This window comes from Frateuria sp. GZRR35, from assembly GCF_051900415.1.
In the GTDB taxonomy this organism is placed as follows: domain Bacteria; phylum Pseudomonadota; class Gammaproteobacteria; order Xanthomonadales; family Rhodanobacteraceae; genus Frateuria_A.
Map to the genome: position 1 here is coordinate 53653 of NZ_JBHZGL010000002.1, position 56707 is coordinate 110359.

Below are 56707 nucleotides of genomic sequence, written 5' to 3' on the forward strand. Positions count from 1 at the left end.
CAGTCGCGCTGGCGACCAGGAATCGGCTGGCGAAATGCGGCAGCGACAACAGCGTCGCCGGCAGTCCAAGGAAACTCCGGTTCCCGGCTCGCCCGGCGGCGGGCGAGCCTTCCCGAATCGAGCAAACGTCTTCGCTCGCGCCGTGTTGCAACCTTTACGGGCCAACGCCGGCGAGTAACCGCATCGTAGGAGCGACACTCGAACCGGTACCACCAAACGCGCCGAGTGCCTCCCCGGCCTCAGCTCCCGAGCGCCCGCGGTAAAGCGGCGGCAGCTCCTCTAAGAGCAAGAGGCCCACCAAGCAAGGCGCACAGGCGCCTAGCTTTTTAGCCACCCCGTGGCTAGCCAGGCCATTTCTCTGGTTACTTTCTTTGGGCCAGCAAAGAAAGTGACCCGAGCGCCAAAGGCGATCGGAAACCCGCCGCAGGCGAGCCCAGTCGCGGGAAGCTAACGCAAGAACGACAACCAAAGCCACCCCATGCGGGAAGCATCCCCGCGAGCCCCGGCCCCTCACCCCAGCCCTCTCCCCGGAGGGGAGAGGGAGCCAAGTGCGGCGCTCGCGCCGGCACCAGCAAACCCGCTGAATGCCTCCCCGGCCTCAGCTCCCGAGCGCCCGCGGTAAAGCGGCGGCAGCTCCTCTAAGAGCAAGAGGCCCACCAAGCAAGGCGCACAGGCGCCTAGCTTTTTAGCCACCCCGTGCCTAGCCAGGCCATTTCTTTGGTTACTTTCTTTGGGCCAGCAAAGAAAGTGACCCGAGCGCCGGCAGGCGATCGGAAGCCCGCGGCAGGCGAGCCAAGTCGCGGGAAGCTAACGCAAGAACAACAACCAAAGCCCATGCGCGAAGCATCCCCGCGAGCCCCGGCCCCTCACCCCAACCCTCTCCCCGGAGGGGAGAGGGAGCCGATCAGCCAAACGCCACCCGCATACCCGGCTGTCCGGCGGGCCGCAACCGAAAGTGGCTGCTAGGACTCATCCGCCACCTCCGGCGCCGCGAACGCCTTGCTGTAGTAGCCGGAGGGGTCGAAGCAGCACACCCGTCGCTTGCCCGAGGCAAGCATGTCGCAGGCGTCGGCGACGCGCTTGGCGCGGGTAGCGGACTGCTTGGCCGACGTCAGCCAGTGGATCCAGTCCACGCGCGCCAGGGTAGTGGTGCCCTCCCATGTCGCCAACGCCACGGGCGCCTGGTCCAGCGCCTGGCGCAAGTCCGGCGGAAGCTTCGGCTCGGGCTCCCGGGCCACCGGTGCGATCTCAACCATGACCAGGTCACCGGCGGTTGCGCCGGCGGCTTTGCACAGCGCCGCATCCACCTTGAACCAGTGGCTCAACCGGCCATCGGGCTCCAGCGTGGCATGGAACGGCTGGCCGTTGATCGTGCCTTCCGCGGTCGTTCGTCCCCGCCGCGGGAACTGCGCGCTGGCCTGCTCGGGGAGGACCACGAACGTCCAGGACGCGTTGCGTGGCTGCGCCGGGCGCAGCAGCCTTGCCTCGAATCGGGAAGCGCTTTTCTTCTTGGCCATGGCGAGGTTCCTTGGGGAGGTCCGAGGGTACCGTCCCGGGCCCCCGCACAACCAGCCGCAGTGCGCACCCTTTGCGATGCGGACGGTCACCACCGCGCGCCGGCATCCGTGCCGTCTTCGACTATCCGCGCCAGTTGGCGTGCGTGCGCCAGAACTCCACGCTGCGGCGGTAGGCCTCCCGATCCAGCGGCACGCCGGAGCCGCCCTCTTCCACGCCCAGCGCATTGCGCATCATGGTGATCGGTGCCATCGGCGTTTCCTCGGGCTCGGCGGTGTACATGCAGCCGACCACGCCCCAGTCGGCCTCGATGACCGAACCCTCTTTCGCCAGCTGCTCGCGGCTGTAGAGGATCGGGATGAGGAAGCCCGCGACCGGCGGTTCCAGCCCCTCGAACCAGCGCACCAGCACCGGCAGTTCGTCGCGCGTGCGCGCCTCGTAGTCCGAGCGCAGCAGGTGACGGTTGGCCTCGGTGACCGGCACGGCCAGGCATCGCGTGGAGGTCCAGTTGCGATGCACGTGCAGCTTGCAGAACGGCGCGTAACCATCGAGCACCTTCAGCGGCGGCACCGTGTTCAGATGGTGCTCGAAGGCCTCGGGCGTGCAGTCCTGGATGGTGTTGCGGCGGGGCTCGCGCGGGAACAGCCGCGGGAGGGCGAAATCGGTGAGGACGATCGACATGCGGCGGAAGGCCAAGACGTGGGAGCGAGGGATTATCGCCTGCGGCGAAGCACCTGCGTCCGCACGGCATTACGCAGCCTGGTCGAGCATCGCCCTCACCTTGCGCGCCAGCCCGTCGAGGGTGAACGGCTTGCCGAGAAGCTCGACGTCCGGGTCGAGCACGCCCTGGTGCACGACCGCGTCGCGCGTGTAGCCGGTGGTGAACAGGATCGGCAGCTCCGGCCGGCGATGGTGCACTTCGTCGGCGAGCTTGCGGCCGTTGACCTCCGGCATGACGATGTCGGTGAACACCAGGGCGACGTCCGGGTGCCGGTCCAGCAGGCGTAATGCGGCCGGCGCACCGTCGGCCTGGAGCACCCGGTAGCCGAGCTCTTCCAGCGCGTCGACGCTGAACTGGCGCACCGCCGGCTCATCCTCCACCACCAGGATCAGCTCCTGCAGCCCGCCAGGCGCGGTGTCCGCACCGCCCTCGGCAACCCAGCCGGCAGCCGGTTCATCGCACAGGCGCGGCAGGTAGATCCTCACCGTGGTGCCCTGCCCGGGCTCCGAGTACAGCTTCACGTGGCCGCCCGACTGCCGCACGAAACCGTAGACCTGGCTCAGGCCGAGCCCGGTGCCCTTGCCGACTTCCTTGGTGGTGAAGAACGGGTCGAAGGCGCGCGCGAGCACGTCCGCCGGCATGCCGCTGCCGTTGTCGGTGACGGCGATCAACACGTAGTCGCCGGCGCGGGTGCCGTTGGCCGCGGCATAGCGTTTGTCCAGTTGCACGTTGCCCGTCTCGATGGTGAGGCAGCCGCCCTCGGGCATGGCATCGCGTGCGTTGACGGCCAGGTTGAGCAGCACGTTCTCCAGTTGGTTGGCGTCCACGCGGGTGCGCCAAAGGTCCTCGGCCAGCGTGGTGTGCAGGCGGATGCCCGCGCCGATCGAGTGGCGCAGCAGCTCGGACGTTTCCCCGACCAGTCGGTTCAGATCGGTCGGCTGGGGGTTCAGCGCCTGCTGCCGGGAGAAGGCCAGCAAGCGCTTGGTCAGCAGTGCAGCGCGTTCGGACGCGTCGGTCGCGCTTTCGATCTGGCGAAGCGCGCGGGGGTTGTCGCCCACGCGCCGCTTGAGCAGGTCGAGCGACCCCATCACCACCGCCAGCATGTTGTTGAAGTCGTGCGCGATGCCACCGGTGAGCTGTCCCACCGCCTCCATCTTCTGGCTCTGGCGCAGGGCCTCTTCGGTCGCCGCCAGGGCCTGCTCCTGTTCCTTCTGCTGCGTGACGTCGCGTCCGCTGGCGTAAAGCACGCCCTGGTCGGCGGACTTGACCCAGGACAGCCAGCGATAACTGCCGTCCTTGTGCAGGCAGCGGACTTCTTCCGGCGGGAACTTGCCGGCCGCGGCCATCGACATCGCTTCCAGATGGACGGCCACGTCATCCGGATGCACGAAGGCCTCGGCGCTGCGCCCGATCAGTTCGTCCGGTCGGTAACCCAAAATGTCGGACGCCTCGTTGGCCGCGAGGATGATGCCGGTGGCGTCCATCACCAGTTGCAGGTCGCGCGACATGGCCCACGCGCGGTCGCGCTCGCGGGTGCGTTCCTCGACGCGGGCTTCGAGCGTCTCGTTCAGTTCGCGCAGGCGTTCCTGCGCCATGCGGCGCTCCTCCACCTCGCGCTGGGCGGTAGCCAGCAATCGCGCATTGTCGATGGCGATGGCCGCGTGTGCGGCCACGCCGGCCATCAAGCGCTCGTGGCGGGCAGTGAAGTGCACCGGTTCCGGATGGCCAAACACCAGAATGCCCAACGACTCGCCGGAGCGTGAGGTCACCGGCACGGCGAGCACGCTGCATATCGGCGCATGCTCCGCCGCGGCAGGGTGCGGCACGCGTGGATCGAGAGAGATGTCGTTGGAGCGGAACGGCCGGTTGCGCTCGATCACCGGACCAAACAGTTCCCGCACGCTTGCCGGCGGCATGCCGGCATCGACCCCGGCCAGCGCACTGAGCTTCATGCCGCCGCCCGCCGCGTCCAACGTCTCGGAAAAGAACGCGCCGATGCTTGCGCGCAGCAGCTCGACGCCGGCATCCGTGGCCAGTTGCACGACCTGGGAAAGCTCCAGTTCGGCCGCCATGTCGGCAGCCGTGCGATTGAGTATTTCGAGCGTTTCGGTGCGCCGGCGCAGCGCGCGCTCGGCACGCTTGCGCTCGGTGATATCGACCATGGCGCCGATCATCCGCACCGCACGGCCTTGGGCGTCGCGCGCCACGGTGCCGCGGTCGCACACCTTTGCGTAGGTACCATCGACGCGGCGGAAGCGGTACTCGTCGGTCCAGTGGGTGCCGCCATGGCGCGCCACGTGCTGCAAGCCCGCGTCGACGCGTTCGCGATCCGCGGGGTGGATCCGGGAAATGAACCAGTCGTAGGTGGCCTCCCTCAACCGGTGGCCATAGGCGACACACAACTGCTCGTTCCAGAGCGTGCGATCGGTCTGCAGGTCCCAGTCCCAGATCGCATCCTGGGTGGCCTCGACGGCAAGCCGGTAGCGTTGCTCCGCATCGGCCAGCGCACGCTCGGCCTGTACCCGCGTGGTGTCGTCGTGGAAGGTGAGCACCGCGCCGGTCATTACGCCATGGGCATCGAAGAGCGGCTGCGCCGCGCCGGCGGCGATACGTACCGTGCCATCGTCTCGGCGGATGCTCCAGCGCGCTTCGGGCAGCGTTTCCCCACGCACGGCGCGCGCCAGCGGCAACTCGAGCGTCGGGTATGGCCGGCCATCCTCGGTCAGCACGTGGAAGACGCGGCTGTAGTCGGCCGGCAGCACGCCCAGCTGCGACACGCCAAGGAAATCCCTGGCCGCTTCATTGATGAAGGTGATGCGCCCCTCGCCGTCGGCCAGCACGACGCCTTCGCGCAACTGGCCCAGGACCGTGGCCTGTTCGGCGGGCAACAAGCCTCGCGGGGATGGCGTGGGGTTTCGCATGGGCATGGCACCCTCGGGCACCGCCGGGAATGCGCGCGGGGGTCCAGCCCGCATCGGCGCGGATGTTGCATCCCTTACGCCGGTTGGCGTGACGGAGGCAGGAAGGGAATGTCGCCGTCCAGACCATGCATCCGCCACGCTCGCCCGTGGCGCGCTCGCCGCCGCTTCAGCGCCTGGCGGCCACCGCCGCCTGCGCGGCATAGGCGCGCTGGAAGGCCGGGCGCGCCTCGCCGCGTGCGACGTAGGCGGCCAGGCTGGGGAATTCGTCGAGCAGGCCCGAGGGCCTCAGCCGCAGCAGGACCGACACCATCATCAGGTCGCCCGCGCTGAACGCACCGTCCAGCCACTCGGCGTCGCCCAGGCGGGTGGCGAGCTGGCGTAGCCGGTTGCGGATGCGATCGGCGATCAGCGGCAGGCGTTCCTGCGTCCAGGGCTTGTCGCCCTCGATGAACTTGGCCACGACCAGTTCCAGGATCGGCGGCTCCACAGTGTTGAGCGCCGCGAACATCCAGCCGATCGCCCGCGCGCGGGCATCGGCATCCGCAGGCAACAGGCCCGCATGCTGTCCGGCGATGTGCAGGACGATCGCCCCGCTTTCGAACAGGGCGAGCCCGCCTTCCTCGTAGGTGGGAATCTGGCCGAAGGGGTGAACGGCCATATGCGCGGGCTCCTTCATCGCCTGGAAGGAAACCAGGCGCACATCGTAAGGCTGTCCCACTTCTTCCAGCGCCCAGCGCACGCGCGTATCGCGCGCCAGTCCCTTGCCGCCGTCGGGCGAGCGTTCGAAGGCGGTGATGGTGATACTCATCGGAAAACTCCTCATGGCCAAAGTGGCGTACGGGCCACCGCTCAAGGCGAGGGCCCTCATCTCCACGACGATCCGGCCCGGTCCGGATCGACACTCTTCCACGGCAATGTCTTGAGAAAGTGCACATCGCCCCGATCCATGGAGCGCAACGACTTCCTCCCGCAGGGGGCCATGTTCGACACGATCAGCACCTGGCGCGCGCGACGCATCGTCGCCCGGCGCCCCATTGCCGAACCGCTCTGGCAGGATGCACTGCGCCGCTGCGCGCCGGCCCGTCGACTGGGCGCTTCCGACCAGGCCGCGTTGCGCGTGCTGGCCACGCTGTTCCTCGAGCGCAAGTCGCTGGAGCCGGTCCAGGGGCTGGAACTGGACGACGCCGACCGGGTGCTGCTCGCCGCCCATGCCTGCATGCCCATCCTGAAACTGGGGCTGGACTGGTACGACGGCTGGCACAGCGTCATCGTCTACCCGGACGCCTTCATACCCCGGCGCACCCACACCGACGAGGCCGGCGTGGTGCATGAAACCCGCAGCATCATGGCGGGCGAGGCCTGGGGGCGCGGGCCGGTAATCCTGTCATGGGCGGACGTGCTGGAGACCCGAAAGGCCCCGGGCCACAACGTGGTCATCCACGAGATGGCCCACAAGCTCGACATGCTCAACCGCGAAGCCAACGGCTTTCCGCCGCTGCACCGGCGCATGGATCGCCGCGCATGGACGAAGGCCTTCTCCGACGCCTTCAAGCGCCTGCGCGAGGATGATCGCCATGGGCTTCCCCTGCCGATCGACCCCTACGGCCTGGAAAACGAAGCGGAGTTCTTCGCGGTGGTGAGCGAGGCCTTTTTCGAGACACCGGCGGCGTTGCGCCAGGACCTGCCGGAGGTCTACCGGCAACTGGAGCTGTTCTACCGGCAGCATCCGTACTGAGCGACCGACGCTTCCGCCGGGCACGCCGCCCGGCTGTGCAAGCTACGATGCTATCCTGAGCGGCTTCCGCGTCTCCCTCAGGCCCATGCGCCAGTCCTATCTGACCGAACCCCTGGTGATGCTGGCGACGGTGCTGCAATGGCTCGCGCTGGCCACCCTGGCCGGCGCGCTGGTCGGCACCGGCTGCAGCGCATTCCTGCGCATCCTGTTCGCCACCTCCGACCACATCTACGCTGCGCCGCTGTGGGTGCAGATGGCGGTATTGCCGATCGGTGGCCTGGCCAACGGCCTGCTGCTGCAGTACGGCAAGCGCCTCAACCGGACGGGCCTGAAGGACTCGGTGATCATCGCCGTCAACGACCAGCACGGTGCATTGCCGTGGAAGACGCTGTGGGTCAAACCGGTCGCCACGTTGATCACGCTCGGCTGCGGTGGCTCGGCGGGCAAGGAAGGACCCTGCTCGCACCTGGGCGGGAGCATTGCCTCGGGCCTGGGCGAACTGCTCGGGCTGAACTCCGAGCTGCGCCGGCGCATGGTCGCCTGCGGCGTCAGCGCCGGCTTCGCCAGCGTGTTCGGCACGCCGATCGCCGGCGCCCTCTACGGCGTGGAGATGCTGGCGATCGGTCGCATCCGCCACAACTTCCTGTTCCCGGCGATCGTCGCCAGCGTGACCTCCTACGAGGTCAGCCGCTTCTGGGGCGTGCCCTATCCGCGCATCGACGTTTCCTTCGTGGGTGACTTCACCGAGCTGCTGTTCTTGAAGACGGTGGCAATCGGCATCCTGTGCGGCGCGGTAGCCTGGGTATTCATCGAGCTGCTGCACGGGTCGCGCCGGTTGTTCACCCGGCTGCGCGATCGCCTGCACATCCCGCCGCCGCTGATGCCCGCCATCGGCGGCGTGGTGCTGGCCCTGCTGATCCTGGTGATCCCCTACGACTACATGGGCCTGAGCCTGCCGCTGATGGACCGCGCGCTGCAGGGCGAGCCGATGCCCTACCTCGGCTTCCTGTGGAAGGCGCTGCTGGTCGCGGTCACGCTGGGTTCGGGCTTCTACGGCGGCCTGATCACCGAGCAGTTCGTGATGGGCGCGGTGGTTGGCGGCGCCTTCGCCCACCTGTTTTCCCTGCAGCCCGCGCTGGGCGCGGCGGTGGGTCTGGTGGCGGTGGTGGCGGCCGCTTCCAACACGCCGATCGCCGCCATCCTGATGGGCGTGGAGCTGCTCGGTGGCGACAGCACGCTCTACGTCGCCGGGGCCTGCATCGCGGCCTATCTGATCGTCGGCCACCGCAGCGTGTATCCCGAGCAGCAGATCGCCGGCACCAAGAGCTCGTGGATGACCGCCCGCGCCGATGTGCTGGTGAGCGAGGAAAAGGTACGGCTCTCGCGTGAAGTGGTGCGTTGGTGGCAGGACCGCCGCGCGGGCGCGCCGCCCGCGCCGACCGACCCGCCGGACGACAAGCTCTGAGACGGCAACCGGCTAGACTCTTGCGAATGAGCACGACCCACCTCACCCTGATCCGTCCCGACGACTGGCACCTGCATCTGCGCGACGGCGCCATGCTGGCCGCCGTGTTGCCGCATACCGCACGCTGCTTTGCGCGCGCCATCGTGATGCCGAATCTGAAGCCGCCGGTGACCACGGTGGCGCTGGCCCGCGCCTACCGCGAGCGCATCCTGGCCGCGCTGCCGGCCGGCATGGCGTTCGAACCGCTGATGACGCTCTATCTCACCGAGGCCACCACGCCAGAGGACATCGCCGAGGCCAGCGCCAGCGGCTTCGTTCACGCGGTCAAGTATTACCCGGCCGGCGCGACCACCAACGCCGCCAGCGGCGTCACCGATCTGCGCCGTTGCTACCCGGTGTTCGAGGCGATGCAGAAGCACAAGCTGCCCCTGCTGATGCATGGCGAGGTCACTGACCCCACCGTGGATGTGTTCGATCGCGAGCCGGTATTCGTTGAGCGCCACCTGACCACGCTGCTGCGCGATTTCCCGGCGCTGCGCATGGTGCTCGAACACATCACCACGAGCGAGGCGGCCCAGTTCGTGCGCGAGGCGCCCGCGCACGTCGGCGCCACGATCACGCCGCAGCACCTGCTGATGAACCGCAACGCGATCTTCGCCGGCGGCCTGCGCCCGCACAGCTATTGCCTGCCGGTACTCAAGCGCGAGAGCCATCGCCAGGCGCTGGTCGCGGTGGCCACCAGCGGCGATCCGAGTTTCTTCCTGGGCACCGACAGTGCCCCGCACCCGCGCCACGCCAAGGAGAGCAGCTGCGGCTGCGCCGGCATCTACTCCGCGCATGCCGCCATCGAGCTGTACGCCGAGGCCTTCGATGAGGCCGACGCGCTGGACAAGCTGGAAGCCTTCGCCAGCTTCCACGGCCCGGACTTCTACGGCCTGCCGCGCAATTCCTCGACCATCACGCTGCGCAAGGAGCCCTGGGTGGTGCCGGAGGAGATGGATTTCGGCGGCACGCCCGGCGTGCCGATGCGGGCGGGCGAAACCATCGGCTGGCGCTTGCAGAGCTAGGCTTCCCGAGCCCGCGCCGACACGGGCGGCCCACCGGACGGGCGTTGCTGCATCCATCGCCCCATCGGCCGCGTAAACCCACGACTGTCGCATCTCGTGCAAAGCCGCCATGCGGAACCTGGTCCAGATCGTCTATGTCAGCCGTTCGACCTTCACGCCCATGCCGCCGGAGCGCGGGATCGAACCGCGTGGCGCGCATCCTGGCGCAGTCGCGGATCAACAACGCCCGGGGGGCCTGGTCGGCGCGCTGTACTTTGGCGACGGCTGTTTCTTCCAGTGCCTGGAAGCCCCGCGGCGGCGGCGGACAGCCTCTGTGCCGCGCTATTGCGCGACCCGCGCCACACCGACCTGAGGGTAATGGGCCGGCGTGCCATCGAGCACACGACTTCAGCGCGTGGTCGATGAAATACGTCCCGCTGGACGCGCCGATGCAGTCGCTGCTGCGGCAGTTGGCCCTGCCACGGTTCGACCCCTACCGTTTCGACGAGGCCACGGTTGCGCGGGTGCTGGACATGCTTCGCAACGCGGGCGGATTGGCCGATCCCGGCCAACCGGCGACGTCCCGATGGACGGCCGGTCGTGCCGCCCGGGCCACGGGCTTGCTGGCAGTCGCGCGGGTAGCGGTCGCTGCGGCGTGGGCAGCCGCCGGGAACGACCGTACGGGACCGGGCACATCGCTGCCGGCACGGACAAGCTGCGCAGGGCCACCGACACGCGCGTTCTGCTCACCCACGCTTGCCAGCGAGTTCACCCCTCGCCTGCCAACGTGGCGTTGAGCCCGCTCTGCGGGCCGTTGACCCGAGCCAAGGAGACGTCCATGAAAGCCGATTCCCTTTCCCGTATGCCGCGTTCCGCCCTGCTGGGCCTGGCACTGGCGGTGGGTGCCGCCACGATGGCGACCGGCTGCGCTAGTGTCGACCAGGGTGTGGCGGGCTCGACCGAGCCGGTGAACGACACTTGGATCACCACCAAGGTCAAGACCGACATCGCCACCCTGAAGGACGTCGACGCCACCGACATCAGCGTCGAAACCAACAATGGCGTGGTGACTCTGAGCGGCAGCGTCGATTCGGCCGAGAAGCGCGACCGCGTGGTGACGGCCGTGCGCAACGTCGAGGGCGTCAAGGATGTCGACACCTCGCGTCTGAACATCACCGGCCAGTAAACAGGCCACTTCGTACCACGCTCTGCATGCATTTGGCCTCGCGCGCCGCTGTGCGACGCGCGAGTCACCTTGCGGTTGGCTGCTCCGCTGCGCAGACCGGTGGCTCGCACACTGCGCCCGGTCGCCGTGCTCATTCGCCTGCAGGAACGCGTCGGCGCAGTCGTTCCGGCGCACCCACGGCGCACGGCGATACGCTCGGCTCTGGCACTCCCGGACCCGGGCGGCAAGGTGCCGGTTCCGACCCGGCGGGGCACGGGCGCATGGTTCGCCGGCAGAGGAGGCTGGCTGGCGTTGCGGCGACCCGATCCGCGGAACCACGCGGGTGGCCCTGATCCAGGGCCCTGCCGAGCGGACCGGCCCGTTCGCCCTCTGACGCCCAACCCGCCTCACGTCCGCTTCCCGTGCACTGCACGCTGCGGCACCTAGGCTCGCGCGACAACCTGATCCACGTGCAGCCGGCCGCGCGACCGGAGGAGAGCCGATCCCATGAGTTACGTTGCTCCGCTACGGGGGGCCCCTGTCGCGAACGCCGTCTACGACGTGCTGAACCCGATTCCCTACGGCTGCTTCGTCGCCACGCTGATCTTCGACATCCTGTACGCGAGCACCGCCGCGATCCTGTGGGTGCATGCAGCCGCCTGGCTGGTGACCATCGGCCTGCTGTTCGCGATCATTCCGCGGCTGGTGAACCTCGTGCAGGTGTGGATTACCGGCCGTCGCGTCGCCGTGCGGGCGGACAAGCTGGATTTCTGGCTCAACCTGCTGGCGATCGTGCTCGCCATCTTCAATGCCTTCGTCCACTCGCGCGACGCCTACGCGGTGGTGCCCGCGAATGTATGGCTGTCGGCCTTCACCGTCCTGCTGCTGGTCATCGCCCAGGTGGTCAGGGCGCTGGCCCCGTATCGCAGCGGGAGGGTCCTGCCATGAACAAATGCCTGTGCATGAGCGTTCTCGCGCTGGCATCCGCCGGGCTGCTGGCCGGCTGCGGCAACAAGGCCGACTACACCATGGCCGAACAGTCCGGCACCGGCAAACCGCCCTTGCCCGAGCCGCGCAACTTCCTGCTGCCGCCGATGAAGGTGCCCGACGGCGTGGGCTGGAAGGACGGCCAGACGCCCAAGGTGGCCCAAGGCCTGGCCATTGCCAGAATCGCCAGCGGCCTGATGCACCCGCGCCAGCTCTATACCTTGCCCAATGGCGACGTGCTGGTGGTGGAGGCGAACAGCCCCGGCACCGAGGAAGTGAGCACGCCCAAGCAACTGATCGCCGGCAAGATCAAGAACGGCTCGGGCAAGGGCGGCAAGGGCGGCAACCGGATCACCCTGTTGCGGCCCACCGGCGGCCCCGGCGAATGGGAAAAGCACGTCTTCATCGAGCACCTGAACTCGCCCTTCGGCGTGCAGCTGATCGGCAACACGCTGTACGTGGCCAATACCGACGACATCGTGACCTTCCCCTACACACCGGGCGAAACCCACGTCGACGCGCCAGCCAAGTGGTTCACCGACCTGCCCGACACCATCAACCACCACTGGACCAAGGCGCTGCTCGCCAGCCCGGACGGGCGCAAGCTCTACGTCGGCGTGGGCTCCAACAGCAACATCACCGAGAACGGCCTGGCGGTGGAGTACCGTCGCGCCACCGTTCTGGAGGTCGACGCGGCCACCGGCGCCAGCCGCATCTATGCCTCGGGCCTGCGCAACCCGACCGGGCTGCAGTGGGAACCGCAGACCGGCGCGCTGTGGGCGATCGTCAACGAGCGCGACGAGATCGGCGCCGACCTCGTACCCGACTACCTCACCTCGGTACGCGATGGCGGCTTCTACGGCTGGCCCTACAGCTACTGGGGCCAGCATGTGGACCGGCGCGTGCAGCCGCAAAAGCCGGAGCTGGTGGCCAAGGCGATCGTGCCCGACTACGGCCTAGGCTCCCACGTCGCGCCGCTGGGGCTGCTGATGACGCAGACCAACGCGCTGCCCGCGCAGTACCACAACGGCGCCTTCATCAGCGAGCACGGCAGCTGGGACCGCCGCCCGCTGAGCGGCTACCGCGTCACCTTCGTCGCCTTCCCGCAGGGCCATCCGGTCGGCAAGCCGCAACCGGTCGTGACCGGCTTCCATTCGCCGGACGAGTCGCAACTGTACGGCGCGCCGGTCGGACTGGCGCAGGACCACCAGGGCGCCCTGCTGATCGCGGATGACGTCGGCAACGTGGTGTGGCGGGTGACGCCGGCGTCGCGTTGAGGACGCTGCAGCTCAGGCATCCAGCGCCCGGCGCAGCACCGCGAGGTCGCGCACGAAGGCGGGCCACGCGACCTCCCGCTCGCCGGGGGTGAGGCGCAGCAGGTAGGAAGGGTGGACGGTCGCCAGCGCCTGCGTGCCATCGCCGAGCGCATGCCAGCGGCCGCGCGCCTCCTGCAGCCGGACGTCCTTGCCGAGGATCGCCTGCGCCGCCATCGCACCGAGGCAGACGATCCAGCCCGGCCGCACGCGGAGCAGTTCGGCCTCCAGCCAGCGGCGGCAGGCCGCCTGCTCGGCGGCATTCGCGCGCGCGTGCAGGCGCCGCTTGCCGCGCGATTCGAACTTGAAGTGCTTGACGGTGTTGGTGACGTACATCGCGCGGCGGTCGAGCCCGAGTTCCTTCAGCGCGCGGTCGAGCAGCTGCCCGGACGGCCCCACGAACGGCCGCCCGGCAAGGTCCTCCTGGTCGCCCGGCTGCTCGCCGAGCAGCATCACGCGCGCATCCGCCGGCCCTTCGCCGAAGACCGTCTGGGTCGCCGGCTGCCACAGCGGGCAGGCGCGGCAGGCGGCCGCTTCGGCACGGATCGTCTCCAGCCCGCCCGTCGCCGCCACCGGGCGCACGGCCGGCGCCGGATACGTCTTGCGCGGCACGGTGGGCGGCGCCTGCACCATCGCCTCCATGCGCGCGCTGGCGTCGCGGATCAGGCCCGGGATCAGGGTCGCTTCCGGCAGGTTCTTCCAGTAGCGCACGGGCATCTCCTTGACCATCGCGTCGACCTTCAGGCGCGCGGGATTGAAGATGTTGGCGAAGTACGTGCGCCAGAGGTCTTCCAGTGCATCGGCGCCGGGCGCGTCCGCCCGGCTGGCACCGCCGCCGAGCGTCAGCGCCTGGCCGTCCCAGTGCGCGCTGCGGGTGGGGGTGAGGATCGACCAGCGCATGCCGGCAAAGCGCCGCACGAAGAACGGCGCCACCTGGGGCAGCACGTCGTGCTCCGGCTCGAACCACGCGATGAACACGTTGCCCTGCGCCTCCTGCACCTCGCGGAAGCGCACGAACGCCTTCATCTTGTGCTTTTCGCGGCTCACCGCCTTCGCCGCGCGCAGAGCCCAGGCGACGTCGTCGTCGGTGACGATACGCAGCAACGCCCGCTCGCCGTGCGCAAGGCGCCACAGCAGCCGGTACAGCACGGCGTGCCGGCGCGCGTCGGCATGCGCCAGCACCCGCGTGGCGAGCACGAGGAATTCCCGCGGCACGCTGCCGGCCACGCCGGCGGGCATTGCCGCCGCTGGCGCGCCCGTATCGGCAGGCAGCAGGCCCGCCTGGCCGCCGACCTGCCACGCCACCTGCTCGGGCGGCACGCCCCCGGCCAGCAGCGCGCGCGCCCGGCTGCGCCATTCGGCCAGGTCGGCGCCGTCGGCCAGTTGCACCAGGCGCATCAGTGGCCGAACAGGTCGGCCTGCCGCGGCGGTTCGCTCGCGGTGGCGCGCAAGGCGCTGGTCTCGCCCTCGGCACGGGGGCGATGGTCGAGCGTGGCGACGAACGGTGCCACCTTGCGCATCGGCACGCGCAGCTTGACCAGGTCGTCGTAGCGCACGCGCCGGTGGCGGCGCATCGCCAGCAGTTTCTTCACCGTGGTGACGCCCAGCCCCGGTACCCGCAGCAGCGTCTCGCGCGGCGCGGTGTTGAGGTCGACCGGGAACTGCTCGCGGTGGCGCAGTGCCCAGGCGAGCTTCGGGTCGATGTCCAGGTCGAGCATGCCGCTGGCATCCGGCGGTGCGATCTCGGCCACGTCGAACCCGTAGAAGCGCATCAGCCAGTCGGCCTGGTAGAGCCGGTGCTCGCGCACCAGCGGCGGCGGCCGCAGCGGCAGCGCCCTGGAAGCATCCGGGATCGGGCTGAAGGCGGAGAAGTACACGCGCTTGAGCCGGTAGTTGGAATACAGGTTGCCGCTGGTGGTCAGCACATCGCGGTCGCTTGCGTCGTCCGCGCCGACGATCATCTGCGTGCTCTGCCCGGCCGGCGCGAACCGCGGCGCCTTCTTCTCGGCCTTCGCCTCCTCGATGTTCAGGCGCATCCGGCCCATCGCCCGGCGGATGTCGCGCTGGTCCTTCTCCGGCGCGAGCGCCTTGAGGCCGCCCTCGGTCGGCATCTCGACATTGATGCTGAGGCGGTCGGCCCAGCGCCCGGCGGCGGCGAGCAGCTCGGGCGAGGCGTCGGGAATCGTCTTCAGGTGGATGTAGCCGCCGAAACGCTCGTCCTGGCGCAGGCGGCGGGCGACCTCCACCAGCATCTCCATGGTGTAGTCGCTCGAGCGGATGATGCCCGAGGAAAGGAACAGGCCCTCGATGTAGTTGCGGCGGTAGAAGTCCATCGTCAGCTGAACCACCTCCTCCACCGTGAAGCGCGCGCGCCGCACGTTGGAACTGCGCCGGTTGATGCAGTAGGCACAGTCGTAGACGCAGAAGTTGGTGAGCAGGATCTTCAGCAGGGAGATGCAGCGCCCGTCCGGTGCATACGCGTGGCAGATGCCCATGCCCTCGTTCGAGCCGATGCCGCCGCTGGCCCGCGCATCGCGCTTCTGCCCGCCGCTGGACGAGCACGAGGCGTCGTACTTGGCCGCGTCGGCCAGCAGGGCAAGTTTTTCGCTGAGCTTCATCGGCTGATTATCCTGCCCACCGCCGTCTCACCACGTGAGAACCGGGAGGGCCGGATGCCGCAGGTGCGTGCGGTATTCAGGGGCCGTTCCCACGCACCTGCCGGCCGTTCCCGGAAGGCGGCACCGTGCCGCGCACACACGTGGCATGCGCGGCGTCGATCCGCACCCGGAGTGCGGCCGCCACCGCGCTTTCCAGCGCGTCGTGCTCAGCCGAACGGCTGTTCGATGGACGGGCTTTGCGGCGTGAACCAGCGCGCGCCATCGGCGGTGGCGTGCATGTCGTCTTCCAGCCGCACGCCGAACTCGCCGGGAATGTAGATGCCCGGCTCGTCGCTGAAGGTCATGCCGGTCTCGATGCGGCGCGTGTTCCCCTGCACGAGGTAGTACCACTCGTGCATGTCCATGCCGATGCCGTGGCCGAGCCGGTGCGAAAAATAGGTGTAGCCGGGTCCGTAGCCGGCGTCCACGATCACCTTGCGCGCCGCGGCATCGACCGACTCCATCGTCGCCCCCGGATGCGCGGCGGCGAGCGCCGCCTGCTGCGCCTTGCGCACGATGTCGAACACCCGCTTCATCTTGTCGCTGGCCTTGCCCAGCGTGAAAGTGCGGGTGAGGTCGCTCATGTAGCCCTCCACGTAGCAGCCGTCATCGAGCATCACCGGCGTGCCCTCGCGGATCACCTGCGGCTCGCGCGAACCATGCGGTTGCGCGGTGTAGCTGCCCACGTTGATGCTGGCATCCCCGCGCAGGCCCATGCGCGCGTAGCCGGCTTCCACCCAGGAGGCGATGTGCTGCTGGGTCATGCCCGGCTCCAGCCCCTGCCAGATCGCCTTGTACAGGGTCAGCGTGGCATCGCACGCCACCTGCATCAGCGCCAGTTCCGCCGGACTCTTGATCGCCCGGCAGCCGGCGGTGACCGGCGTGGCCGGCACCAGCCGGACCTGCGGCATGGCCTGCGCCAGGCCGTTGGAGCGGAAGAACGGTACCTTGTCCTCGATGCCCAGCACGCCCGTGCCGATGTGTTTCTCGCGCATCACCTGCGCCACGAGGGCATAGGGGCTTTCGTTCTCCTGCCAGGTGCGCACGTCGTGGCCGAAGCGGATCTGCTCCAGCGCGCGGCTGCGTTCGAACGCGGGCACCACGTACACCGGGTCGCCCGAGCGCGGCAGCAGCATTCCCATCAGGCGTTCGCTGGTCCACCAGCGCATGCCGGTGAAGTAGTCCAGCGTGGTGCCGCCATCGAGGTAGATCGCGTCCACCCCCGACTTCTCCATGAGCTCCTGCGCCTTTGCCAGTCGGCCGCGGCGCTCGTCGTCCGTGATGGGCACGATCCGCGACGTGACCGGCTTCAGGGCCAGGATCGACGGCGGCAGCTTGATGGCGCCGGTTTCCGCTTCCGACGCGGCCGCTCCGGTACCCAGCATCGCTACCGGCAACGTCGCGACACCTAGCGCCGAGGTCTGCAGGAAGCGGCGGCGGCCGGGGTGCATCACGTCGTCACGGCGGTTCATGGGCGCGTCCTCATTCGGGGCAAGACGCCTAATTCAACACGATGGCCGGCGGCATGCCACTGGCGAAGGGCATGGCGCCGCGTTCCCGAGCCGCGATCAGCGCCGCTCAAGCCCGGCCAGATCCCAGCGTCCGAGCTTCGCGGCCTGTTGCCAGGTGCTCTGCATGAACGCGCGCACGGCTTCATACGGCAGGATGAATTCGCTCAGCGAAGGGTCGAAGTAAGCCGCCTCCGGTTGTACCGCCGCCTGGTCCAGGCCACCCGGTTGTGGCACTGCATAGACAGCGACACCGAAAAGAGCGCTCCGGACAAGCCCGCGCCAGCCCAAAGCTGGACCTTGACACCCCGCCGACAATCACGCAGCAAGCGGCGCCTTGGCGCACCCAAAAGCCCACGGATCGTCGTTGAAACCGCATATCCGTCCGACCGTGGGCTCGCGGGCAGGCTTACTCGGCCTGGAGCTTGCCTCGCTCATAGTCGATCAGCAGCTGGTTGGCCAAGCCATAGTCTTTGGTGGCCAATGCACCCTGCAGCATGTCCGCGATCGACTCGGCACTTTTGCCATCCAGGACTTCATGCTTGACCAGCCGCCCACTGTAGGCGGCGGCAATGACTGTCGCCTGATCGGCCGGAACCCCCAGGCGCTGCCATTCCTTGGCCAGCTCATCGCGAACCTTGAGTACCGATTGGGGCCTGAACCAGGCGTTGCTCAGGGGTCGTGCTTCCAACCGGCGCTTGTTGAGGTCGACGTCCAGCGCATTGCGGTCCCGAACCTGCTGCGGGGTCGGGCGGAACGTCGTGTCGCGATGGTCGTTTTGTTGCTGCGAGGGATTAGGTGCATCCTGCCCCTGGGCATACGCCCCCGTGGCCATCGCGCACAACAGTGCGGTGCAAACAAGCCGTGAATAAGTCATCAAACGTCCTCCGTGAAGTAGTAACGCGCTCTGCCCAGCGGCTGCAAAGCGCTACCGGGCTCAAGGCATTGTGCCTCCAGCCTCGATCGATCCTACTTTGATTCCGCTCTCATCGGCGTCTTTTCTCTGCATGGGCGGGCAGCTACCTACGCGGGAAGGGGCAATGACTCGCAAGCAAATCGTCAATGGCGCAAGGCATCCAAGGGAAGTAGCATCGGCCAGGCCAGGCCAGGCCAGGCCAGGCCAGGCCAGACCAGGCCTTTTGGCGGCAATTCATCCCGCGCTGATGGCGCAAGAGCTAGCTCACGGAGGATCGGACATGCTTGCGAAAAAAATCACCTGCGTTTTTGCCTTTGGCCTGCTCGCGGCCGGATTGCACGCCGAAGGACTGGGCAGCCCTGACCCCACGGGTTCGCCGGGGCCACAACAAAGCAACGGTGATGCAAGCAGTTCCCTGCGCCGCGGTCTGAATCGCAGCGACCTGAACAGCATGCGCTACCGCGACGCGACGGGAAAATGGAGCAGCCGCACGACCGAGTTGTCAAACCAGGGGATCGCTTCGGTTCCCAAAATGAGAGAGCAGTTGGCGAAGGAGTGGCAGAGCCTGGGTGTTCCGGCTGAACAAGCCAAGATTATTGCCTCGGCCTACCGCGGATCCAATGGAAGGTTAACTCAGACCGAATTACTGAAAGGGAAGAGCGCGAGCGAAGCCGCGGTGATGATGCAGTCGGCGCTTGCGTCCAAGGATTACCGCCAAGCGAACCAACTGCTGATCGAGTACGAACGCAACAAGCTCAACCTGGAGCAGGTTGACGCATCTCAACCCGGGCCTCGATAACCAGGAAACCGTTCTGGCCGTTGCCATCGCGACAGGATGGCAACGGCCACCGGCTACCTGGCGCCTCGTGAGCACGACTGCCAGATGGTGGCCGTTGTCACGCTTGGCTGTCAGCGCATTTTGGAACTTTCCTTGGTTTCAACGCGAACAAGGTGCGACGTTGGCCTGGGAGCACCCACCACTCCGCAAAACATGAGCGGCAACGGCCGAAGGACTGGCCCTGGTAATCGGCTGGATCCGTACCGTTGTAGGGCTAGTCGAATCCGGCAGGAGACGGTGGGGTCGATCTTGCAGATCACGCCACCAAGGCGCGTTTGTCCGCTTCAGACCTACTGTGCTTGCACACCTCTGTCCTGATGGACAACCACGCGCAACTTCTGCCCCGCTCGAGGTTGGTGCTGTCCCGCCGCTGGTGCAGAACTCGGGCGCAGCTACGTCACCAGTTCAACGCACGCGACCGGCATACCTAGCCACGGTAAGCATTGGCATCAGACACTCGACCACCGGAGAGGCACCTCAGCGCATAGCCGGATTGCTTGCTCCGTCAGGATCCCCACGCGCCGCGTCTTTGGCCATGGCCGCGCGGAACCAGCGCACGACCTCCTCGATGGCCTCCTTCCGATGATGGCTGAGGAAATGGTCATCGCCCGGATAGACGATCAGCCTGTTCGGCCGCTTGAGCTGGTCGAGCCTCTGGTGCAGGCGCGTCCCGTTGGCCACGCTGACGCGTTCGTCCTTGTCGCCGTGCAGAAGCAGCACCGGCATATCCGCAGGCAAGTTCTCCGCCCAGACCAGCACCGAGCGCTCCGCCAGCACGCGGGTCTTGTCGGCGGGATACCCGGGAATGCGTTCCAGATACACCTGCTCCATCTCGGGCCGGAACTGGAGCTCGCGCTCAAGGTCGGACACGCCTGAAATGACCGCTACGGCCTTGATGTCGCGCGTTTGCCGCGCGGCCATGAAGGTCATCATTCCGCCGCGGCTGACGCCAAGCATGAAGATCTCGTGCGGATCCGCTTTCGGAAGCTGGCGGGCCAGATCGATGAGCCGGGTTACGTCGCGAACATCGTCGCCACCGAATTGGTCCGTGCCGAAGCGCCTAGGGTCAGTCTCTCGCATGCCGCGGTACTGACTGGCGAGCACGATGAAACCGTTTTCGGCGTAGGGGAACACGTTAGTCAGCAGCAACGGGAACTCGAGCGCGCCGAAGCTGCCGTTCCCGCCGCGGTTGTAGATCAGCACCGGATACTTCGAACCGGGCTTGCCCTTGGGCACCACCATCCAGCCGTAAATGGTCAGGCCATCGCTTTCATAGGTGATGGCACTGCACTCCAGTTGCTGCTGGCCGCGCTCGAAATCCTCCCGTGGAAACAGGAACGGCAACAGCAGCATCTTGGGCTTCCACCAGGCGTTGCGCGCCTTGATCCGGTCCATCCAGGCGTCGTAGGTCGGCCAAGGCGCAAAGCAATCGGTCTGGCTCAGGAAGGGCGCCGGATCGGCGATATGCCTGACCGCCACAGCCGGAGCTTCGCTCTGCCGGGAACAACCGCAGAGGACGACGAGCAACAACGCACACGCCGCGAACAGAGCCTTCATCTTCCCTTCCTTGTGCAAACGATGGCTGCGCGATAGTAGGGCGCGCCTCGCGCACTCGTATGGCCCATTAGTCCCGCAATGGCCGTGAGCCATGGCGAGTATGGGCTGGCGAAAACGTGCAGCGCCGCTGATCCCTCAGAACCGTCGCGTGCGGAGTCGGCTTTTCCCCATGATCGGCTTGAAGTCACCTCTCCCGCCGCGGATCGCGATGATCGATGCGAGAGCACGCCACCCGCTGACAGGTCAGGAAGTGCGCAGGACGCACCGAGGGACGCGCTAGCGCCAGTGCCACGTAGCTGGAAGCACCGGCGGCATCACGCTTGCGTCGAGCGAGACTTCGACATGGCCCGGGCGAAGGCCAGCAGATCAACGGCCGCCTCGGTGTGACCCGCGCGCCGCTGGCTGAGTTCGGTCACGAAGCCCTGCTCTCCAGCCTGTTGCAGCGTGCCAGCGAATCGCCGGTTCCACGCCACCTCGACGTCGAGCGCCATGGCGTAAGGCAGGAGACTGGCTTGCAGTTCCGGATGCAGCGACGGCTTGTAGCGCGCATCCATGTCCTGCTGCTCGGCGGTGGCCAGGTACCAGCGGAAGCCGCGCAACTTGCGCAGAAGCTCCGTGTCCCTTGGTGGCAGGCGCGGCAGCCACCAGCCAGCGAAGATCTGTGCCGCCAGCAACACCGCCATCCACACGCCGTTGGCCGGATCGACCCCGGTGGCCCAGGCGGCTGCGCAGATCGCTACCGCAACGCCGGCCTGCAGGCGGATGGCCCGCAGCAAACCATGGGGGACGAACCGGACCAGGGTGACCACCGCGATACCGGCCACGGCCACCGAGGCGATCAGCTGCGCGGCAAGCTGCAACGGATCGCGGCCGCCGAAATACAGGAACCCCAACGCAGCCATCACGACCAGCCATCCGGGCAGCAGCAGTGTGTCGGGGCTCGCCGTCCGCTCGCGTGAACAGCGTTGCTCCAGTACGGCGCGGAAGCGGGATTCCACCAGGTCCAGGCCGTCAGCGTTCTGGCGGGTGAAGGCGACGGACGGGGCGAGCGTGAAGAGCGAGGAGCGCAGGATGTGCTCGTCCATGGTCAGGCCGGGGTGCACCTCATCGCCCGCGCGGGTCGCCACGTAGCTGCCATCCGCTTCCCGGCTGATGCACAGCCCGCCCTTGGCGGCGATGCCGAGGATGCCGGCAGCCAGGCACTTGTCGTCATAGGCCTGGTGCCACAGCAGGCGCAGTGCCGCCGCAGAATAGCCGCCTGGCGGGCCATATTCCGCAATCACTGCCTTGCGTTGCGCACTTCCGGTAAAGAGGAACTTGACGGCGAGGTAGTACGCCACCAGCAGCGCCAGCCAGACGCGTCCATCGAACACCCATCGCGGCGGCGCGGCCATTCCCGGCGTCTTGGAGGCATTGCCGGGAACCGCCGCGGCGCCACCATGCGGGTAGGTGACGGCCACGGACAGGGTCTGTCCAGCGCCGAGCCCCGACGGCCAGTACAGCGACACCTCGTCGCCCCGCACCCGGTTCTCCTCCCAGTGCGAGCCGAGATCCGTGGTGCCAAGCCGAAACCATGCCCGCGTTCGCTGTGGCGCAGTGCCATCGGGCAGCAGCACCTTCACCTGGGCATCGCGCAGCTCCAGCGGATTGCTGCGGGACGCTACCGGCCAGTCCAAGCGGTCGCCGTCGCCGTAGTGGACCACGGCGTGGCCGAGGCGATAGACCAGCGTGTATTCGCGCGTCCCTTCGGCACCGGTCGAGCCTGTGCTGATGCGCACGCCACCGGCGTGATCATCGACCTGCGTCTCTACGGGCTCACCATTCTGGGTAGCTTCGAGCACGGTCACGTCGCTGGCCGACCAGTTGCGGTTGCCGAGCGCGAGATCCCGATGGAACGGCAGCGGCGCCGCGCGGCCGACGCGCGTGGTCTCGGTCACGGTGATCGAATCGTCATCGTTGACCTGGATCGAGGCATCCCGACTGATGATGTCCGGCTTGCCGTTGTCCTGGCCCGCGTACTGCGCGTGGACGCCGGTAGCGACCAACGCCAGCCACGCGAGAAGCAGGACGCGCACGCGCGTACATCGCGCAAGGCTGCCGGCAAGCCTCAAGCGGGGTCCCTGAACCTGACCTCGACGTTGGCCCGGGCATCGGCGTCGGCCGTGAAGAACTCGGCGGGTTTGAAGGCGAGCGGCGCGGCGATCATCAGCGTAGGAAAGGTTTGCAGCGCCGTGTTGTACTCGCGCACCGAGCCGTTGTAGAAGCGCCGCGCGTGTTGCAGGTTGCCCTCAACCTCAGCCAGTTCGTCCGAGAACTGGCTGAAGTTCCGGCTGGCCTTGAGTTCCGGATAGGCCTCGCCCAGCGCGAGCAACCGCCCCAGGTGCTGGCCGAGTGCGTCCTCTGGCGCACCGCGCTGTGCCGGCGTTCCGCCGCGCATCGCCGCGCCGCGCTCGGCGGCGATGCGCTCCAGCAGTTGCCGCTCGTGGTCGGCGTAACCCTTGACCGATTCAACCAGCCCGGGAACCAGGTCGTGCCGGCGCTGCAATTGCACGTCGACATCGCTCCAGGCGTTGCGGACCTGGTTGCGCAGCCGCACCAGCCGATTGAACAGCCAGACCGCGCCGACGGCGAGCAGCAGGCCCGTTGCATAGAAAATCAAATGAGTCTCCCCTCATGCCCGATTCGCGGGCGCTGCAGTCCGGCGGCAGCGCCGGCCGGTGTCCCCAATGTCCTTGTGCGGCCGCCCACCCGCGGCGCCCGGCCATTCTGGCGACAGCAACCGTCGGGTTCAACCGCCATGCCGCAAGCACTCGCCTCGAAGCGGGTCGGCGATAAACCGGATCCAGAAGGCGGCGCGTCAGAACCGCTTCTTCTCCGCGACAGACCGATACGCTTCCTCCTGACTTGCACGTCCAGACGGCGGTGGCTCGGTATAGCCGCGTCCATCTCTGGGTGACTCTACTGCCCCGATAAAGTCACTGCTCCATCCGACATCGCGCCGCTTGGTCGTGCATGCTAAGGACCTCCATCCTCGACTCCGTAAGGACACGTCATGTCGACCCCGCGCCTTTTGCTGGCCTGCGTCGCGCTGCTCTGGCTGAGCTGCGCCAGCGCCAGCCCCCATGACGACCAGGCCACCGACCGCGCCTTCGACGCGCTGCTGTCGATGCCGCAGGCCCAGCCGCCGGACAACCAATGGGATGTAGAGGCGCCACAGGGGTTCCGCGGTGATAACGAGGACGACCTGATCGAATGGCTTGCGCAGCAGCGCGATGAAGGCGCGGATCTGGACGCCTACCGCCATTACGGAACCTTGCTGCAGCACGCGGTCCGCTCACGGATGCCCAAGGTCGTGCGCTGGCTGCTGGCACAGGGCGTCGATCCTGCGTTGCAATTGGAGGGAGGCGGTGACGACGCGTTGGACCTGGCGGTCCAGAGCGGGCAATGGCCGATGGTAAAAGCGCTGCTGGACACGCCTTCATTTCGGCGGCAGCCACCCCAACAGCTGATCGCGCGCTACCTTCCGGACGCACCGGACGCTCTTCCGGAGATGGTCCGGCACGGGTTTGCGATGCCCGCGGGCGACACCGCGCGCTGCCTGCTACAGGATGCGCTGGCGCGCGGCCGATTCGAACTCGCGCTGCAACTTCCGGCTAGCCGTCCGTTGGCGAACAGCGGCGAAACCGCCACCACCCAGCCGCCATGGTGCAGCTCACGCCCGCTGGTGCCCGGCCGGTCCATCGCGCAGGATTTCGCCAAGCTGCCTGCGTCACTGCTGGAGAAGCTCGACGCGAAACTGGCCGAGCCCTTGCTGCCCTACCTGCTTCCGACGCTCAAGACCGCACGGGACGTGCAGGCACTGTTCGCCCTTCCCCTGCGCCAGTCGAGTATCAATCCACAGCGGCTGGCCGCCTGGGCCACGCAGATCGACCCGGACGGCACGCGCATGCCTTTCGCCGTACGCGAGGCGCTGGCCCGCCGATTGCCGAGCGGAATGCTCGCCTCGATGATGTCCGATGGACAGGTGCTAAACACCTGGTTGAGCCAGGCCGCCCAAACCAGTGCCGACGACTTCGCCCGCGCCCTCGACCAGGTTCCTGCCGCTGCGTTGGCCGCTCACCCGGCGATCGCGGCCCGCGCCATCTATGGAATGCCAGGCGACGCCCGGGAATGGGCCTTGCTCCTGGCTCGGCCCGAGCTGAAGTTGGGCGGCGCGGACGTTCCACGCTTGCTGTTCGCCGTTCCATCGCAACTTTGGCCGCAGTTGTTCGCCCACGGCTACCGCGTTGACGGCCCGCATGCGGGAGCGTCGCCGTGGGGCTCTCCGGACGAAGCCATCCAGTGGCTGCGGTCGGCGAACACCCAGTCCATCAGGCAACACTGGCCTCTGCTGGCCCTGCAGGATCCCAGCTTGGTCGACCGGTCCATTCAGGGCCTGCTGTACCCCTGCCTGTCCGAAGACCGCTTGAGCGACATCCGTGCCTTGCTGCAGCTTGGTGCCCGGGTGCAGGCGCGACCTTTCCCCACGCCCCGTGCGGGTTGCACCCAGCCGGAGGTCTATTCCCGATTGCTCGCACTCGGGGTGATCACCCGGCCAGCCGCCGATGCACCGGCGCGTTTCGTGTATGAACCAATGCCGTGCCGCTTCGACGCCAACGACAATTGGCTCAAGACACTGACGACCCGCTCCGTGGGGCGCGACAACTATGACGATACCGCCGTGACGTCGATCCAGCCCCTCGACTATCCGGGCGAAGACTCGTGCGCGCTGCTAGTGGCTGGGGGCATGGGCACCCAGGAAGTGTTCATCGACAACGGGAGCTTTTTTGATGGTCCGCAGCCTCCGCAAATGCCATGCGGCGACCCGTCGCCTCGCCTTGAACAGGTCTGGCAGCTTCGCGATGGACACCTGCAAACAAGCGACGTGACGGCGCAAACGGACGGTCTGGTGCCCCTGCGCGACCGCACCGACGGACGACGCTACTACCTTGCACACGCCTTCTCCGGTGGTGGCCGATGCAGCGCCTGGGGCAGGACCTTGCTGCTGACCTGGAGTACCCGCCCCCCGTACCGCCTGTTGGAGGTCGACCCCACATCTCCCGCGGCCATCGCACTACGGACACAATGCGGGGATAAATGCTTCGACACCCCGGGCTATGGCGGCGAGCCGGATGCGCCCGCGCCGGGCCGGCTGCCGCCGGATGCACCACGCCATACCCAAGCGTTCATCGACCACTTCTTCGTGAGCCAGCGCACCGATTGGATCCAGGCCAGCCTGGCTCTGGACAAGGCTCGCCTGCACGAGCTCGAAGCTGCAGGCGCACCGGCCTACTGGGTGCTGGCGGGGATCGACGCGGTTACTCGCTCGAAGCTGCCGCAAGCGGAACGGCGCCGGCGGACGGCGTGGATATTCCGGGACAGGACACGCCTGCGCGATGCCATCGCCAACGCCGATTATGAGCAGACTCGGGACACGGTGTTCGGGCTCGGCAGCTGGCTGCCGCGCGAGGACTGGCACCCGTTGCTCGATGCGCTCATCCAGGTCACGAATCCGGACGACCCGAATGATTCTTTGCTGCAGCGTCTTGCGGATGATGCGCAAGCCCAAGGCAAATTACGTCTCGCCTGCCGCCTCCTGCATGCTCGCAGCAAGCCCTGCACGACCACGCCCGCCCCATGAGCGTGGACATCGGTCCGTCGAGGCAGGCCCGATGCCAACGATCGCGGTCGTTATCCCGAACCGCGGTTGTCATGTCTGACCTGCCCGGCGTGCACTGATCGCTATCGGCTGTGCACCTTCCGTGTCCACACTGGCAATACTCGCGGTCAAGACCCGCCCGCGACGAGCGCGGAAACACTCGACCGCTCGAAAAGTAACCACGGGACTCTGCGCCGTAGTTTCATCTGACCAAATCTAGGCGCGCTGCCAGGAAGGTGAACTCGGACACGTGATTCGCATCACTGCTTTCTGTAGGGTTGGAGGGCCATCGGTGTGATGGCCTGCAAGCAACCGGAGCATGTATGGATAAGCATGAAGACAAGATTGAAATCCGCCGGGACGAATTCAACCCGTATGGGATTCAGATCGATGCGCCAATGCAGAAGGACGCGGCCGTGAAGACCCGGGAGATGAAGCCCTGGGGCTTCCCGCAGGATGCCCGCTGGTACTGGAATGGGTTGGACGGCTGATTGGGATTCACCTCCTTACGCCTGACAGACCCAATGACGCCGCCGCATGGCGGCGTCATCATTTAAGGACTCTTCGATGCTCAAGGCTGAGATTGCGCTGTCCGACCTGGCGCACACCCCGACGTCATGCCCGGACGCCGCCATCGTTTTCGGGGCGAGCCGGATCGAACCCTATCGGCACGCTCTGCTTGAAACGCTGCTGGTAGTGACTGACGGGCAATGGTTCGTGGTGGTCCGCGAGCGCCTGAAACAAAAGAGCGCTCCACGCGGAAGCGGCAGCCAGCGCGTTGATTTCCACCGCTTCGCCGAGCTCCACCGCGAATGTCTGATGTGGCCACTGGACTACGTCATGATCGAAGTCGCGCAAGCCGGCTGCCGCCTGAAGTTGAGAGCCGGGGCCCTGGGGTGCGCGCCGGTCTATTGCCGTACCACAAGTGATCGTCTGAGCGTTTCCTGGGACTTTGCAGATTTTCTCGCGCGGCCACTGATGCCGGATCTGGAGTTGGCCGCTCGCTATCTGGGCCTCGGCTCGACCTATTCGGCACAACATTTGTGCGCGGGCATCACGGTGCTGACCGAGCGCGCCACGCTCTACGTAGAGCCTGGGCAAGCACGCTACCAGTACCCCAACCCAGCGGAAAGCAGGCTTGTATCACCCGGTGGTGCAAGCGGCACGCTGGAGGAATTCGAAGAAATTCTGTGCCGTACGATCGATGCTCGCCCGCTGTCCGGCGACATGATTGCAATCGAACTGAGCGGCGGCCTGGATTCGGCCACCGTCGCCGCAGCCGCCACCCAGCTCTACGGGCCCGTCGCCAGCAAGGGCATTCTTGTTGACGGCGATCAGCGCCAGGCCCAGCGCGACCGTCGGGACAAAATAGGCCGTCTGCTAGGGCTGGAAGACGAGACCGTAGATATCGACGCATATCCACCGTCACTCGATTTGCGATCGAGAGCGCGTGCCGAATATCCCAATGCGGAGCTCTATCTCGAGGCGTTCGATTTCCTGTGGTCGCGAGCGCACGCACAAGGCAGGAAGACGCTATTCACCGGCGTCGGAGGGGATGAACTGTATCCGCGCTATCGCGATGAAGGTGGCGACGCCAGAAGCCCATCCAGTCTTGTCGCCAACGCAAGACACCGTGCAGAAGCCATCCTCACGCCGCCTGCCCTGGAGGCCGCGCGGACCGTGCGCGGGATGGACGCACCGACAAGCCCTGTGCCCGTATCTGCCCTGGTCGCGAGCCTTTGCCAGGCGCCCCACCTTCTGCGGCATGGCCTGTGGCCCGTCAACCCCTTGAGCCATCCTCGCCTGGTCGAGTTTTGCCATGGCTTGCCGCCGGACAAGCGACACGGACGCGAAATGTCGAGGCAGTACCTGCACGGCCGTCTGGGCGGTGAGGTCTTCCGAAAGGACTATATAAAGGAAACCTTCGCCGGCGTGCTTCCCAGACTGATCTCCCAGCAGCACCAGAGTCTGGTCGCTCAATTGTCGGAATGTGCGCTGGCCGACCTTGGCCTGGTTGACCGGCGTGCCGCTCTCGCGCTTCTGGATGAAGTGGCAACGACTCGTGCCGATGCGCCGGCTGCACCGCTGATCGCCTTTCTCTGGCTGGAGCGATTTGTTCGACAGCTCTCATGAACAAATGCACAAACAGGGTCGCGTCCTGACGGGCGGACGCGTCTTTGGCGACGGCGGCCGGAGACCTGTCGCTCAGGTCGGCAGCCGTGCTCGATACGATCCAAGCGTTGAGCTTGCGCCCGTGCTCGCTTGCCCGTTTACACACCCTCGCCCCGCTTTTCACTTTGCATGGCCGGGCCCTGCGCCAAGCTTCGCTGCCATAGGAGCCCGGCCCTGCCCTCCACCGTCGGCACGCCAGCCAGGCTCTTCCCTGCAGCCTACGGCCAGTCTTGGGCTGCGACCAACCGGCGCCTCCCTCAGGCATGCACACCGCACCGGCTTTCCGGTAACGCCTGTCGCCGCCTCGATCGCTCGCCTTCTGGTCCGCACGCTTCCCTACGGCGGAGATGATGATGCGCGGGACGGATGACCGGCTCGGGATAACGCCGCGACGCATCGCGCTCGGTTCGATCGTCCTGCTCGCCACGATACTGATGGTTCCCGACGTGGCGTTCGTGGTGGCCAGCCCGCACGCCAGCAAGTTGTCCTGGGTTGCCGCCCAGCTCGTCCTGCCGGCGATGCTGCTGCTGGCGTACTTTGCGGTGCTGGGGCGCTGGCCCCGGCTGGCGTGTCTGCTGATGGTGCCGCTCGCCGTGCTGGCGCCGACGGCGACCTTCTACATCCTCGACTATCGGACGCCCATCACCGAAGCAGTGCTCGGCACGTTGCTCGCGACCAACTTGGCCGAAGCTACCGACTTTCTGGGACCGGGCTTGTGGATGCTGGTGGCCTTGTCCCTGGCCGCGGGGGCGCTCGCGGTCATCGCCGCCCGGCTCTGCGCCCGCGCCAGGCTGCAGTTGATCGCCTCGCGGCGCGTGCATGGCATGGTGGTTGCCCTGGCCGCGGTACCGGTGTTCGCTTTCCTCTGCACGCAGGCCGTGGCCCAGCGCCCCGCGGGCGTCGGCATTGCGGCTGGCGAAGGGCTTGGCTCGCACATGATCCGGGCGGTGCGGGACAGCTATCCCTTTGGTATTCCGCTCACGCTCGCTCTGTGGTGGAAGGATCAAGCCCGCCTGCAGGCGGCGATGCGCAGGACGCAGGGCTTCCGCTTCCACGCCGTCCACGCCGCCCGGACAGGCCAACGGCAGATCTACGTTCTGGTGATCGGCGAAAGCAGCCGCCGCAACCACTGGCAATTGTTCGGCTACGGCCGGTCGACCAACCCGGAACTGTCGCACACCGATGACCTCGTTCCGATCACCGACATGATTTCGCCGTGGCCGACGACGATTGGCGCCGTACCGGCCATGCTGACCCGCAAGCCGGCGACGTTGGGGCTGTTCCATCCGTTTACCGAGCGATCGGTCGTGACCCTGATGCGCGAGGCGGGCTTCGATACCTGGTGGCTGTCCAACCAGAGCCCGACCGGCGCGTGGAACTCGCCCATTACCGCCTATGCGGATGAGGCGCAGCACCTGCAGTGGCTGAACCTGCAACGGTATGACGGCAGCCTGCCCGAAGGGCTCGCCCAGGTGGTGCGCCAGTCGCGCGGCGACCTGTTCGTCGTGCTGCACATGATCGGAAGCCACGGCAGCTACGACCTGCGCTACCCGCCAGCCTTCAAGACCTTCACGCCCACCTTGCGCGACGGCGGTCCATCCGCGACCCGCTACCGCCGCGTCACCAACAGCTACGACAACACCATCGTCTATACCGACCACGTGCTGGCCCGCACGATCGCCGAGCTCAGACAGACCGGCGCGATCGCAGCCCTGTGGTACCAGTCCGACCACGGCGAAACCCTGCCGACGGCCACCTGCCGCATGACCGAACATGGGCACGGCTACCGCTACGAGTTCCCGGTACCGGCGCTGTTCTGGTACTCCGATGCCTACGCGCAGGCGTTCCCCGAAAAGCTGGCTGCACTACGCGCGAACGCTGGCGATCGCGCCAGCAGCGCCGACACCTTCGCCACGCTGGCGGACATGGCGGGTGTCGAGTTTGCCGGGCAGGACAGCTCGCGAAGCCTTTTCAGCACGACCTGGCACTACCGGCCGCGGATCGTCCATCCGGTATGGCAGGCGAGGCATGGGTGGGTCGACTACGACCGCGCCGAACTTGGCGATGGGTGTGAACTTGTGCGGCCAAAGCCGAAAACAACCAACCCCGGATGAGCGCTGGAGGGCGGCTCTCCCATAAAGGCCCGCAGCGGATCGATTCCTGGCCTGATATGGGCCGCTTCGCAAAAAATGCGGCAACGCTTATCGTTTTGATCCGGCTGCGCGCTGCGGCGCCAGCGACAAGGAGCACACCATGACCACCACCGTCCAACGCGACGCCAGTCGCGCGCCACCCCCGCGTGTTCCACCGGTCTGGATCGCGGGCATGCGCTATGCCCAGGTTCCTGGCGACCTCGAAACGGACGGCCAGGTCGGAGGCATCCTTGCAGCCTACGACGCGTCCAATCGCCAGATGTGGCGGCTGAAGGTCTACGAAAATGCACGCCGCCCCGAGCGGGAGGGCGATGTGCAGGACGTATGGTTCCGCTCACTGCGCGTCGAACGCGGCAAGCTCCTGATCGAGAACGAGCGCGGCGAACGGTTCGCGGTGGACCCCGCGACCGGACGCGTCTGCGGATGTCCGGCGCCAGCTCCTGAGCCCAAGTCCGACATCGACCCGATCTCCGGCCAGCCCCGCATCCGGCGGCCGGGGGCGTAAAAGGCGGTCGACAAGGGGACGGTTCGTTTTTCGGTCACATGTGGGAAGCGCCCGTTCACGCTTCATACGGCCAAGCCCGGATCGCCCTCCATCACCGCCTTCCGCAGCAATGCCGGCCGCTATTGTCCAGGTCGATCTGCAGCACGTTGCTTGTCACGGCCGGCCCTTTGAAGCGAGCGAGGTTCGCCGCTCGTATGCTCCGGGACGCGTGAAGCGCGAAGAACTGAATCGTTACGGGCTATTCCGCGCGACGGCTTGCGCGCGGGCTGTGCTCGGCCGGCAGTGGGTCAATCATCATCGGGGCCGCGATGCGTCACCAGGCGCTCGTAGGCGGGAAGGTTCGTCTGGCCTTGTGTCACGCTCGCGTAAGCCTCTTCGAGTTCGTGGGCGAGCGACTCGTAATCGACCAGCCGGAGCTCTTCGGCCGGCGTGATCGCATCGTCCGGCAAGCTCATCAGGCGGGTGATCTCGCGGTCGACCGCCTGGATGATCAGGACCAGCGACCGCGCGCTGATGTCTGGCATAGGCAAAGTCTCCATCATTGAAAGTGGTCGGGATCCATTCGCGCCAGGTCGGCCGCCGCTGGCGTCTTCGGCACGGATCACGCTTGCCGGCCTGGGGCCGGGCGTCAATCGACCGCGCCCCATAGTCACCTGGCGGCCCGCCCGAGCAGGGACAGGATCGCCTCGGCGGCGACGCGGGCGCCCTCCTCCTGCGCCACCTGGCTGCCGACGCGCGCTGCCGCCTGCCGGTAGCCTGGCTGGTCCATCAGGGCCCGCAGGGCAGCGGCAACATTCGCGCTGCGCCAGGCGCGTCGTGACACCGCCCGACCGACGCCGAGCCGCACCACCCGCGCCGCGTTGTCCGGCTGGTCGACCAGATAAGGCGTGACCAGTTGCGGGCGACCGGCGCGCAGCGCCTGGGCGGTGGTGCCGATGCCGCCGTGGTGGACGTTGATGGCCGCCTGCGGGAACAGCGTCGAGTACGGGGCGTAGCCAGTCACGGGATCGTCGCTGTGGCATGCGACGACCAGCGCCGGGCCTGTTCCTCGTCGAGTACCAGCACGGCACGCACGCCAAGCCGGTCGATCGCGGCGAGGCTCTCGCGCACGAAGTCATCCGCATCGTGCACCGCCGAGGTCCCCTGCGTGAAGACCACCGGCGGTGCGCCGCCGTCCAGGAACGCCTGCAGGGCGGGCGACAACCTGGACGCGCCGCCATGCTCGCTGTCGTAGAAGGCAAAGCCGGCGATCGTGGTATGTGGCGGGTGCTCCGGCCGCGGCGGTTCCAGCAGCGGCGAGTACAGGCCGAACGCGCCGATGCCGGTGAACTGGCCCTCGAACAGGGGGTGCGCCGTCGCCGGCGGCAGGCCGACCTCACGACGGAAGGCATCGATCGGCCGCGCCCATCGCCGCGCGATGCGGCGACCCAGTGCCAGGAACGCGCGCGTCCATACAGGCCCCTGGCGATAGATCCAGCGCGAGAAGCGCGGCATCTCGGCGATCACCGGCGGGTCGGATGCCGAAGCAAAGAGCATCGGCTGCAGCACGATGCCTACCCGCGGCAGGCCAAGCTTTTCGGCGGCCAGCTGTGCGCCATAGGCAACCGAATGGGTGACCACCAGGTCGGCGCCGCGCATGGCCACCATGGCGTCGTCGTAGGCGTCCCGCAACGCCGGCAGGAGGATGCGCTGCAGCAGAAACTGCGGGCGCGAGGCCACCGCGCGGGCCAGTTGTCGAGGCGTCAATGCCAACCGGTTGGCCACGGCCTCGATGTCCGGTCGCATCGGATGGAACCCGATACCCTCGGCCTCGACCTTCGCGCGAAACACCTCGCCGGCGGCCAGCACCGGGGCCGCGCCACGCTCGCGCAAGGCCAGCGCCAACGCGAGAAACGGATGGAGATCGCCGTAAGTGCCGAACGTCGCCAGCACGATGCGCGGCCGATGCGGGTGGGGAGCGTGCAACTGCATGGATCGCCTCTGCGGGCCTGGCCACGCCTCGGCCGGAACCCGGAAGCGTGGCACGGAAGGACCCGCCACGCGCTACACGCACCGCTCATTCCCCGCAGGCTATAGAAAAACGCCCCTTCCGCGGAGAATCCGCCATGGCCGATGCAGGCGAGCTGAAACAAAAGTTCTGGAACGCCGTCAAGGACGATCGCACCGTGATGCTCGGGCTGGCCGATGCCCACAGCCACCCGCGTCCGATGACGGCAATGATCGAGGGCGACGAAGGCGGTCCGGTCTGGTTCTTCACCGGCACATCCACCGAACTGGGCGCGGTCGTGTCCGCGCCGGCACCGGCGTTGCTGACGCTTTCCTCCAAGGGACATGACGTCTTCGCGACTGTCCACGGCAGGCTCTCGCGCACTTACGACCGGGCCGTCATCGATCGCCTGTGGAACCCCTTCATCGCCGCTTGGTACGAAGGCGGCAAGGACGATCCCACACTAGTGCTGCTGCGCTTCGATCCGGCCGATGCCGAGATCTGGCTTGAAGGCTCCAGCCTGGTCGCCGGGGTCAAGGCGATGCTTGGCGTCGATCCGAAGAAGGACTACCAGGACAACGTCGGCCAGGTCCGGCTCTGAGCGGAACACGGTTGCGGGCGAGGCCGCCAGGTCCCGCCTGGCTCGGCGATCCGCCGCCCCATGCCCGTAGCCTGGCTTGACGCGGCGAACCTTGCCAGTGGAAACGTCAGCCCCGAGAAGAAATCGCCGATCTGCGGCCTGCCCGGGCCTGGCCCAATGGCAGGCGGTGCAGCCGCATCGCCGCCAACCCAAGCAGGGTCGCGCCGCCAAGCGTACGCCGGAACGGGCTGTCCCCTTCGACAAGTTCCAACCCCGCCCACCAGGCCAGTGTCGCGTCACGCAGGAGCGGCAGGACGAAATGCCCGGAACCGGTGGACAAGCGCGCCGCGACCGCCAGCGCGCTCCAGGCGAGCATCGGCCCGTTGGGAGGTTGCGCCACCACGACGCGGCCCTGGCGATCGGTGATGAAGCGGCGGAGTGCCGAGGACATGGGCGGCTCCCGAGCGGGCAATCAGGTTGACACCGTGACCGCTCAGGAAAGGTGATCGAGCGCTGGCGGCACCGGCGGCCACGGCCGCAGCACGCAGCAAAGGAATCGCCGCAAAGCAGGGGCGCGCACCTGTCAGCGAACCACGCTTCGAGCGTACACGGCTCGTTCGGAGGCGCTTCGTGCATTGACGACACGTCCGGTATCGCCTCGTTGCGCGCCGCGTGCGCTCGCGCTTCTATTGCCAACGCAAAGCGCGCACCATCTCGCGGCTGCTGCCGAAGCACAGTGGCCGGTCAAAACAGTTCGCCCCGGAAAGTCATCGCTGAATCTGCCGTCCGCCAGGCGCAGTTGCCAGGCCCAGGACGGCGTGCTTTGAACCGTCATCCGTCCGGGTAGGCTGCGCAGGCGCACCTCCCGCCGGATGAGACGGTGAGATCACCGGGCGTACCGCGATGGCACGTGCGTCGGGTTGAGCTCGGTGCATCCGTAAGTGGTCCTCGGCTCGCTGCCCCGTTCCCTGTTCAAAGGGCCCCGGCGACGTCCGCCCGACGAAAGCTCATCCCGGTGATGTTGTTTTCAGCGATGCTTTTATCCAGGGCTTTCTTCGCGCCTTCGTTGACGAAACGCTCATGCGAGAGTTCCTTGCGTGCAGCCATACGTTTGCCAGCGGGCAGAAGCGTTGGCACGCGCTCGGCACCCGGACTCTATACCGGCCCACGACTGAAAGCGGGGGCGTCGGTGGCACGTGCTACCCGAGCTGCCCTGGCACCCGCCAAGGTGCATCTGACCAGGTTTTATGCGCCAGGTTGAGTTCGGTGTTTCGACCGGTATTCGGCTTATTCGCCGGACGACGCCTCCACCCGATTGCCGCCCTGCTCCTTGGCGCGATAGAGCGCGCGGTCCGCACGCTGCAGCACGGTGTCGAGCGTGTCATCAGGCTGGATCATGGTTACCCCGAACGAGGCCGTCACCCCCTGCACGGGCGCCACCGGCAAGCCGGCGATGACCGAACGCAGGCGTTCGGCCACCTGCGATAGGCCGGACGCGTCGATGTCGGGCACGAGCGCCAGGAACTCCTCGCCTCCCCAGCGTGAGATGCATTCGTCTCCGCGCAACAGGTCTTTGCAACCACTCGCCACCGCCTGCAGCACCCGATCGCCCACAGGATGGCCATAGGTGTCGTTGATCGCCTTGAACCGGTCCAGGTCCAGCATGATCACGCCGGCAGGCGCGTCCCGGTCCAACGCTTCGCGCAGCCTCCGTTCGCCGAGCAGCCGGCTCTGGGCGCCCGTCAGCGGATCCCGATGAAGCAGCATTTCCATCCGCTGCCGCTCCGTCGACAAGCGCCGGATCTTGCCGGCCAGTCCACGCTGCACCGGCAGCAACACGACGGCCATGATGCTGACCGGTCCATACGCCATCAAAAGATCCGTGCCGCGCGCGGACCACAGTTCCTCGCGATGGAACAGCAGATAGACCAGCACCGGCAACGCGATCGTCGTCCAGCCGAGCGCGGCCAGGACAAACGCAAGCCGGCCGGGGACGAAGATCATCAGCATGACCAGGAAAACCACGAACAGCGACGACACCGGCGGCAGGGTGTCGACCAGCAGCGTACCGGGCGTCAAGGTGGCCTGCAGCGTGTAGAGCCAGGCCGGCGCCGCAAGCGCCAGCCCTCCGGCCACCAGCGCGATCCGGGCGATGCTGACGATCCATTGGGGACGCCGTGTCAGGGCAATAACCAGGCCGGCGTACAGCGCGCTGATCGTGGGCGGCACGATCAGGTCCATCGTCTGATGGACCGGGGCCATCCAATGGATCGCGGTGGCGCAGATCCCGCCCAGCAGCGCCAACGACAGCATGAACAGCACGGCCATCCGTGCATAGCGATCGTCAATGTCGGGCGCTTGCATCCGGAAGGTCCGAGAAGTCCGCTGGCGAGTGTAGAGGAGGCCGCCTTGGCAGACGGGCGTTTTCACGCGGGTACCCGCGGTTATCGGCAGGGCGGGCGTGCACTAAAGCGAACAATGGGACGGGACGCGACCAACGGACCCACGCCCAGCCGACGCGGCTACGGACGTCGGGGATGGCCGGGGAGTAGGCTTGGATGCCCCCCCCCCGGAGGTCCACGCCATGATCCGCCGTACCTGCCAGCTGTTCCCGTGGTTGATCAGCGCGCTGCTGGTCGGCCTGCATCCCCTTGCCGTTGCCGCCGAACCCGCCACGCCCGCCGCCATCTCCCTGCCGCAGGCGGCCGCGGGTAGCTGGCGTTCGGGCGCCAACAAGGCGCGTGACGCCTACCGCCATCCCGTGCAAACGCTGGAATTTTTCGGTCTAAAGCCAGACATGACGGTGGTGGAGCTGGCGCCAGGCGGCGGCTGGTATACGGAGATCCTCGCGCCCTACCTGGCCGCCCACGGCCATCTGGTCGAGGCAACCGCGCCGGGCGCCAGTGCGTTTGCCGCCAAGCTCAAAGCGGCGCCGGCGGTGTACGGAAAGGTCGGCCCCCTCATCGACTTCGCGCCACCGGAGCAGGTGCGGCTTGGCCCCGACGGGACTGCCGACATGGTTTTGACCTTTCGCAACACGCACGACTGGCTCAACCAGGGGCCGGATACGCTTGCCGCGGTGCTCAAGGCCGCGTTCGCCGTGCTCAAGCCCGGCGGCGTGTTCGGGGTGGTCGAGCACCGTGCCAAGCCTTTTGCCAACGCACAGCAAAGTTCCCGCACCCTGCATCGCATTCCCGAGGACTACCTCATCGGACTGGCCTTGAAGACCGGCTTCCGCCTCGATGGCGTCTCCGAAATCAATGCCAACCCGGCTGACCCGGAAGACGTCAACGTCCACCGCCTCCCACCCAACCTCGCCGGCCCCGATGGCGAGCACAAGAAAATGCAGGCCATTGGCGAATCGGACCGGATGACACTGCGCTTCGTAAAACCGTGACAGGCGCCAATAAGCCAAGAGCAAAGCGGGTCGACGCTTTCCCTGATGATTGCCTTGCCACGCTTCATTCTTGATTCGATTGGCACAGGTGATTGCAAAAGGTAGCGTTGGATTGCTGGGAGGCCTGCCGTGGCATCGAAGCATACCGTGTCCTTCTGGGAGCTTTCCCGCTCACGCGGCTGACCGGCTTTCCTCGCGCTAAAGTGCCGCAATCGAACCCTAAAACCTCCAAGGACGAGTACATGGACTGCCCTCCCGACGCGCCGCCCGCCTTCTCAGCCAGCCGCGGCCGCCCGGCATGGGTGTCGCCTGTCACCCACGCGGGGGTGCGCTACGAGCAATTGGAAAGCCCGGCCGCCGCTGGGCTGCCGCCCGGGGGCTATGTCGTGGCCACGAGGGTCGGCTCCGGAGAGCGCCTGTGGATCAGTTGCGTGTACCAGTCACATATCGAGCCCCACATCGAAGCCGACGTGCAGTGGACCTTCTTCAAAAGTATGCGGCTGGACGCGGCCCTCAATGAGTTGCTGGTCGAGAACGGGAAGGGACACACGTATCACGTCGACCTGGGCGACGGCCGGGTGCGCAAGTAGCGGGAAAAGGGAGCGTGGCTGATCCCCCTTCCCCTATGACCTGACCTTGCAGCTGCCGATCTGCTCCGCCCGTTTTCGGTTTCACACTGCCAGACCCAGATCGCCTCCCCACCACCGTCTGCCGCATCCGCGGCCGCTCGCCGGCTTGCCAGAGCAGCACTTCGCGGCGGGCGCCAAAGCGCGAATGCTGGGCCATCTTTTTGCGCCTAGCTGTCGGCGGGGACATCCCTACGTTGTCGGGAAATTGCACTCGAGCTCGGGTTTGCACGGCCCATAAGCCCCGCAATGGTCGTGGCGATGGCCCGCAACGCTCGACGGAAGCATGCCGTGCCACGGCGCGTCGCGCCCCCGCGTTCAAAGTTTTCCTTCTTGCACCTTACGGCTTAGGTACGAGCCCTTCTCGCTGCGAGAAACGCCGAATGGACGCGCAACACCGACGAGGCCTCGGAAGCTCCCGGTGGCGCCAAGCACCCAGGCGAAGTAGCCTGCCTCCAGGCGAGTCCGTCACACCCGCCGTCCCGCGCCCACGGCGCAGATCTCATGGAGGACCGGACATGCTCGCGAAGAAGCACATTTGTGTTGTTGCCTTGTGCCTGGCCACGGTTGGATTCCAGTCCGAAGGGCTGGGCGAGCCGGGCCCGTCGCCCACAGGTTCGCCGTATCCACAACAAAGCAGCCACAAGGAACCGGACACAGCTCTCCGCCACGGACTGAAGCGCAATGACCTCACGACCTTGCGCTACCGGGACACGACCGGCAAGTGGAATAACCGCACCACGGAGCTGTGGAACGACGGGATAACTACGCTGCCGGAATTGAGAGAAAAACTTGCCGAAGAATGGCAGCGCCTGGGTGTCCCGGCCGAGCAGGCCAAAGTCATTGCCGCGGCCTTTCGCGGGAGCGATCGTCGGATGGTCCGGAACGAACCGCTGAAGGGAAAAAGCGCAGAGGATGTGGCGGCGATGATGCAATCGGCGCTTGCGTCCAAGGATTACCGCCAGGCCAACCTGCTGCTGATCGACTACGAGCGCACCCAGCTCAACCTGGACCAGATGGATACCTCCACGCCCGGCCCTCGATAACCCCTTGAAGCGACCTGGTCACTTCCAGCACCCCATTTGAATGCGGAGGACCTTGGCTCGACGGGCGAGGTCCTCCGACCGCCATCTCTGCCCCCCCGGGGCGCCTGGCTCTAGCTTGGTCTCACACCGCGGGGCCCGGATCGCCCTCCACCACCATCTGCCGCATCCGCGGTCGCTCGCCGACCTGCCACAGCGGCACTTCATGGCGGACGCGGTAGCGCAGCGGTCCGCCTGTTGCCTCACTGCACGACATGCTGAGCGATACCTGGCGGGTCGAGCCTGGGTTGGCGGCATGGGTGTTTAGCAAGACGAAGGGGCCCGAATGCTGGGCCATCCCTTTGCAGCCAAAAGCACGCGGATGACGCGTGTCGGTGGCTGGCCGTGTACCTTGATCTTTTTCATTCCTGCGCCTCCTCCTCGGCGTGGCTTTCAAGAGCACTGCATTCAACCGACGGAGGACGCGCGTTCGATTCGACATACGGTTTTGCAGGTGTCTGGTGGTGGATCGCCGCACTGGCGCTTTGTATGCAAACCCAAGTCAGAGTGCACTTTTCGCTTGATCCGTGGGCGGCCGGCCGATCCTGGCAGGCCCAGCGCGGCGCCCGAGCTGCGCCCGATGGCAGCGTGGAAGCGACCTGGGCCGAGGGCGTGTTGCCGCTGTAGGGGGGGCTTAAGCGGTCAGAGCCGCTGCTTGTCAGGCAGAACGGGCTCTGGCCCCGCTAGTTTGCCGGCCGCGCGTCGGGCCCCCACGCATAGGACGAGTCTTAATTTAGCCACGTCCTTTTTTTCTACGCACGTTCGTCCAGCGCCTGCATCAGCGCTGCTCCATTCGATTGCTAGACTGGGCGCCCTGATGCCCCGGCGCTGATTCATGCCCGATCCGGTTCGACTGGCCACATACCTGGCCGACCTGGCGCGCTGCTCACGCAGCGAGGCCGAGCAGTACATCAAAGGCGGCTATGTGTCGGTCGACGGGCGCGTGGTGGAAGATCCCGCATATCCTGTGTCAACGCAGGTCGTTGCACTCGATCCCGCCGCGCAACTGGAGGCCGTCGAACCGGCCACGATCCTGTTGCACAAGCCGGTCAGCTATGACGCGATCAAGGGCCACAGGCCTGCGGCGAGCCTGGTGCAGCCGGGAACACACTGGCCCGACGATCCTTCAGGCGTGCGGCTGCTCGATCGCCACTTCCATCGACTGGTGCCGCTGATGCCGCTGGACACCGAGGCGAGCGGCTTGATTGTCCTGACCCAGGATGGCCGCGTGAGGCGCCAGCTGACCGAAGACCGCGACGAGATCGAACAGGAGTTCGTGGTCGAGGTCAGCGGCCAGATCGCGCCCTATGGTTTGTTCAAGCTCAACCACGGCCTCCAATTTCGCGGCCGGCCGCTGCGACCGTGCAAGGTCAGCTGGCAGAACGAGATCCGCCTGCGCTTCGCGCTCAAGGGCGTGCAGGAAGGGCAACTGCGCGACATGTGCTCGCAGGTTGGCCTGGGCGTGGTGGCGATCCGGCGCATCCGCATCGGCAAGGTGCCGCTGGCCAAGATGCCCGTGGGCGCGTGGCGCTACCTGCCCGCGGGCGAACGCTTCTGAAGCACGGGCGGCTTAAGAGCCGCGCACACGCAGCGTCAGGCCCTTGAGGAAATTGCGCAGCAGCTGGTCGCCGCATGAGCGGTAGTTCTTGTGCCCCGGTTGCCGAAACAACGCCGACAGTTCCGGTTTGGACACGGGCAACCCCGCCTCGGCGAACACCTCGTGCATGTCCACGTCCTTGAGCTCGAAGGCCACCCGCAGCTTCTTCAGCACCACGTTGTTGCTGACGCGCTTCTCCACCGGCCGCGGCGGCACGCTCTCGTCCCTGCCGCGAAGGTAAAGGATCAGCCCGTCAAGGAAGTGGGCGAGCACCTTGTCGTTGCACGGCCGAGACCCGGGCTCGTCTTCCTTCAGCAGGAAGGCGCGCACGTCGTCCTTTTCGACGGCGAAGGACGGATCGGGCAGTCCGATGATGTCGACCACCTTGTTGTCGCTGAGGTCGAGCATGTAGCGGATGCTGCGCAGGATGTCGTTGTTGATCATCGATCGCCAGGCGGTTGGGGCAAGCCTGCAAGTCTATGGGTGGAGCAGCGGTAAAGCACCAAAAGCCGCGTTCCGGGGCCGGTCAGCGCGCACTTTCCGAGGGCGAACGGATGAGGCTGAGCCGCCCCCCCCCCTGACCTAGTTGTCGGTTTGAATGTCAGGATTCTTCAACCGAGGGTACTTTGGCCACGTACTTGGGGACGGCGGCAAGAGCCACGAGCGAGGCTCCCCATTTAGCCGCCTGAGGACCACTTGGCCTGGCTTCCTACCTCGGGGCAAAAGGCCGCCGACACTTGCTCGAAACGCAGACAGGCCTGGACAGCTTAAGCGCGCCAAGTTGGCGCCAGTTCGAACTGCTGGCGGGTGAGGCGTTCCGGCGACAGGGCTACACCGTGCAGGAAGCCGGACTGAGCAAAAACGGTCAGATTCATTTTCGCCCACACACGGGCGCGCGATAGCTGTGCGTCCGCATCCGTCTGACCCGACAGACGAACGCAGTGCCTGTGCCCATTCTCACGACCTTTAGATGAGGAAATGGTCGTGGAACGGCGACCAAGATTGGATCTGCCAGAGATCCCGCAACACGTGGTACAGCGAGGGAACGACCGCAACGCCTGCTTTGGCGCGCCGGTCGACTATGGCCGTACCTGCAGGAGCTGCGTGGGCGGCGACCAAACACGCCTGTGCCATCCATGCGTACGTGCTAATGACCAACCATGTCCATCTTCTCGCGACGCCGGCCGAGCCTGGTGCGATATCGCGCATGATGCAGGCGGTGGGACGGCGCTACGCGGCAGTTTCAATGCGCGTTACCGACGCACCGGCACCCTGTGGGAAGGTCGCTTCAAGGCCGCCCTGGTCGATACCGCAAGCTACGTGCTGGCGTGCTACCGCTACATCGAACTCAACCCCGTGCGGGCGATGATGGCGAACCTGACCCCGTTTGCGCTTCGCGATTGATCAGACCATCCCTAATTCCAGCGCCTGAAGTCCATACCGCTGATCTTGTTTGCCGCGATGCGTTCTTCCATAGCGATTTTCGCGGCGTCGTTCACGAAGATACGCCCGTGAATGGCGGGCTCGACGAAAATGGAGGGCGCTGACGGAACTAGTCGCTCAATAAAGACCGGCTCCTCAACGTACGGCCCATCGAACTGCGATTGCTCGCGATCGAGGCACGACACTACATTCGTGACGTTGTAGTAGTACTCGGTTTTACCATCGACATCGATCTCCAAAAGCTGCCCGAATTGCGCCAGGAGGTCGCCAAGGCAGGTACGTATTTTGTCGTTGACAACCAGGCCGCTTGCGGTAAACGGACTGACGTCCGCGCGGGGAGGAAGTTTTCTGCGCCCCTCTTTCGGCAACACCGCAAGCCTGGGACGATCTTTCCAGTAAAGCGGTTGCCCCGGCGTCTTGTTGTCGAATTGCTGCCAGAACGATTCGGACAAATCCGGATCAAACTGCACCTCGGGCGACGGACCGACCCATGCAGCGGTGTTCGTTAGGAAATTCGTGATTTCCCAGACGCTCATCGTTGATGCTCCCGCAAATATGGAAAGGTGCCGTTCAATATTTTCCGCCTGATCGATTTCAACGCGTCTCGACCGACTGCCGTGTCGGCGCCATTGGTCTTCGCATAGGTATCAAGCCTTCGAAAGACAGCCATGTGGTAAACATCGGTATGAATCGGCCGATGCTTGATCGCATTGGAAAGCGAGGCCACTACCGAACGCTTGTACGCCGGAAGATGGACTCCATTGTCCTTATCATTGATCGCGATGCGCCATCGGAAGAGCAACCTTCTCGAGGCGTGGGCGGCCTGAGCCTTGAATGCAACGATATGGTGGGCCTCAGTTTCACCCACCGGTTTCGGATCACCGGCGGCAGCCATATTGGCCGCGAGCAGCGCGGAAGGCGCGGAAGTCGTGGCGAGCTCTGCCATTGCCGCCACGAGAAACATCTTCTCCGACAGCTCTGAAATGGTTTCTCCGTTCTCGTAGCGAATGCCCTGCTTTATTTCGTTCAGCCACTCCATGTTTCCCACTTTGTAGGCCAAAGCAGGGTTGATCTGATTCAGGGCGATCCGCATGTCGACCGAGTGCGTACCGAATTTCCTGAACGGATCGACGCTTTTCCCTGATGATTGCTTTGCCATATCTCATTCCCTGATTCGATTGGCGCAAGTGATCGCAAAGGGCAGCGTTGGATTGCCGGGCTGCCTGCGGTGGCACCGAAGCATACCGTGTCCGCGCCAGCCAAAGGCACCAAACCGCGACCACTTGGCGAACGGGGTCCTTGGCGAACGGGGGTCTGGCGAACGGGGTCAGCTCACTCTGACCCTGAGGTTTCGAGGGCTTCTATAGCCGTAAACGGCTGCATCAGACATTCGGCTACCGAACGCCAGCTAGTGTTGATGACGAGGCCATGAGGGGCGAAAGGTGCCGGGGACAATTCAGCGGACGGGTTGACGTCCCACGGGCCTCAGTCCGGCGAAGCGGCCCGTGCGGGACTCCACCCAGGCACGGAAGCGATCCGTTCCCAAAGCCTTTTGTTGCGCGAGGTAGCTGCGGATCTCGCTGACAAGTTCCTCGGGCAAGGTTTCCCTAAACAGCTCCCGATACGCGGACGCACGCCCCGGCAAATCCGATCCCAGGGCCAGATACTCCGGATGCTGCATTAGCAGGGGATCGATCCGCTCGCCGACGTTGGCGGCATAGCTGGACCATGGATACTCCGACGGGTGGCTTACCATCCACGCACGTACCGGGTTGAGTTCGATGTAGCGGCTACACGCCAGGAAGTAGCGCCCCGAATCGACCAGGCACGCCTTGTAGCGCCCCTCCCACAGCGTCCCGGTACGCCCGTGGCGCCCGTTGAATAGCCCCACGTAGTTCCGTGAGAAGGTGTGCATCAACCGGGACACCGCGCCCTTCTCCGTGGGCGTGAGCAACAGATGCACATGGTTGCTCATCAGCACGTACGCATGCAGCCTGCAGCGAAAACGCACCAGCGCCTGGTGCAGGCACTGCAGGTAGCGCTGCCGATCCGCGTCATCCAGAAAACATGGCAATCGATTGTTGCCCCGCTGCACGACATGCTGCGGAATCCCAGGGAGGTCGAAGCGGGGAAGTCTCGCCATGCGACCAGCATCTCCACATCCCCTGAGCGCCACCATCGGGGGAAGCCGCAGCGGCTCTCAGCCCATCGCCCTCCCCGTCGTCAGAAATTGTCCCTGGCACCTTTGTTTGCGACACCCTTATTGGCGACATCCACACGCAGCAGCAACGCGACTTCGAGATCCGCGGCTTCGTGAACGCCTCGCAAGGCCGCATTGACGCCCGCGTGCACCAGACCAGCCGCTTCAGCAGTACCCAGGCAATCGAGGTGCAAGGTCCCCAATGGGGGCTTTTCAGCGCCGAGAAGTTCTACAAGCAGGACATCTCGCTCGCCAGCACCCTTGAGCAGACGAGCCGCCGCGCGATCGGAACGCGGGTGATCAGCTGGGACCGCACGAGCATCAGCTACCCGCTGCAGATGGTCTACCGGTTGGCAGCTCATGTAGTCACCGGGGACGGCTGGGACGTCGACCTCCACCGTACCAACGTGAGTATCCAGCAGAGTCGCGTGGTGGACGGCGATCACTACAAGCCAGGCTTCGGCCACTACACCACGCATGCTGGCGCACGCATGTATTCCGTCCGCAAGGGTGGCAAGGAACAGACGGACCCACGCTGGGAGAGCTCCACCCTGCGCAACTACCGCGACAACTTCGGCAGCTGCTACCACGGTGAGTTGGCCGCCCGGGACGATGCCATCGTACTCATGTCAAAGGGCGACACCTGCCCGGATGGCCGCAACCAGGTGCGCTGGTTCGCGCACCCGGACGGGTCGCCGGACTCCCTCGGCTGGTGGCGCTGAGTGCGGGCTCAGGCCACGCGAGGTCAGGCCGGTGCGCCGGCCTGACTTGCGCGCACCCCGTTGGGGCGCGCCCACCCCGCGTCCGGAACGCGAGGCGCGGGCGTAGTCGGCAGCCTTCGTCAAACGTCCGCCGCGGCGGGCCAGCGCGCAGGACGAGGCTTGATTAGTCACGTTCCCTTTTGCGGCGGCCTAGCAGCGAATGCTTGACTCCCTCCACCTCCTTTACCTCGACAACTGAACGCGACCCTGTTCTCTGGCAAAGGGCAGTTCGTTACGCTTGACCTTGGACCCAGGGGGACAGGCGCGTGGCAAAGGGCGAAGACTGGTCACGGCTCGAGGTTGAGGCCTGCGTTGCCGACTACCTGACGATGCTGACGCTGGAGCTCAACGGTCAGCGCTACAGCAAGACGCAGCACGCCAATGCGTTGCTCGAGAAACTCGACGGCCGCAGCCGCCAGTCGCTTGAGTTCAAGCACTGCAATATCAGTGCGGTAATGCTGGCGCTGGGTTTCCCGTACATCAATGGCTACAAGCCGCGCGGCAACTTCCAAGGCATGCTGCTGGAGGTGGTCGAAGCCCAGGTTCAGACGCGCATCGCGCTCCAGGAAGCCGCCCAGGCAGCAGTGCTGCGCCCGGCGATGGCGGTGGCGCAAGCCGACAACGACGCGGTGTGGGTGGATGTGCCCAAGCCGACCCGCGTCCGCGAAGCGCCGGCCCGCTATGCACCACGCTTCTCGCCCGCCAAGCGGGACTACCTTGCCCAGGAGGCGCGTAACCGCTCCCTCGGCCGTGCAGGCGAATTGTTCGTGCTGGAATTGGAAGCGCGCCGTCTGCACGCCGCCGGCAAGAAGGCGTTGAGCGAGCGGATCGAACACGTCGCCGCTACGCAGGGGGACGGTCTGGGATTCGATGTGCTTTCGTACGAGGAAAGTGGCCGCGAGCGGCTGATTGAGGTCAAAACCACCGCCTTCGGCCAACTGACGCCTTTCTTCGTGAGCCGCAATGAGCTGGCGCGGTCTGAAGCGGACGCAGAGCGCTATCACCTCTATCGTGTCTTCGACTTCCGCAACAAGGCGCGGCTGTTTCGGTTGCCCGGTGCGATCGGTGCGTCCTGCACGCTCGAGGCCAATACCTACCTGGCTCGCCTAGGCGAGTGACCCCACGTACCAAGGTCCGACCAATGGATGCAAGCAGATCGACGCGCATGGAACCGCAGCAGCTCACGTTCGGCACTTTAGAGCAGTGCATCGAAGCCATTCCGGAGCATGCGTCGTACCGCATGGCGCCGAGCCGGCGTGCGAGATGGGGCACCGGCATCGGCATGCTGGCGGGCCTGTCAGGGCTGATCCTGAGCAAGGTACTGCCCGCTAGTCCCACGGTTTTGATTGCAGCCATCGCGCTTCTTGTTATCGAAATTGCCGCCTTCGTGATCGCGTGGGCGGGGGAACTTTCCGTCTTCAACCTGCGACCATCGCGCGAGCGCCGGGAGTTTGCTGAGACGCTCGACCACGACTTGCCCCACCACCTGGAACTGGTCGAGTGGATGAGAGGCTTTCCCAGGGAGCGCCTGCAGACCATGAGCGCCTTTGCGGCCCATCGCCTCGACCGGTTCCGCAGCAAGCTTCCACTCCTGACGGGCAGCATGGAAAACCTCGGCTTCCTGCCACTCGCCACGGCGCTCTTCCTGCAGTTCAAGGACCTGCGTTGGCCGGTACACCTGAGTTGGCCGGAAATTGTCCTGATCGGCGCCCTGATGTTCGTCTACTGGCTGAGCATGTTGCAGGTAGGCGTGCGTTTGCGGCTGGAGCTTTACGACACGCTGCTCAAGAGTGCCTTGGCCGACGATAGGCGTTGACATTCTCCGGATAGCCGAAAGCGCGCTCTGAACCGGGTTTTGCGCGATCCCCAGACGCGCGCGGCATCCTACCGGGCTTGGTTGCATGAGGGTTTAGGCGAGGACGAACTGACGAGCATTCGCGCGCACCTCGAACAAGAGCGTGCGCTGGGCGATGCGAAGTTCCAGGCGATGATCGAGAAGGCCTTGGGCCGCCCGGTTCAGGTACCACACCGCGGTAGGCCGCGGCGCTCCGACCGCTCGCTGGACGAGGCTTAATTCCCTCCGCCCCCTTTTTTGGGCGCCAAAAAACGATGCCCACTCCTGAGAAAAAATGAACCTGACCCGTTTTTTGCCCCCTCAGAAATTGTCCCTGGCACCTTTGTTCTCCAAGAGGCGTGAATGTGAGGGGGGCATGCGGGCGCCCAATGGAATGACATCGCGAAACTCTATCGAGCGGGAAGGTCGCGGGCAAATTGTGGTTAGTGAGGGTAACTGCGACGACGAATTGACGAGCATCCGCACGCATCTCGAAGAAGAGCGTGCGCCGGGAGATGTGAAGCTCCAGGTCAGATCGAGGGTCCTAGGTCGTCGCGCAGTCCGTATATGGCACGTCGGTCGGCCACGGCGCCCCTTTTTGGATTGGCGCATCCCCTTTTTTTCGGCGCGCATGGGCCGGAAAGATTTCCGCGCCATGGTCGCGGCCAAGACCCGCCGCTTTGCCGGCATCTGCCCGCCAATCAGCCACCACGTCGCTAATCCTCGGTAAGTGAACCTGACCCGTTGGCCCCTGACCCCGTTTTGGCGGCCCCTGAGCAACAAGGCCGGCAGCGGCGCCCTGGCTTCAAGCCGGCGCCAGAGCATCCGGAAAGTGCACTCTGACCCGGGTTTTGGGACTCTCCCAGAAAACCCCAGCCTGCACTGCCCGCCCCACCGCGTCTGTCCGTCGCGCACCCAGGCCGCTGTCAGTAAGGGGCTCTGACCCCGTTAGTTGGTTCTGTTAACGCCCTCACGGCAGCGGCAAGTGGTGCGTAAAGAAGCCGATGACGGTCTTGTTGCCTGACTGAGCTACTGGCGGATGAAAGTAGATCCGATTCTGGTGCAGCTCAAACTTCTCGTGCCACTCGCAGTAAAGCGTACGCCCGCCGACCACGACTTCGCGGGCCCTTCTGCAGGTACCATCATGACGCACCTCGATTGCTTCAGGAGACACAGTCAAACCAAGACCTGCAAAGCGTTGCTGTATGAGCAGTTTCGTGGGCGCTCCCCTTTCAACCCCGCTTGGTTCTGCAGGATGAAGATTTGGCGGCGACGCAGTGAACACCCACACTCCATAATCATTGAGAATGCTCAATGCCCGCCGAAGCTTAGTACTTACCGCTCTATAGCCCCCATTAAAATCACCAATTCCTCGCCACACGTTCTGAACGAAGTAAAGGTCAGGAAATGCATTTTGCGCGAGAGCCTCAAGCTGGCCCGCATTGTCGTCAGAGGCTATGACATCTCTCCAGAAGCCCACGTGTCCCGGTTCGTCTCGCACCCATCGAACATAAGCTTCGCCGGTCGCTGACTTAGTTCGCAAAACGCCGTTTCGTTGCAAACCGAGACATGCCACAGGCCGCTGCGCCAAAACACAATGATGAGCCCAAGAAACATCCGAACTCTCGATAGCCTCCCCACCAACGCTAACTTCGAAAGATTCAAACCCCGCGGGCCACTCATCCTCGTCGAGGTAGTAGCGCGCGCGCCCTAGCCAGACGCCCAACTCTTGAAGCAACTCTCCAGGCAGGTTTAGGCCTGCCTCTCTGAGGCTCCATAGATCGCATCCGTCCAAGATCACTTTGCTCTGCAACTCATCGCCTATCCAGACCACCTCGTCTCGGTCGAGAGCAACATTTACACGACCTACTAGAGCGTCCAACGCTTCTACAAATGCTGTCGGCGAAGCGAATCTGTTGACTTCCCATTCGGAGCCGTCCACGACAAATGCCATCTGCTATCCTTTGCGCCGAATGCGACCGAGCGCTGCAACATCCAGCTGATACTGATCAAAGAAGCCACTAGGCCAATTGGAAACGGAGCCCGTTTCTGAAAACAACAGTCGCTCGACAGTCGGCCCAAGCGACTCTTGCTCATCGAAGTAGTGGACGATTGCGTCGCTGGCCCGTGTGTACCTGAACTTGGCTATTGCGAGCCGCATTCCATTCAATACGTGATCTGAGTGCGTCTCAACGACAACCTGCACACCCTGGGAGGAAAGCCAAGCCAAAAAGACGCCGATTCTAGACTGGCCCGCCGGATGGAGATGAGCTTCCGGATTCTCGACCAGTAGCAAGCCACCTTCCAAAGCCGCTAGTCCACCTACAACTATGGGAAGGGCATACGAAACACCGTACCCCATATTAGGAGCCCTAACCCAATCGCCACCAGGCTGACGAAAGCGGAGTGCAGATACCATCGCACCAGAGAACTGCTCAGCGTCGATTTCGATTGGACGAGTGATCTCACTCATCCATCGCTCAACCTCGTACTTAAATAGCGTCGGCTCTCCTTCCGCGTCGTCTGGATGCGACCGCCCCGTGAATGGGCGAGAATTCCCCAAGATCGCGAGCATTTGTGCGCAATTTTCGCCGCGACTCCCAACCTCCAGGTCTTCGGCTGGCAGCGCGGAGGAAACAACGCTCGCACGTGGTCCAAGACGATCTGCACACAAGTATGTAAGCGCTCTTGGGGCACTTGAATACGCAATCGGAACATCGTCCGGCGCCCCAACCACGGATAGAAAAAGTGCTTCACCGCTCGGAACTTTGAAAACCCAATCAAACGACGCACTCTCCGACGTCACGCCGATTTCAATTAGCCCGTCGGTTCTCCAATTCCGCACATCGTCTGCAGTGCCAAGCTCAAAGCCAAATGGTCCATTGAGACGCGCGGCGCGACGCCCCCCGCGCTGCGCTTCCGCCAGAAGAAGCAAGCTTTGGATGACGGATGTTTTGCCCGAGCCATTTAATCCGGTCAGTACCGTAAGAGGAGCGAGCTTGAGAGTGAGAACCTCAAATCTCTTAAACGCGAAAAGTCGAAGTTCCTCAATCATTCATCACCTTCGCTAATGCGGCTCGGGTGGCGTTTAACCGCTTTGACACCGCACGAGAGTCACCGGTTGAGACCGTAACGGCTCGCGCGTATTCCGCATCGTCAAACAGGCTTGAAAATGCACCTCTGATATCGTTTCGGCGGGCGGCGAGATCAGCGGCTGGGTAGTCGGCGAGCGCGATAGCTTGCGATTCAAAGAGCGCGCGATTAATGGGCCCTCTACGATTGCTGCTCATTTGCCACCGGCGGAAGGCAAATCGCCCCAACACTTCGCGAGCATTGACCATCGCCCGTTCAAAATCGACGCGCAACTTATCCAACCCTTCATCTGAGATTGGGGCGGATTTCTCCGAGGTTCCATCTAACCTTCGCGTGTACTCGACCAAGAACGCGTCGAGACTGGAATGTTGTCTGTACTCCTCGATCACAAACTCCCGAAATGCGCAAAACCTAAGCGCTAGTTCGCGATTTGTCATTCGACCACTGTCGCGAATCGAGCGACCGTTCAAAGGATCTTTGCGCCAATAATGCATTTCTGTGGCGGCATCAAAACTTTGGGATTCGGACAACGCCTGCAGGAATTCGCGCGACCGTCTCTTGCTCATGGCATGTCGAATTTCCTGCGCGGACAGGGGGCTACCAAGAGTGTTTACCCGGCCAAAGATGTCGTACTTAACTTCATCGGGAGTTTGCGGTTCGATAACGTGAACCACAATTTGGGTGCTCCGTAAACGACGCGAAGCGGCAGGTTCGAGCTCGCCAAATGTCGCCCCATGGAGAGTATGAAGGTATTCTAGATCTTCTCGATCTAAGACATGACCGTTGTTCATAAACAACGAGATCGTCGACAGCCTCTGAACGCCGTCTACCACCTGATACGTGCCATCTTTGTCCTGGTTGAAATAGAACGCTGGCAGAGGAATTCCAAGAAGAACTGATTCAATTAGCCGCGTTCTCTGTCGCATCTTCCAAACATAGTCTCGTTGAAAGTCAGGAGCCAGATCGATTTCTCCGTCGTGGATCTGCTCGACAACGTCACGAAGAGAAAAATTCTTGGTCGTGATCCTGATTTTCCCCGGGTCCCAAGGCTTTACTGGGGCTGCTCCGCTAGACGTGTCTTCGTCATCGACAGCGCCGATTATCGAGCCATCGTGCTCATAGTTTTCGTTAATCACTTGGGAGTTATGCATATTTCCCCATCGCAACTATTCAGATGATTTGAACGGCCGAGGTAGTAAGCGCAAATCTACTCAGACCTGAAGATAGCGGATCGCCGAATCGGGACTAAAACTGACATTGCTTACATGTTTCTTCGATACTCCCCACCCACGTCATACAACGCGTGGCTAATCTGCCCCAACGAGTTGTACTTCACCGCCTCAACCAGCTGCTCGAACACGTTCCGCCGCTCCCGCGCCGTCTGCTGCAACCGCTTGAGGCTCTCCGGCGCCAACCCATTCCGCGCCTCCCCAAACGCCCGCACGTTCGCAATCTGCTGCCCCTTCTCCTCCTCCGTCGAGCGAATCAGCTCGATCTCGGTGGCCACTTCACCACCGTGCTCCTTCGGCAGAAAGGTGTTCACCCCGATAAGCGGCAGCGACCCATCATGCTTCTTGTGCTCGTAATACAGCGACTCTTCCTGGATCTTCCCGCGCTGGTACATGGTATCCATCGCTCCGAGCACGCCACCGCGCTCGCTGATCGCCTCGAACTCCTTGTAGACGGCCTCTTCCACCAGGTCGGTCAGCTCCTCTACGACGTAGCTTCCCTGCCAGGGGTTCTCGTTGAAGTTGAGGCCCAGTTCCTTGTTGATGATCATCTGGATCGCCACGGCGCGGCGCACGCTCTCTTCGGTCGGCGTGGTGATGGCTTCGTCGTAGGCGTTGGTGTGCAGGCTGTTGCAGTTGTCGAACAGGGCGTAGAGCGCCTGCAGCGTGGTGCGGATGTCGTTGAACTGGATCTCCTGCGCGTGCAGCGACCGGCCAGAGGTCTGGATGTGGTACTTCATCATCTGGCTGCGCGGGCTGGCGCCGTAGCGCTCACGCATGGCGCGGGCCCAGATGCGGCGGGCGACGCGGCCGATGACGGTGTACTCCGGGTCCATGCCGTTACTGAAGAAGAAGCTCAGGTTCGGCGCGAAGTCGTCGATGTGCATGCCTCGGGCGAGGTAGTACTCGACGATGGTGAAGCCGTTGGAGAGGGTGAAGGCGAGCTGGCTGATCGGGTTCGCGCCGGCTTCGGCGATGTGGTAGCCGGAGATGGAGACTGAGTAGAAGTTGCGGACCTTGTGCTCGACGAAGTACTGCTGGATGTCGCCCATCATGCGCAGGGCGAATTCGGTGGAGAAGATGCAGGTGTTCTGCGCCTGGTCTTCCTTGAGGATGTCGGCCTGCACGGTGCCGCGCACGGCGGCGAGGGTTTCGGCCTTGATGCGGGCGTAGGTTTCCTCGTCGACGAGCTGGTTGCCGGTGACGCCGAGCAGGCCTAGCCCTAAGCCGTCGTTGCCCTTCGGTAGATCACCGGAATAGCGCGGGCGCTCGCGGCCTTCGTAGAGCTTGGCGATCTGCTTCTCGGCCTCGGCCCAGCGGGATTCGTCGGCCTTGAGGTACTTCTCCACGTTCTGGTCGATCGCGGTGTTCATGAACATCGCGAGGATCATCGGCGCCGGGCCGTTGATGGTCATGGAGACCGAGGTGGTCGGCGCGGACAGGTCGAAGCCGGAGTAGAGCTTCTTCATGTCGTCCAGGGTGGCGATGTTGACGCCGGAGTTGCCGATCTTGCCGTAGATGTCCGGGCGCGGGGCCGGGTCTTCGCCGTACAGGGTGACCGAGTCGAACGCGGTGGACAGGCGCGTGGCGGCGCCGCCCTGGCTCAGGTAGTGGAAGCGGCGGTTGGTGCGCTCCGGCGTGCCCTCGCCGGCGAACATGCGGGTGGGGTCTTCGCCGGTGCGGCGGTAGGGGTAGACGCCGCCGGTGTAGGGGTAGTGGCCGGGGAGGTTTTCCTTGCCGAGGAAGAGCAGCTGGTCGCCCCAGTTGTGGGTCTTGGGCGGGGCGACTTTGGGGATCTTCTGGTGGCTCAGCGATTCGCGGTAGTTGTCGACGCGGATGGTCTTGCCGCGGACCTGGTATTCGTTGACGTCCTTGGTGACGGACTCGCGCAGGGCGGGCCAGTCGCGCAGGAGGTGGATCGATTCGCTGCTCAGTTCCTTGACCGCTTCGTTGTAGCGCTGGCGCAGGAGCAGGAGGGTGCGGTCTACGGCAGGTGCTTCGGCTTCGCCTTGCGGGTTGCGCTCAGTGGCAACGGTTGTGGGGTGGTTCGAGGCAAGGTTTCCCCCATCCGCCCTTCGGGCACCTTCCCCCGCGGGCGGGGGAAGGCTCGAGGACGGGAGGATCTGGGTGTGGTTGTAGAGGTCGAGGGGGCGCGGGAGGGACTCGTCGCCTAGTTCCTTGAGGGACTCGTAGTAGTGCTGGGCCTTGCTGGCGGCTTCGGCCTGGCGGGCGATGGAGCTGTTGATGCCCCTGCCCTGCTCGGCGATCTCGGCGAGGTAGCGCACGCGGCTGCCGGGGATGAGGACGGTGGCGCGCGGTTCCTTGAGCGAGGTGTCGACCTCGGGTGCGAAATCGCAGCTCGGGCTGCCGATGGCCTGGCCGTGCTTGGCGCCGACTTTCTCGCGCAGCAGGCGGCACAGGTTGGCGAACATCCAGGTCACGCCCGGGTCGTTGAACTGGCTGGCGATGGTCGGGTAGACCGGCACGTCCTCGTCCTTCAGGGCGAAGGCGGTGCGGTTGCGCTTCCACTGCTTGCGCACGTCGCGCAGGGCGTCTTCGGCGCCGCGCTTGTCGAACTTGTTGAGCACGATCAGCTCGGCGAAGTCGATCATGTCGATCTTCTCGAGCTGGCTGGCGGCGCCGTAGTCGCTGGTCATCACGTAGAGCGGGAAGTCGACCAGGTCGACGATCTCCGAGTCGCTCTGGCCGATGCCGGCGGTTTCCACGATGACCAGGTCGTAGGGCTGGCTCTTGAGGAAGGCGATGCAGTCCTTGAGCACCTCGTTGGTGGCCATGTGCTGGCGGCGGGTGGCCATGGAGCGCATGTACACGCGGTGGGAGCGCAGGGAGTTCATGCGGATGCGGTCGCCCAGCAGCGCGCCGCCGGAGCGGCGGCGGGTCGGGTCGACGGCGAGCACGGTGATTCGCATCTCGGGGAAGGCGTGCAGGAAGCGCAGCAGCAGTTCGTCCACCACGGACGACTTGCCGGCGCCCCCGGTGCCGGTGAGGCCGAGCACCGGGGTCTTGCGGCCGGCCAGGTCCCATTCCTTGCGCAGGCGGGTCAGTTCGGGCTCGCCGAGGCGGCTTTCCTCGATATCGGTGAGCAAGTGGCCGACGGAGATCTCGTCGTCGATGTCGACCTTGGGCACGCCGGCGGGCTCGGCCTTCAGGCGCGCGGCCTGGGCGGCGCGGGTGCGCTGCATGACGTCCTCGATCATCTCGGTCAGGCCCATCTTCATCCCGTCGTTGGGGTGGTAGATGCGCTCGACGCCGTAGGCCTGCAGCTCGCGGATTTCTTCCGGGGTGATGGTGCCGCCGCCGCCGCCGAACACGCGGATGTGGCTGGCGCCGCGCTCGCGCAGCATGTCCACCATGTACTTGAAGTACTCGACGTGGCCGCCCTGGTAGGAGGACAGCGCGATGGCGTCGGCGTCTTCCTGCAGCGCGGCGCGCACGACGTCCTCGACCGAGCGGTTGTGGCCCAGGTGGATCACCTCGGCACCCTGGCTCTGGATGATGCGGCGCATGATGTTGATCGCCGCGTCGTGCCCGTCGAACAGGCTGGCGGCGGTGACGAAACGCAGCGGGGTGGTTTCGGCCTGCGCGGCGGTGGCGGGGACGTGGCTGGCGGGGGAACTCATGGCGACTCCGACATCTCTTTGCTCTGAACCCTTCGATTCTAGTGGGTTCAGGGTTAAGCGTGCGGAGCGGGGGCTTTGCTGTGGAAGCGTGGCGGTGTGCGGCTTTGGGGCACGGCGGTCGCGCGCAGGGTGCTCCGGTGAGGGGGCGCGGGGTGTTGCGGTCAGGTGGCTGTTTTCGGCGTTTGCGTTCTGGAACCGGGTTGGCGCGGTGCGCCGGCGGCGCCGCGAGGGGCGATTCGGCCCGGTGTTTCGAAAACGGGTTCAACCAGACATGAGCGTACTGGTAGGAGCGCAGGTGTACGCGGCCAGAGGCATGGCGGTCGCGCACAAGTGCGCTCCTACAGGGGGGCGGCGGGTGCGTGGATGGGCGGTGCCGAGAGAGACCTGGCACCGGTTCCGGAACGGGTTCAACCAGATATGGGCTTCCTGGTAGGAGCACAGCTTTGCGCGATCAGGGGCATGGCGGTCGCGCACAAGTGCGCTCCTACAGGGGGGCGGCGGGTGCGTGGATGGGCGGTGCCGAGAGAGACCTGGGCACCGGTTCCGGAACGGGTTCAACCAGATATGGGCTTCCTGGTAGGAGCACAGCTTTGCGCGATCAGGGGCATGGCGGTCGCGCACAAGTGCGCTCCTACAGGGGGGCGTTGATGCGTGGGTGTGCCGGTGCCGAGAGAGACTTGGGCACCGGTTCTGGAACGGGCTCAACCAGACATGGGCTTCCTGGTAGGAGCGCAGCTGTGCGCGGCCAGGGGCATGGCGGTCGCGCACAAGTGCGCTCCTACAGGGGGGCGTTGATGCGTGGGTGTGCCGGTGCCGAGAGAGACTTGGGCACCGGTTCTGGAACGGGTTCAACCAGACATGGGCTTCCTGGTAGGAGCGCAGCTGTGCGCGGCCAGGGGCATGGCGGTCGCGCACAAGTGCGCTCCTACAGGGGGGCGGTGGTGCGTGGGTGTGCCTGCTGAAGGGCGGAGATTCAGCCGCCCGAACGATGTCGAGGCGCGGGCGTAGCGTCGCTGCCGCCGGCATGACCGCCGCTGTTGAGCGCGGACTGGGCCGTGGCGAACTCCCGCGGATCGAGCGCGCCGTCCTGGTTGCTGTCGTAGGTGGACAGGCGGGAGCGCAGCAATGACATGCCCGACGGGATCTCGGAGCGGGAGAGGCGCCCGTCCTGGTTCTTGTCCAGGTTCTGGAACATGGCGTTGGTGTCGTTGCCTGCCTCGGCCTGTTGCGCCCAGGCGCTGCTCGCCGAGGCGATGGCCAGGACGCAGAACGCGACCGCGCCGCCTCCGAAGTTCAGCCATTGTCGGGTTTTCATGGGTCTCCTCCTTCGGCCATCGACCGGTACGCGCCCGCTTACGTGCGGGCTGCCTGAATCTGCGCCGGACGAGGTGAAGTGCGACTAAAAACCCGCGCGGGCGTTCAGCGTCCGGACCGCTCAGGCGATGCCGTAAGGCAGGTTGGCCGAGGCAACGACCCGTTCCCCCACGGCCTCGCCGCGCGCGAAGGCGAGCACGGCCTCGACGACTTCGGGCGCGTCCAGCACGCGGTGGTGGCCCAGGCCCTGCGTGGTGAGCAGGCGGGCGCCGGGCCAGTGGCGGGCGTAGCGCTCGCCCTCTTCCCACGGCACGTCGGCGTCGTCCAGGTCGTGCACGATCAGGCCGGGTTGGCCGAGCGCGGTGACGTGGCGGTGCATCTGCAGCTCGTCCACGGTGATGCCGGTGCGGTTGACCAGCCAGGCATAGAACGGGCGGCGCAGGTGTTCGCCCAGTCGGACGAAGCGGAAGTAACGGGTGGCGGCGGCGTGCATGTCGGCCGCCGGCGCGATCAACACCAGCTTGCGCGCGCGCCAGTGTTCGCCTTGGGCCAGGGCAACGGCGGCGCCGCCGAGCGAGTGGGCTATCGCCAGATCCGCGTGACCGTAGTGGCGGCCCACCGCGCGCACGGTGTCGGCGAACTCCGGCAGCGTGCAGTAGTCGCCGGTACTCAGGCCATGGCCGGGCTGGTCGAAGGTCACCACGGCGTAGCCGAGCGCGCGCAGGCGCTCGATCCACGGCAGGAAGCGCAGCCCGAAGCTCGACCATCCGTGCACCAGCAGCACATACGGTTGCGTGGCCGGATCGCCCCAGACGTAGGTGGCGATGGACTGGCCGTTGATCGGCAGGGTCTCCCGCCGCATCGCCGCGTCGGGCGTGGCGGCTCGGGCGCGCACGCGGCTGCTGGCGAAGGGCTTGGCGAACAGCCGTGCGGCGCGGTCGGCCGTGCGCCGCGGCGCCAGCGCGCCGCCGAGGGCGAAGCTGGTGCGGACGGTGGCGAGCTTGAAGCGGGCGACCAGGCCGGGACGGCGCATCACGGTGGACATGGGTCG

The 56707-nt window shown here is 65.6% G+C and carries 50 protein-coding genes and 1 pseudogene; 23 read left to right on the plus strand and 28 right to left on the minus strand.

Annotated features, from left to right (window positions below):
• Positions 1-962: 962 nt before the first annotated feature.
• The 4 genes from ACFWZ3_RS02775 to ACFWZ3_RS02790 all read right to left on the minus strand — a co-directional run bounded on the left by ACFWZ3_RS02775 (position 963) and on the right by ACFWZ3_RS02790 (position 5965).
• Positions 963-1517 (minus strand): YdeI/OmpD-associated family protein, encoded by a 555-nt coding sequence (locus tag ACFWZ3_RS02775; protein ID WP_439706269.1) that lies wholly within the window; start codon positions 1515-1517, stop codon positions 963-965.
• A gap of 121 nt (positions 1518-1638) precedes the next feature.
• Complete coding sequence (locus ACFWZ3_RS02780; protein WP_439706270.1) at positions 1639-2196, minus strand: DUF3228 family protein; 558 nt, start codon at positions 2194-2196, stop codon at positions 1639-1641.
• Between the two features lie 69 nt (positions 2197-2265).
• The gene (locus ACFWZ3_RS02785; protein ID WP_439706271.1) at positions 2266-5124 is read right to left on the minus strand and encodes a PAS domain S-box protein; all 2859 of its coding nucleotides are present in this window, start codon (positions 5122-5124) and stop codon (positions 2266-2268) included.
• 199 nt (positions 5125-5323) lie between these two features.
• Complete coding sequence (locus ACFWZ3_RS02790) at positions 5324-5965, minus strand: glutathione S-transferase family protein (RefSeq protein WP_439706272.1); 642 nt, start codon at positions 5963-5965, stop codon at positions 5324-5326.
• Positions 5966-6136: 171 nt separating this feature from the next.
• On the opposite strand from ACFWZ3_RS02790, the gene ACFWZ3_RS02795 reads away from it, so the two are divergent.
• From ACFWZ3_RS02795 to ACFWZ3_RS02825, 7 genes are all read left to right on the plus strand, one after another.
• A complete protein-coding gene (locus ACFWZ3_RS02795; RefSeq protein WP_439706273.1) occupies positions 6137-6892 on the plus strand; it encodes a zinc-dependent peptidase in 756 nt (251 codons plus the stop codon).
• 85 nt (positions 6893-6977) lie between these two features.
• On the plus strand, positions 6978-8357 hold the full coding sequence (locus ACFWZ3_RS02800) for a chloride channel protein (protein WP_439706274.1): 1380 nt from the start codon (positions 6978-6980) through the stop codon (positions 8355-8357).
• Positions 8358-8383: 26 nt separating this feature from the next.
• On the plus strand, positions 8384-9424 hold the full coding sequence (gene pyrC, locus ACFWZ3_RS02805; protein ID WP_439706275.1) for a dihydroorotase: 1041 nt from the start codon (positions 8384-8386) through the stop codon (positions 9422-9424).
• Positions 9425-9533: 109 nt separating this feature from the next.
• Positions 9534-9776 (plus strand): hypothetical protein, encoded by a 243-nt coding sequence (locus ACFWZ3_RS02810; RefSeq protein WP_439706276.1) that lies wholly within the window; start codon positions 9534-9536, stop codon positions 9774-9776.
• Positions 9777-10241: 465 nt separating this feature from the next.
• Positions 10242-10589 (plus strand): BON domain-containing protein, encoded by a 348-nt coding sequence (locus tag ACFWZ3_RS02815; protein WP_439706277.1) that lies wholly within the window; start codon positions 10242-10244, stop codon positions 10587-10589.
• A 486-nt stretch (positions 10590-11075) separates the two neighbouring features.
• Entirely contained in the window at positions 11076-11516 is a 441-nt protein-coding gene (locus ACFWZ3_RS02820) for a DUF2231 domain-containing protein (RefSeq protein ID WP_439706278.1), read from the plus strand.
• Positions 11513-12832: a PQQ-dependent sugar dehydrogenase gene (locus ACFWZ3_RS02825; protein ID WP_439706279.1), complete on the plus strand. Its 1320-nt coding sequence runs from the start codon at positions 11513-11515 to the stop codon at positions 12830-12832. The genes ACFWZ3_RS02820 and ACFWZ3_RS02825 overlap by 4 nt, the downstream gene beginning before the upstream one ends.
• Before the next feature lie 12 nt (positions 12833-12844).
• Here the strand turns inward: ACFWZ3_RS02825 and ACFWZ3_RS02830 are convergent, their stop codons facing one another.
• The 5 genes from ACFWZ3_RS02830 to ACFWZ3_RS02850 form a co-directional block, all read right to left on the minus strand.
• The gene (locus tag ACFWZ3_RS02830) at positions 12845-14266 is read right to left on the minus strand and encodes a UdgX family uracil-DNA binding protein (RefSeq protein ID WP_439706280.1); all 1422 of its coding nucleotides are present in this window, start codon (positions 14264-14266) and stop codon (positions 12845-12847) included.
• Entirely contained in the window at positions 14266-15486 is a 1221-nt protein-coding gene (locus tag ACFWZ3_RS02835; protein WP_439706281.1) for a putative DNA modification/repair radical SAM protein, read from the minus strand. Before ACFWZ3_RS02835 ends, ACFWZ3_RS02830 begins: the two co-directional genes overlap by 1 nt.
• Positions 15487-15692: 206 nt before the next feature.
• Positions 15693-16997 carry a M24 family metallopeptidase gene (locus ACFWZ3_RS02840; RefSeq protein WP_439706282.1) on the minus strand — a complete coding sequence of 435 codons (1305 nt, stop codon included), beginning with the start codon at positions 16995-16997 and terminating at the stop codon, positions 15693-15695.
• A gap of 96 nt (positions 16998-17093) precedes the next feature.
• Positions 17094-17270 (minus strand): DUF5996 family protein, encoded by a 177-nt coding sequence (locus ACFWZ3_RS02845; RefSeq protein ID WP_439706283.1) that lies wholly within the window; start codon positions 17268-17270, stop codon positions 17094-17096.
• Positions 17271-17442: 172 nt separating this feature from the next.
• The gene (locus ACFWZ3_RS02850) at positions 17443-17910 is read right to left on the minus strand and encodes a hypothetical protein (RefSeq protein ID WP_439706284.1); all 468 of its coding nucleotides are present in this window, start codon (positions 17908-17910) and stop codon (positions 17443-17445) included.
• Positions 17911-18229: 319 nt separating this feature from the next.
• Here ACFWZ3_RS02850 and ACFWZ3_RS02855 point away from each other — a divergent pair, with 319 nt between their 5' ends.
• Complete coding sequence (locus tag ACFWZ3_RS02855; protein ID WP_439706285.1) at positions 18230-18748, plus strand: hypothetical protein; 519 nt, start codon at positions 18230-18232, stop codon at positions 18746-18748.
• Between the two features lie 516 nt (positions 18749-19264).
• Here the strand turns inward: ACFWZ3_RS02855 and ACFWZ3_RS02860 are convergent.
• The 3 genes from ACFWZ3_RS02860 to ACFWZ3_RS02870 form a co-directional block, all read right to left on the minus strand.
• Positions 19265-20344, minus strand: a complete 1080-nt coding sequence (locus ACFWZ3_RS02860) for an alpha/beta hydrolase family protein (RefSeq protein WP_439706286.1) — start codon at positions 20342-20344, stop codon at positions 19265-19267.
• Positions 20345-20658: 314 nt separating this feature from the next.
• A complete protein-coding gene (locus tag ACFWZ3_RS02865; protein ID WP_439706287.1) occupies positions 20659-22419 on the minus strand; it encodes a DUF2207 family protein in 1761 nt (586 codons plus the stop codon).
• Positions 22420-22451: 32 nt separating this feature from the next.
• Positions 22452-23003 carry a LemA family protein gene (locus tag ACFWZ3_RS02870; protein WP_439706288.1) on the minus strand — a complete coding sequence of 184 codons (552 nt, stop codon included), beginning with the start codon at positions 23001-23003 and terminating at the stop codon, positions 22452-22454.
• A 393-nt stretch (positions 23004-23396) separates the two neighbouring features.
• Between ACFWZ3_RS02870 and ACFWZ3_RS02875 the strand changes: the two genes are divergently transcribed.
• From ACFWZ3_RS02875 to ACFWZ3_RS02895, 5 genes are all read left to right on the plus strand, one after another.
• The gene (locus tag ACFWZ3_RS02875; protein ID WP_439706289.1) at positions 23397-26024 is read left to right on the plus strand and encodes a hypothetical protein; all 2628 of its coding nucleotides are present in this window, start codon (positions 23397-23399) and stop codon (positions 26022-26024) included.
• 341 nt (positions 26025-26365) lie between these two features.
• Positions 26366-26533, plus strand: coding sequence for a hypothetical protein (locus ACFWZ3_RS02880; protein WP_439706290.1), 168 nt, complete (start codon positions 26366-26368; stop codon positions 26531-26533).
• Between the two features lie 76 nt (positions 26534-26609).
• A complete protein-coding gene (locus ACFWZ3_RS02885; protein WP_439706291.1) occupies positions 26610-28175 on the plus strand; it encodes an asparagine synthase-related protein in 1566 nt (521 codons plus the stop codon).
• A 392-nt stretch (positions 28176-28567) separates the two neighbouring features.
• The gene (locus ACFWZ3_RS02890) at positions 28568-30328 is read left to right on the plus strand and encodes a phosphoethanolamine transferase (RefSeq protein ID WP_439706292.1); all 1761 of its coding nucleotides are present in this window, start codon (positions 28568-28570) and stop codon (positions 30326-30328) included.
• A gap of 139 nt (positions 30329-30467) precedes the next feature.
• On the plus strand, positions 30468-30872 hold the full coding sequence (locus tag ACFWZ3_RS02895; protein ID WP_439706293.1) for a hypothetical protein: 405 nt from the start codon (positions 30468-30470) through the stop codon (positions 30870-30872).
• Between the two features lie 287 nt (positions 30873-31159).
• Here ACFWZ3_RS02895 and ACFWZ3_RS02900 read toward each other — a convergent pair whose 3' ends face one another.
• The 3 genes from ACFWZ3_RS02900 to ACFWZ3_RS02910 form a co-directional block, all read right to left on the minus strand.
• Entirely contained in the window at positions 31160-31396 is a 237-nt protein-coding gene (locus tag ACFWZ3_RS02900; protein WP_439706294.1) for a hypothetical protein, read from the minus strand.
• 125 nt (positions 31397-31521) lie between these two features.
• On the minus strand, positions 31522-31875 hold the full coding sequence (locus ACFWZ3_RS02905; protein WP_439706295.1) for a glycosyltransferase: 354 nt from the start codon (positions 31873-31875) through the stop codon (positions 31522-31524).
• Entirely contained in the window at positions 31872-32843 is a 972-nt protein-coding gene (locus ACFWZ3_RS02910; RefSeq protein ID WP_439706296.1) for a glycosyltransferase, read from the minus strand. Before ACFWZ3_RS02910 ends, ACFWZ3_RS02905 begins: the two co-directional genes overlap by 4 nt.
• Before the next feature lie 134 nt (positions 32844-32977).
• Between ACFWZ3_RS02910 and ACFWZ3_RS02915 the strand changes: the two genes are divergently transcribed.
• Complete coding sequence (locus tag ACFWZ3_RS02915; protein ID WP_439706297.1) at positions 32978-33460, plus strand: pyridoxamine 5'-phosphate oxidase family protein; 483 nt, start codon at positions 32978-32980, stop codon at positions 33458-33460.
• A 106-nt stretch (positions 33461-33566) separates the two neighbouring features.
• Here ACFWZ3_RS02915 and ACFWZ3_RS02920 read toward each other — a convergent pair whose 3' ends face one another.
• The 3 genes from ACFWZ3_RS02920 to ACFWZ3_RS02930 all read right to left on the minus strand — a co-directional run bounded on the left by ACFWZ3_RS02920 (position 33567) and on the right by ACFWZ3_RS02930 (position 35803).
• Positions 33567-33890 carry a hypothetical protein gene (locus tag ACFWZ3_RS02920; protein WP_439706298.1) on the minus strand — a complete coding sequence of 108 codons (324 nt, stop codon included), beginning with the start codon at positions 33888-33890 and terminating at the stop codon, positions 33567-33569.
• A gap of 521 nt (positions 33891-34411) precedes the next feature.
• Entirely contained in the window at positions 34412-34576 is a 165-nt protein-coding gene (locus ACFWZ3_RS02925) for a hypothetical protein (protein ID WP_439706299.1), read from the minus strand.
• A gap of 150 nt (positions 34577-34726) precedes the next feature.
• Entirely contained in the window at positions 34727-35803 is a 1077-nt protein-coding gene (locus ACFWZ3_RS02930; RefSeq protein WP_439706300.1) for a GGDEF domain-containing protein, read from the minus strand.
• A 253-nt stretch (positions 35804-36056) separates the two neighbouring features.
• Between ACFWZ3_RS02930 and ACFWZ3_RS02935 the strand changes: the two genes are divergently transcribed.
• The 4 genes from ACFWZ3_RS02935 to ACFWZ3_RS02950 all read left to right on the plus strand — a co-directional run bounded on the left by ACFWZ3_RS02935 (position 36057) and on the right by ACFWZ3_RS02950 (position 40102).
• Positions 36057-36836: a class I SAM-dependent methyltransferase gene (locus tag ACFWZ3_RS02935; protein WP_439706301.1), complete on the plus strand. Its 780-nt coding sequence runs from the start codon at positions 36057-36059 to the stop codon at positions 36834-36836.
• A 242-nt stretch (positions 36837-37078) separates the two neighbouring features.
• Positions 37079-37426: a hypothetical protein gene (locus ACFWZ3_RS02940; RefSeq protein ID WP_439706302.1), complete on the plus strand. Its 348-nt coding sequence runs from the start codon at positions 37079-37081 to the stop codon at positions 37424-37426.
• Between the two features lie 554 nt (positions 37427-37980).
• Positions 37981-38508: a hypothetical protein gene (locus tag ACFWZ3_RS02945; protein WP_439706303.1), complete on the plus strand. Its 528-nt coding sequence runs from the start codon at positions 37981-37983 to the stop codon at positions 38506-38508.
• A gap of 871 nt (positions 38509-39379) precedes the next feature.
• Positions 39380-40102: an rRNA pseudouridine synthase gene (locus ACFWZ3_RS02950; protein WP_439706304.1), complete on the plus strand. Its 723-nt coding sequence runs from the start codon at positions 39380-39382 to the stop codon at positions 40100-40102.
• 12 nt (positions 40103-40114) lie between these two features.
• Here the strand turns inward: ACFWZ3_RS02950 and ACFWZ3_RS02955 are convergent, their stop codons facing one another.
• A complete protein-coding gene (locus tag ACFWZ3_RS02955; RefSeq protein WP_439706305.1) occupies positions 40115-40585 on the minus strand; it encodes a DUF1456 family protein in 471 nt (156 codons plus the stop codon).
• 257 nt (positions 40586-40842) lie between these two features.
• Here ACFWZ3_RS02955 and ACFWZ3_RS02960 point away from each other — a divergent pair.
• Together ACFWZ3_RS02960 and ACFWZ3_RS02965 are read left to right on the plus strand one after the other, a co-directional pair.
• Positions 40843-41043, plus strand: a pseudogene (locus ACFWZ3_RS02960) (restriction endonuclease); the annotation flags it as partial.
• 82 nt (positions 41044-41125) lie between these two features.
• Positions 41126-41545, plus strand: a complete 420-nt coding sequence (locus tag ACFWZ3_RS02965) for a transposase (protein WP_439706306.1) — start codon at positions 41126-41128, stop codon at positions 41543-41545.
• Positions 41546-41556: 11 nt separating this feature from the next.
• On the opposite strand, the gene ACFWZ3_RS02970 is transcribed toward ACFWZ3_RS02965, so the two are convergent.
• The 3 genes from ACFWZ3_RS02970 to ACFWZ3_RS02980 all read right to left on the minus strand — a co-directional run bounded on the left by ACFWZ3_RS02970 (position 41557) and on the right by ACFWZ3_RS02980 (position 43727).
• Positions 41557-42120: an imm11 family protein gene (locus ACFWZ3_RS02970; RefSeq protein ID WP_439706307.1), complete on the minus strand. Its 564-nt coding sequence runs from the start codon at positions 42118-42120 to the stop codon at positions 41557-41559.
• A complete protein-coding gene (locus tag ACFWZ3_RS02975; RefSeq protein ID WP_439706308.1) occupies positions 42117-42743 on the minus strand; it encodes an AHH domain-containing protein in 627 nt (208 codons plus the stop codon). The genes ACFWZ3_RS02970 and ACFWZ3_RS02975 overlap by 4 nt, the downstream gene beginning before the upstream one ends.
• A gap of 297 nt (positions 42744-43040) precedes the next feature.
• Positions 43041-43727 carry a transposase gene (locus tag ACFWZ3_RS02980; RefSeq protein ID WP_439706309.1) on the minus strand — a complete coding sequence of 229 codons (687 nt, stop codon included), beginning with the start codon at positions 43725-43727 and terminating at the stop codon, positions 43041-43043.
• Between the two features lie 170 nt (positions 43728-43897).
• On the opposite strand from ACFWZ3_RS02980, the gene ACFWZ3_RS02985 reads away from it, so the two are divergent.
• From ACFWZ3_RS02985 to ACFWZ3_RS02995, 3 genes are all read left to right on the plus strand, one after another.
• The gene (locus tag ACFWZ3_RS02985; RefSeq protein ID WP_439706310.1) at positions 43898-44506 is read left to right on the plus strand and encodes a hypothetical protein; all 609 of its coding nucleotides are present in this window, start codon (positions 43898-43900) and stop codon (positions 44504-44506) included.
• A gap of 305 nt (positions 44507-44811) precedes the next feature.
• Positions 44812-45663: a DUF3883 domain-containing protein gene (locus ACFWZ3_RS02990; protein ID WP_439706311.1), complete on the plus strand. Its 852-nt coding sequence runs from the start codon at positions 44812-44814 to the stop codon at positions 45661-45663.
• A gap of 47 nt (positions 45664-45710) precedes the next feature.
• A complete protein-coding gene (locus ACFWZ3_RS02995) occupies positions 45711-46361 on the plus strand; it encodes a hypothetical protein (protein ID WP_439706312.1) in 651 nt (216 codons plus the stop codon).
• Between the two features lie 988 nt (positions 46362-47349).
• On the opposite strand, the gene ACFWZ3_RS03000 is transcribed toward ACFWZ3_RS02995, so the two are convergent.
• The 6 genes from ACFWZ3_RS03000 to ACFWZ3_RS03025 form a co-directional block, all read right to left on the minus strand.
• Positions 47350-48333, minus strand: a complete 984-nt coding sequence (locus tag ACFWZ3_RS03000) for a hypothetical protein (RefSeq protein WP_439706313.1) — start codon at positions 48331-48333, stop codon at positions 47350-47352.
• 3 nt (positions 48334-48336) lie between these two features.
• Positions 48337-49434, minus strand: coding sequence for an AAA family ATPase (locus ACFWZ3_RS03005; protein WP_439706314.1), 1098 nt, complete (start codon positions 49432-49434; stop codon positions 48337-48339).
• The gene (locus tag ACFWZ3_RS03010; protein ID WP_439706315.1) at positions 49427-50623 is read right to left on the minus strand and encodes a DUF262 domain-containing protein; all 1197 of its coding nucleotides are present in this window, start codon (positions 50621-50623) and stop codon (positions 49427-49429) included. Before ACFWZ3_RS03010 ends, ACFWZ3_RS03005 begins: the two co-directional genes overlap by 8 nt.
• 110 nt (positions 50624-50733) lie before the next feature.
• Positions 50734-54342 carry a methylmalonyl-CoA mutase family protein gene (locus ACFWZ3_RS03015; protein WP_439706316.1) on the minus strand — a complete coding sequence of 1203 codons (3609 nt, stop codon included), beginning with the start codon at positions 54340-54342 and terminating at the stop codon, positions 50734-50736.
• A gap of 973 nt (positions 54343-55315) precedes the next feature.
• Positions 55316-55657: a hypothetical protein gene (locus tag ACFWZ3_RS03020; RefSeq protein WP_439706317.1), complete on the minus strand. Its 342-nt coding sequence runs from the start codon at positions 55655-55657 to the stop codon at positions 55316-55318.
• A gap of 120 nt (positions 55658-55777) precedes the next feature.
• The gene (locus ACFWZ3_RS03025) at positions 55778-56701 is read right to left on the minus strand and encodes an alpha/beta fold hydrolase (protein ID WP_439706318.1); all 924 of its coding nucleotides are present in this window, start codon (positions 56699-56701) and stop codon (positions 55778-55780) included.
• Between the last annotated feature and the right edge of the window lie 6 nt (positions 56702-56707).

Bases quoted from the DNA above. Each gene is read 5' to 3' on its own strand.
- ACFWZ3_RS02895 (WP_439706293.1), top strand. From the start codon at position 30,468: ATGACCACCACCGTCCAACGCGACGCCAGTCGCGCGCCACCCCCGCGT.
- ACFWZ3_RS02945 (WP_439706303.1), top strand. From the start codon at position 37,981: ATGCTCGCGAAGAAGCACATTTGTGTTGTTGCCTTGTGCCTGGCCACG.
- ACFWZ3_RS02955 (WP_439706305.1), bottom strand. From the start codon at position 40,585: ATGATCAACAACGACATCCTGCGCAGCATCCGCTACATGCTCGACCTC.
- ACFWZ3_RS02800 (WP_439706274.1), top strand. From the start codon at position 6,978: ATGCGCCAGTCCTATCTGACCGAACCCCTGGTGATGCTGGCGACGGTG.
- ACFWZ3_RS02920 (WP_439706298.1), bottom strand. From the start codon at position 33,890: ATGTCCTCGGCACTCCGCCGCTTCATCACCGATCGCCAGGGCCGCGTC.
- ACFWZ3_RS03025 (WP_439706318.1), bottom strand. From the start codon at position 56,701: ATGTCCACCGTGATGCGCCGTCCCGGCCTGGTCGCCCGCTTCAAGCTC.
- ACFWZ3_RS02840 (WP_439706282.1), bottom strand. From the start codon at position 16,997: ATGAACCGCCGTGACGACGTGATGCACCCCGGCCGCCGCCGCTTCCTG.
- ACFWZ3_RS02810 (WP_439706276.1), top strand. From the start codon at position 9,534: ATGCGGAACCTGGTCCAGATCGTCTATGTCAGCCGTTCGACCTTCACG.
- ACFWZ3_RS02795 (WP_439706273.1), top strand. From the start codon at position 6,137: ATGTTCGACACGATCAGCACCTGGCGCGCGCGACGCATCGTCGCCCGG.
- ACFWZ3_RS02775 (WP_439706269.1), bottom strand. From the start codon at position 1,517: ATGGCCAAGAAGAAAAGCGCTTCCCGATTCGAGGCAAGGCTGCTGCGC.
- ACFWZ3_RS03015 (WP_439706316.1), bottom strand. From the start codon at position 54,342: ATGAGTTCCCCCGCCAGCCACGTCCCCGCCACCGCCGCGCAGGCCGAA.
- ACFWZ3_RS02860 (WP_439706286.1), bottom strand. From the start codon at position 20,344: ATGAAGGCTCTGTTCGCGGCGTGTGCGTTGTTGCTCGTCGTCCTCTGC.
- ACFWZ3_RS02900 (WP_439706294.1), bottom strand. From the start codon at position 31,396: ATGCCAGACATCAGCGCGCGGTCGCTGGTCCTGATCATCCAGGCGGTC.
- ACFWZ3_RS02815 (WP_439706277.1), top strand. From the start codon at position 10,242: ATGAAAGCCGATTCCCTTTCCCGTATGCCGCGTTCCGCCCTGCTGGGC.
- ACFWZ3_RS02780 (WP_439706270.1), bottom strand. From the start codon at position 2,196: ATGTCGATCGTCCTCACCGATTTCGCCCTCCCGCGGCTGTTCCCGCGC.
- ACFWZ3_RS02910 (WP_439706296.1), bottom strand. From the start codon at position 32,843: ATGCAGTTGCACGCTCCCCACCCGCATCGGCCGCGCATCGTGCTGGCG.
- ACFWZ3_RS02890 (WP_439706292.1), top strand. From the start codon at position 28,568: ATGCGCGGGACGGATGACCGGCTCGGGATAACGCCGCGACGCATCGCG.
- ACFWZ3_RS02830 (WP_439706280.1), bottom strand. From the start codon at position 14,266: ATGCGCCTGGTGCAACTGGCCGACGGCGCCGACCTGGCCGAATGGCGC.
- ACFWZ3_RS02970 (WP_439706307.1), bottom strand. From the start codon at position 42,120: ATGAGCGTCTGGGAAATCACGAATTTCCTAACGAACACCGCTGCATGG.
- ACFWZ3_RS02790 (WP_439706272.1), bottom strand. From the start codon at position 5,965: ATGAGTATCACCATCACCGCCTTCGAACGCTCGCCCGACGGCGGCAAG.
- ACFWZ3_RS02835 (WP_439706281.1), bottom strand. From the start codon at position 15,486: ATGAAGCTCAGCGAAAAACTTGCCCTGCTGGCCGACGCGGCCAAGTAC.
- ACFWZ3_RS02880 (WP_439706290.1), top strand. From the start codon at position 26,366: ATGGATAAGCATGAAGACAAGATTGAAATCCGCCGGGACGAATTCAAC.
- ACFWZ3_RS02885 (WP_439706291.1), top strand. From the start codon at position 26,610: ATGCTCAAGGCTGAGATTGCGCTGTCCGACCTGGCGCACACCCCGACG.
- ACFWZ3_RS03000 (WP_439706313.1), bottom strand. From the start codon at position 48,333: ATGGCATTTGTCGTGGACGGCTCCGAATGGGAAGTCAACAGATTCGCT.
- ACFWZ3_RS02915 (WP_439706297.1), top strand. From the start codon at position 32,978: ATGGCCGATGCAGGCGAGCTGAAACAAAAGTTCTGGAACGCCGTCAAG.
- ACFWZ3_RS03005 (WP_439706314.1), bottom strand. From the start codon at position 49,434: ATGATTGAGGAACTTCGACTTTTCGCGTTTAAGAGATTTGAGGTTCTC.
- ACFWZ3_RS03020 (WP_439706317.1), bottom strand. From the start codon at position 55,657: ATGAAAACCCGACAATGGCTGAACTTCGGAGGCGGCGCGGTCGCGTTC.
- ACFWZ3_RS02950 (WP_439706304.1), top strand. From the start codon at position 39,380: ATGCCCGATCCGGTTCGACTGGCCACATACCTGGCCGACCTGGCGCGC.
- ACFWZ3_RS02975 (WP_439706308.1), bottom strand. From the start codon at position 42,743: ATGGCAAAGCAATCATCAGGGAAAAGCGTCGATCCGTTCAGGAAATTC.
- ACFWZ3_RS02850 (WP_439706284.1), bottom strand. From the start codon at position 17,910: ATGACTTATTCACGGCTTGTTTGCACCGCACTGTTGTGCGCGATGGCC.
- ACFWZ3_RS02820 (WP_439706278.1), top strand. From the start codon at position 11,076: ATGAGTTACGTTGCTCCGCTACGGGGGGCCCCTGTCGCGAACGCCGTC.
- ACFWZ3_RS02980 (WP_439706309.1), bottom strand. From the start codon at position 43,727: ATGGCGAGACTTCCCCGCTTCGACCTCCCTGGGATTCCGCAGCATGTC.
- ACFWZ3_RS02995 (WP_439706312.1), top strand. From the start codon at position 45,711: ATGGAACCGCAGCAGCTCACGTTCGGCACTTTAGAGCAGTGCATCGAA.
- ACFWZ3_RS02875 (WP_439706289.1), top strand. From the start codon at position 23,397: ATGTCGACCCCGCGCCTTTTGCTGGCCTGCGTCGCGCTGCTCTGGCTG.
- ACFWZ3_RS02855 (WP_439706285.1), top strand. From the start codon at position 18,230: ATGCTTGCGAAAAAAATCACCTGCGTTTTTGCCTTTGGCCTGCTCGCG.
- ACFWZ3_RS02940 (WP_439706302.1), top strand. From the start codon at position 37,079: ATGGACTGCCCTCCCGACGCGCCGCCCGCCTTCTCAGCCAGCCGCGGC.
- pyrC (WP_439706275.1), top strand. From the start codon at position 8,384: ATGAGCACGACCCACCTCACCCTGATCCGTCCCGACGACTGGCACCTG.
- ACFWZ3_RS02930 (WP_439706300.1), bottom strand. From the start codon at position 35,803: ATGCAAGCGCCCGACATTGACGATCGCTATGCACGGATGGCCGTGCTG.
- ACFWZ3_RS03010 (WP_439706315.1), bottom strand. From the start codon at position 50,623: ATGCATAACTCCCAAGTGATTAACGAAAACTATGAGCACGATGGCTCG.
- ACFWZ3_RS02825 (WP_439706279.1), top strand. From the start codon at position 11,513: ATGAACAAATGCCTGTGCATGAGCGTTCTCGCGCTGGCATCCGCCGGG.